59 protein-coding genes (1 of these 59 running past the window's edge) are annotated in these 57,671 nt (G+C 36.5%); 33 read left to right on the top strand and 26 right to left on the bottom strand.

Annotated features, from left to right (window positions below):
* The 5 genes from QM491_RS02925 to QM491_RS02905 all read left to right on the top strand — a co-directional run.
* Nucleotides 1–514: the 3' portion of a molybdopterin molybdotransferase MoeA gene (locus tag QM491_RS02925; protein ID WP_283325751.1), read on the top strand. Its footprint begins 695 nt before the window's first position; 514 of the gene's 1,209 nt are visible here — the last part of the coding sequence; its start codon lies beyond the left edge, outside the window; it ends in the stop codon at nt 512–514.
* 93 nt (nt 515–607) lie between these two features.
* The gene (locus QM491_RS02920) at nt 608–1,621 is read left to right on the top strand and encodes a dipeptide epimerase (protein ID WP_283325750.1); all 1,014 of its coding nucleotides are present in this window, start codon (nt 608–610) and stop codon (nt 1,619–1,621) included.
* 275 nt (nt 1,622–1,896) lie between these two features.
* Nucleotides 1,897–2,955 (top strand): aminotransferase class I/II-fold pyridoxal phosphate-dependent enzyme, encoded by a 1,059-nt coding sequence (locus QM491_RS02915; protein WP_283325749.1) that lies wholly within the window; start codon nt 1,897–1,899, stop codon nt 2,953–2,955.
* Between the two features lie 177 nt (nt 2,956–3,132).
* Complete coding sequence (locus QM491_RS02910; protein ID WP_283325748.1) at nt 3,133–4,383, top strand: serine hydrolase; 1,251 nt, start codon at nt 3,133–3,135, stop codon at nt 4,381–4,383.
* Between the two features lie 60 nt (nt 4,384–4,443).
* Complete coding sequence (locus QM491_RS02905; RefSeq protein WP_283325747.1) at nt 4,444–5,649, top strand: C40 family peptidase; 1,206 nt, start codon at nt 4,444–4,446, stop codon at nt 5,647–5,649.
* 200 nt (nt 5,650–5,849) lie between these two features.
* Here QM491_RS02905 and QM491_RS02900 read toward each other — a convergent pair whose 3' ends face one another.
* The 7 genes from QM491_RS02900 to QM491_RS02870 all read right to left on the bottom strand — a co-directional run bounded on the left by QM491_RS02900 (nt 5,850) and on the right by QM491_RS02870 (nt 11,455).
* Nucleotides 5,850–6,281, bottom strand: coding sequence for a hypothetical protein (locus QM491_RS02900; RefSeq protein ID WP_283325746.1), 432 nt, complete (start codon nt 6,279–6,281; stop codon nt 5,850–5,852).
* Between the two features lie 257 nt (nt 6,282–6,538).
* Nucleotides 6,539–7,387 carry a prolipoprotein diacylglyceryl transferase gene (gene lgt / locus QM491_RS02895; protein ID WP_283325745.1) on the bottom strand — a complete coding sequence of 283 codons (849 nt, stop codon included), beginning with the start codon at nt 7,385–7,387 and terminating at the stop codon, nt 6,539–6,541.
* A 92-nt stretch (nt 7,388–7,479) separates the two neighbouring features.
* Nucleotides 7,480–7,767, bottom strand: coding sequence for a rhodanese-like domain-containing protein (locus QM491_RS02890; protein WP_283325744.1), 288 nt, complete (start codon nt 7,765–7,767; stop codon nt 7,480–7,482).
* Between the two features lie 145 nt (nt 7,768–7,912).
* Nucleotides 7,913–8,209 (bottom strand): rhodanese-like domain-containing protein, encoded by a 297-nt coding sequence (locus QM491_RS02885; RefSeq protein WP_166552979.1) that lies wholly within the window; start codon nt 8,207–8,209, stop codon nt 7,913–7,915.
* A 33-nt stretch (nt 8,210–8,242) separates the two neighbouring features.
* Entirely contained in the window at nt 8,243–10,150 is a 1,908-nt protein-coding gene (locus QM491_RS02880) for a T9SS type A sorting domain-containing protein (RefSeq protein ID WP_283325743.1), read from the bottom strand.
* Between the two features lie 30 nt (nt 10,151–10,180).
* Nucleotides 10,181–10,954: a PASTA domain-containing protein gene (locus QM491_RS02875; RefSeq protein WP_095167050.1), complete on the bottom strand. Its 774-nt coding sequence runs from the start codon at nt 10,952–10,954 to the stop codon at nt 10,181–10,183.
* Between the two features lie 201 nt (nt 10,955–11,155).
* A complete protein-coding gene (locus QM491_RS02870) occupies nt 11,156–11,455 on the bottom strand; it encodes a hypothetical protein (RefSeq protein ID WP_283325742.1) in 300 nt (99 codons plus the stop codon).
* Between the two features lie 267 nt (nt 11,456–11,722).
* Here QM491_RS02870 and QM491_RS02865 point away from each other — a divergent pair, with 267 nt between their 5' ends.
* The 8 genes from QM491_RS02865 (at nt 11,723) to QM491_RS02830 (ending at nt 18,744) form a co-directional block, all read left to right on the top strand.
* Nucleotides 11,723–13,066, top strand: a complete 1,344-nt coding sequence (locus tag QM491_RS02865) for a glycosyltransferase (protein ID WP_283325741.1) — start codon at nt 11,723–11,725, stop codon at nt 13,064–13,066.
* 63 nt (nt 13,067–13,129) lie between these two features.
* Entirely contained in the window at nt 13,130–13,330 is a 201-nt protein-coding gene (locus QM491_RS02860; RefSeq protein ID WP_166580112.1) for a hypothetical protein, read from the top strand.
* Between the two features lie 31 nt (nt 13,331–13,361).
* Complete coding sequence (locus tag QM491_RS02855; protein ID WP_283325740.1) at nt 13,362–13,592, top strand: hypothetical protein; 231 nt, start codon at nt 13,362–13,364, stop codon at nt 13,590–13,592.
* 20 nt (nt 13,593–13,612) lie between these two features.
* Nucleotides 13,613–13,783 carry a hypothetical protein gene (locus tag QM491_RS02850; RefSeq protein WP_166580114.1) on the top strand — a complete coding sequence of 57 codons (171 nt, stop codon included), beginning with the start codon at nt 13,613–13,615 and terminating at the stop codon, nt 13,781–13,783.
* Between the two features lie 513 nt (nt 13,784–14,296).
* On the top strand, nt 14,297–14,905 hold the full coding sequence (locus tag QM491_RS02845) for a hypothetical protein (RefSeq protein WP_283325739.1): 609 nt from the start codon (nt 14,297–14,299) through the stop codon (nt 14,903–14,905).
* A 36-nt stretch (nt 14,906–14,941) separates the two neighbouring features.
* A complete protein-coding gene (locus QM491_RS02840) occupies nt 14,942–15,451 on the top strand; it encodes a TlpA family protein disulfide reductase (RefSeq protein ID WP_283325738.1) in 510 nt (169 codons plus the stop codon).
* 89 nt (nt 15,452–15,540) lie between these two features.
* Nucleotides 15,541–17,682, top strand: a complete 2,142-nt coding sequence (locus tag QM491_RS02835; RefSeq protein ID WP_283325737.1) for a peptidase domain-containing ABC transporter — start codon at nt 15,541–15,543, stop codon at nt 17,680–17,682.
* Nucleotides 17,683–18,573: 891 nt separating this feature from the next.
* Complete coding sequence (locus tag QM491_RS02830) at nt 18,574–18,744, top strand: hypothetical protein (RefSeq protein ID WP_283325736.1); 171 nt, start codon at nt 18,574–18,576, stop codon at nt 18,742–18,744.
* A gap of 52 nt (nt 18,745–18,796) precedes the next feature.
* On the opposite strand, the gene QM491_RS02825 is transcribed toward QM491_RS02830, so the two are convergent.
* Genes QM491_RS02825 through QM491_RS02805 form a run of 5 tightly spaced genes read right to left on the bottom strand, consistent with a single transcriptional unit; the run spans nt 18,797 to nt 22,102 of the window.
* On the bottom strand, nt 18,797–19,441 hold the full coding sequence (locus tag QM491_RS02825) for a hypothetical protein (RefSeq protein WP_283325735.1): 645 nt from the start codon (nt 19,439–19,441) through the stop codon (nt 18,797–18,799).
* A 3-nt stretch (nt 19,442–19,444) separates the two neighbouring features.
* Nucleotides 19,445–19,813, bottom strand: coding sequence for a GntR family transcriptional regulator (locus QM491_RS02820; protein ID WP_095167038.1), 369 nt, complete (start codon nt 19,811–19,813; stop codon nt 19,445–19,447).
* Between the two features lie 4 nt (nt 19,814–19,817).
* Complete coding sequence (locus QM491_RS02815; protein ID WP_283325734.1) at nt 19,818–20,603, bottom strand: hypothetical protein; 786 nt, start codon at nt 20,601–20,603, stop codon at nt 19,818–19,820.
* A 27-nt stretch (nt 20,604–20,630) separates the two neighbouring features.
* Nucleotides 20,631–21,464, bottom strand: coding sequence for an ABC transporter ATP-binding protein (locus tag QM491_RS02810; RefSeq protein WP_283325733.1), 834 nt, complete (start codon nt 21,462–21,464; stop codon nt 20,631–20,633).
* A 32-nt stretch (nt 21,465–21,496) separates the two neighbouring features.
* On the bottom strand, nt 21,497–22,102 hold the full coding sequence (locus QM491_RS02805; RefSeq protein ID WP_283325732.1) for a hypothetical protein: 606 nt from the start codon (nt 22,100–22,102) through the stop codon (nt 21,497–21,499).
* A 221-nt stretch (nt 22,103–22,323) separates the two neighbouring features.
* Between QM491_RS02805 and QM491_RS02800 the strand changes: the two genes are divergently transcribed.
* Nucleotides 22,324–22,701, top strand: a complete 378-nt coding sequence (locus QM491_RS02800; RefSeq protein ID WP_283325731.1) for a hypothetical protein — start codon at nt 22,324–22,326, stop codon at nt 22,699–22,701.
* On the top strand, nt 22,683–23,081 hold the full coding sequence (locus QM491_RS02795) for a type II toxin-antitoxin system VapC family toxin (protein WP_283325730.1): 399 nt from the start codon (nt 22,683–22,685) through the stop codon (nt 23,079–23,081). The genes QM491_RS02800 and QM491_RS02795 overlap by 19 nt, the downstream gene beginning before the upstream one ends.
* Nucleotides 23,082–23,183: 102 nt before the next feature.
* Here the strand turns inward: QM491_RS02795 and QM491_RS02790 are convergent, their stop codons facing one another.
* Entirely contained in the window at nt 23,184–24,437 is a 1,254-nt protein-coding gene (locus QM491_RS02790) for a dipeptidase (RefSeq protein ID WP_283325729.1), read from the bottom strand.
* 95 nt (nt 24,438–24,532) lie between these two features.
* Here QM491_RS02790 and QM491_RS02785 point away from each other — a divergent pair, with 95 nt between their 5' ends.
* The 5 genes from QM491_RS02785 (at nt 24,533) to QM491_RS02765 (ending at nt 30,745) form a co-directional block, all read left to right on the top strand.
* Complete coding sequence (locus tag QM491_RS02785) at nt 24,533–25,459, top strand: carbohydrate kinase family protein (RefSeq protein WP_283325728.1); 927 nt, start codon at nt 24,533–24,535, stop codon at nt 25,457–25,459.
* Between the two features lie 346 nt (nt 25,460–25,805).
* Nucleotides 25,806–26,984, top strand: a complete 1,179-nt coding sequence (locus QM491_RS02780) for a PepSY-like domain-containing protein (RefSeq protein ID WP_283325727.1) — start codon at nt 25,806–25,808, stop codon at nt 26,982–26,984.
* Nucleotides 26,985–27,088: 104 nt separating this feature from the next.
* On the top strand, nt 27,089–28,393 hold the full coding sequence (locus tag QM491_RS02775) for a hypothetical protein (RefSeq protein ID WP_283325726.1): 1,305 nt from the start codon (nt 27,089–27,091) through the stop codon (nt 28,391–28,393).
* A 416-nt stretch (nt 28,394–28,809) separates the two neighbouring features.
* Nucleotides 28,810–29,364, top strand: a complete 555-nt coding sequence (locus tag QM491_RS02770; RefSeq protein ID WP_166552953.1) for an RNA polymerase sigma factor — start codon at nt 28,810–28,812, stop codon at nt 29,362–29,364.
* Nucleotides 29,348–30,745 (top strand): outer membrane beta-barrel protein, encoded by a 1,398-nt coding sequence (locus QM491_RS02765; protein ID WP_283325725.1) that lies wholly within the window; start codon nt 29,348–29,350, stop codon nt 30,743–30,745. The genes QM491_RS02770 and QM491_RS02765 overlap by 17 nt, the downstream gene beginning before the upstream one ends.
* A gap of 40 nt (nt 30,746–30,785) precedes the next feature.
* Here QM491_RS02765 and QM491_RS02760 read toward each other — a convergent pair whose 3' ends face one another.
* The 3 genes from QM491_RS02760 to QM491_RS02750 all read right to left on the bottom strand — a co-directional run bounded on the left by QM491_RS02760 (nt 30,786) and on the right by QM491_RS02750 (nt 32,908).
* Nucleotides 30,786–31,247 carry a DinB family protein gene (locus tag QM491_RS02760; protein WP_283325724.1) on the bottom strand — a complete coding sequence of 154 codons (462 nt, stop codon included), beginning with the start codon at nt 31,245–31,247 and terminating at the stop codon, nt 30,786–30,788.
* Between the two features lie 172 nt (nt 31,248–31,419).
* A complete protein-coding gene (locus tag QM491_RS02755) occupies nt 31,420–32,046 on the bottom strand; it encodes an NAD(P)H-dependent oxidoreductase (protein ID WP_283325723.1) in 627 nt (208 codons plus the stop codon).
* Nucleotides 32,047–32,437: 391 nt separating this feature from the next.
* Complete coding sequence (locus QM491_RS02750; RefSeq protein WP_283325722.1) at nt 32,438–32,908, bottom strand: nuclear transport factor 2 family protein; 471 nt, start codon at nt 32,906–32,908, stop codon at nt 32,438–32,440.
* 133 nt (nt 32,909–33,041) lie between these two features.
* Between QM491_RS02750 and QM491_RS02745 the strand changes: the two genes are divergently transcribed.
* The 3 genes from QM491_RS02745 to QM491_RS02735 all read left to right on the top strand — a co-directional run bounded on the left by QM491_RS02745 (nt 33,042) and on the right by QM491_RS02735 (nt 35,418).
* Nucleotides 33,042–33,920, top strand: coding sequence for a ChaN family lipoprotein (locus tag QM491_RS02745; RefSeq protein ID WP_283325721.1), 879 nt, complete (start codon nt 33,042–33,044; stop codon nt 33,918–33,920).
* 204 nt (nt 33,921–34,124) lie between these two features.
* Nucleotides 34,125–34,694: a hypothetical protein gene (locus QM491_RS02740; RefSeq protein WP_283325720.1), complete on the top strand. Its 570-nt coding sequence runs from the start codon at nt 34,125–34,127 to the stop codon at nt 34,692–34,694.
* Nucleotides 34,695–34,857: 163 nt separating this feature from the next.
* Nucleotides 34,858–35,418: a GNAT family N-acetyltransferase gene (locus tag QM491_RS02735; protein ID WP_283325719.1), complete on the top strand. Its 561-nt coding sequence runs from the start codon at nt 34,858–34,860 to the stop codon at nt 35,416–35,418.
* Between the two features lie 73 nt (nt 35,419–35,491).
* On the opposite strand, the gene QM491_RS02730 is transcribed toward QM491_RS02735, so the two are convergent.
* Entirely contained in the window at nt 35,492–36,664 is a 1,173-nt protein-coding gene (locus tag QM491_RS02730) for a glutathionylspermidine synthase family protein (protein ID WP_283325718.1), read from the bottom strand.
* Nucleotides 36,665–36,699: 35 nt separating this feature from the next.
* The gene (locus QM491_RS02725) at nt 36,700–37,374 is read right to left on the bottom strand and encodes a Cj0371 family chemotaxis-regulating polar lipoprotein (protein WP_283325717.1); all 675 of its coding nucleotides are present in this window, start codon (nt 37,372–37,374) and stop codon (nt 36,700–36,702) included.
* Nucleotides 37,375–37,755: 381 nt separating this feature from the next.
* On the opposite strand from QM491_RS02725, the gene QM491_RS02720 reads away from it, so the two are divergent.
* Both QM491_RS02720 and QM491_RS25515 read left to right on the top strand, forming a co-directional pair.
* Nucleotides 37,756–38,784 carry a S1 family peptidase gene (locus QM491_RS02720; protein ID WP_283325716.1) on the top strand — a complete coding sequence of 343 codons (1,029 nt, stop codon included), beginning with the start codon at nt 37,756–37,758 and terminating at the stop codon, nt 38,782–38,784.
* Between the two features lie 92 nt (nt 38,785–38,876).
* Complete coding sequence (locus tag QM491_RS25515) at nt 38,877–39,227, top strand: LytR/AlgR family response regulator transcription factor (RefSeq protein WP_374761243.1); 351 nt, start codon at nt 38,877–38,879, stop codon at nt 39,225–39,227.
* 95 nt (nt 39,228–39,322) lie between these two features.
* On the opposite strand, the gene QM491_RS02715 is transcribed toward QM491_RS25515, so the two are convergent.
* The 5 genes from QM491_RS02715 to amaB form a co-directional block, all read right to left on the bottom strand.
* Nucleotides 39,323–40,660 (bottom strand): Gfo/Idh/MocA family protein, encoded by a 1,338-nt coding sequence (locus QM491_RS02715; RefSeq protein ID WP_374761242.1) that lies wholly within the window; start codon nt 40,658–40,660, stop codon nt 39,323–39,325.
* Nucleotides 40,661–40,781: 121 nt separating this feature from the next.
* Complete coding sequence (locus QM491_RS02710) at nt 40,782–42,149, bottom strand: 3-keto-disaccharide hydrolase (RefSeq protein ID WP_283325715.1); 1,368 nt, start codon at nt 42,147–42,149, stop codon at nt 40,782–40,784.
* A 289-nt stretch (nt 42,150–42,438) separates the two neighbouring features.
* Nucleotides 42,439–43,494 (bottom strand): saccharopine dehydrogenase family protein, encoded by a 1,056-nt coding sequence (locus QM491_RS02705; protein WP_283325714.1) that lies wholly within the window; start codon nt 43,492–43,494, stop codon nt 42,439–42,441.
* Between the two features lie 202 nt (nt 43,495–43,696).
* Complete coding sequence (locus QM491_RS02700; protein WP_283325713.1) at nt 43,697–44,614, bottom strand: DUF1338 domain-containing protein; 918 nt, start codon at nt 44,612–44,614, stop codon at nt 43,697–43,699.
* Nucleotides 44,615–44,716: 102 nt separating this feature from the next.
* Nucleotides 44,717–46,243 carry an L-piperidine-6-carboxylate dehydrogenase gene (amaB, locus tag QM491_RS02695; protein ID WP_283325712.1) on the bottom strand — a complete coding sequence of 509 codons (1,527 nt, stop codon included), beginning with the start codon at nt 46,241–46,243 and terminating at the stop codon, nt 44,717–44,719.
* Nucleotides 46,244–46,547: 304 nt separating this feature from the next.
* On the opposite strand from amaB, the gene QM491_RS02690 reads away from it, so the two are divergent.
* Complete coding sequence (locus tag QM491_RS02690) at nt 46,548–46,988, top strand: GNAT family N-acetyltransferase (RefSeq protein ID WP_283325711.1); 441 nt, start codon at nt 46,548–46,550, stop codon at nt 46,986–46,988.
* 383 nt (nt 46,989–47,371) lie between these two features.
* Nucleotides 47,372–47,605 carry a hypothetical protein gene (locus QM491_RS02685; protein ID WP_166552946.1) on the top strand — a complete coding sequence of 78 codons (234 nt, stop codon included), beginning with the start codon at nt 47,372–47,374 and terminating at the stop codon, nt 47,603–47,605.
* A gap of 284 nt (nt 47,606–47,889) precedes the next feature.
* On the opposite strand, the gene miaA is transcribed toward QM491_RS02685, so the two are convergent.
* The 3 genes from miaA to QM491_RS02670 form a co-directional block, all read right to left on the bottom strand.
* Nucleotides 47,890–48,801 carry a tRNA (adenosine(37)-N6)-dimethylallyltransferase MiaA gene (gene miaA / locus QM491_RS02680; protein WP_283325710.1) on the bottom strand — a complete coding sequence of 304 codons (912 nt, stop codon included), beginning with the start codon at nt 48,799–48,801 and terminating at the stop codon, nt 47,890–47,892.
* A 315-nt stretch (nt 48,802–49,116) separates the two neighbouring features.
* Nucleotides 49,117–50,790 (bottom strand): sodium/sugar symporter, encoded by a 1,674-nt coding sequence (locus QM491_RS02675; protein ID WP_283325709.1) that lies wholly within the window; start codon nt 50,788–50,790, stop codon nt 49,117–49,119.
* Nucleotides 50,791–51,268: 478 nt separating this feature from the next.
* Nucleotides 51,269–52,846, bottom strand: coding sequence for an NFACT RNA binding domain-containing protein (locus QM491_RS02670; RefSeq protein ID WP_283325708.1), 1,578 nt, complete (start codon nt 52,844–52,846; stop codon nt 51,269–51,271).
* A 230-nt stretch (nt 52,847–53,076) separates the two neighbouring features.
* Here QM491_RS02670 and QM491_RS02665 point away from each other — a divergent pair, with 230 nt between their 5' ends.
* The 6 genes from QM491_RS02665 (at nt 53,077) to QM491_RS02640 (ending at nt 57,669) form a co-directional block, all read left to right on the top strand.
* Nucleotides 53,077–53,691, top strand: a complete 615-nt coding sequence (locus QM491_RS02665) for a YigZ family protein (protein ID WP_283325707.1) — start codon at nt 53,077–53,079, stop codon at nt 53,689–53,691.
* 137 nt (nt 53,692–53,828) lie between these two features.
* The gene (locus QM491_RS02660) at nt 53,829–54,797 is read left to right on the top strand and encodes a YheT family hydrolase (protein ID WP_283325706.1); all 969 of its coding nucleotides are present in this window, start codon (nt 53,829–53,831) and stop codon (nt 54,795–54,797) included.
* Between the two features lie 71 nt (nt 54,798–54,868).
* Nucleotides 54,869–55,144: a hypothetical protein gene (locus QM491_RS02655; RefSeq protein ID WP_095166977.1), complete on the top strand. Its 276-nt coding sequence runs from the start codon at nt 54,869–54,871 to the stop codon at nt 55,142–55,144.
* Nucleotides 55,145–55,200: 56 nt separating this feature from the next.
* Nucleotides 55,201–55,986, top strand: a complete 786-nt coding sequence (locus QM491_RS02650; protein WP_283325705.1) for a hypothetical protein — start codon at nt 55,201–55,203, stop codon at nt 55,984–55,986.
* Between the two features lie 62 nt (nt 55,987–56,048).
* Complete coding sequence (locus tag QM491_RS02645) at nt 56,049–56,648, top strand: Crp/Fnr family transcriptional regulator (RefSeq protein WP_283325704.1); 600 nt, start codon at nt 56,049–56,051, stop codon at nt 56,646–56,648.
* A 301-nt stretch (nt 56,649–56,949) separates the two neighbouring features.
* Nucleotides 56,950–57,669, top strand: a complete 720-nt coding sequence (locus tag QM491_RS02640; protein ID WP_445451915.1) for a pirin family protein — start codon at nt 56,950–56,952, stop codon at nt 57,667–57,669.
* Nucleotides 57,670–57,671 lie beyond the last annotated feature (2 nt).

Here is a 57,671-nt window from a genome sequence, read left to right as displayed (position 1 = left end):
GGAAAAGCTCACTCAAATTTTAGAAGAGCATGATGTCATTTTGCTAAGTGGTGGCGTTTCGGCAGGAAAGAAAGATTATGTTCCTGAGATTTTAGCTCAATTAGGTGTAAAAAAATGTTTTCATAAAGTAGCCCAGAAACCAGGGAAGCCATTTTGGTTTGGCACAAAAGATGTAGAAAATAACGAAGGTAAAAAATTAGTTTTTGCCCTTCCTGGTAATCCTGTATCTACCTTCTTATGTTTTTGTAAATATGCTTTACCTGTGATTGCACAGCAAAAGCCCAAAGTAGAACAAGTGAGTTTGGCTAAAGAAGTGTTTTTCAAACCAGCGCTCACCTATTTTGCGCCTGCACAGGTATATTTTGATAATGGAAAAATGTTGGCAATTCCGTTTGAAGGCAGTGGTTCGGCAGATTTTGCTAACTTGACCAACTGTGATGGTTTTGTAGAACTCCCGTCTGAAAAAACTCATTTTGAGATAGGAGAAATAGTTAATTTCGTCCGATTTCGTTAATTTGAATTTTTCTTATAAGAGCAATAGGCTACTGCGCTTATTGCTCTTGTAGTTTTTGATATAACTTACTTCATTCAACCCAATTTTTTGATTATGAAACTGGTACTTCACACTTTTCAATTACCCCTAAAACACACATTTACGATTACTCACGAGTCGCGAGATATACAACCAACTTTGATTGTCGAACTACAAGATGGCGACTTTAGAGGTTTTGGAGAAGCAACAGAAACGCCATATTACGGCGTGACTATGGAAAAAATGACGGCTCAATTGGAATCAGTGAGAGACTTTGTTGAAAGCTATGATTTACAAGATCCCAAACAATTTTGGGAAGATGTATTTCCTTATTTAAAGGATGAACATCCATTTGCTTTATGTGCTTTGGATATTGCGGCCAATGATCTTTGGGCTAAGAAAAAGGGATTACCCCTATACAAAGCTTGGGGACTAGACCCTAGCAATAATCCTATTACGGATTATACCATAGGAATTGACACGTTGGAGAAAATGGTGGAAAAAATGCAAGAGGTACCCTTTCCACTCTATAAAATCAAATTAGGTACTAAGGAAGATATCAAGATTGTACAAGAGTTGCGCAAGCATACCGACGCCATATTCAGAGTCGATGCCAATACCGCTTGGAGTGTTGAAGAAACAATACAAAATGCTATTGCCTTGAAAGAATTAGGTGTTGAATTTATCGAACAACCAATGAAAGCTGATAACTGGGAAGGGATGAAAAAGGTATTTGCCGAATCAGTACTTCCGATTATTGCTGACGAAAGTTGTATTGTAGAAGAAGATGTGGCGAGATGTTATGGTTTTTTCCACGGTATCAATGTTAAGTTAATGAAATGTGGTGGTCTCACTCCTGCCCTTCGTATGATTGCTCATGCCAAAAAGTTGGGTTTGAAAGTGATGGTTGGCTGTATGACCGAATCGAATGTAGGTTGTTCGGCAATTGCACAACTGTTGCCATTATTGGATTATGTTGATATGGACGGTATTTTGTTGGTCGATGATCAAATTTCTACTGGAGTTATCATCGATTATGGTAAAGTGATTTATGCCGATGAAAATGGAACTGGCGCAAATCTAAAATGATGTTGATAACTGCTGTAGGCTTTAATGCTTTAGGCAATAGGCTAGTTAGAACAGTACAAAGGATTCCAAACTATTGCAGGTTTTGGATTTCTGATTTCGGAAATAAAGTATAATACCGCTATTTTTCACAAAATAAAGAAGTCTACACTTCCGAAATCCAACATCCGATATCCGAAAGAAATGGCTTTGTACACTCCTACGTTACTGTTCTAATTACCTTTTATAAAATTGACTTGTAAACACTCTCTTAATTACGTTTTATCCAAAGTAAAGTCATGATTTTTTATTCATCCAAAATACCTAACAATACACTCCAAACTATAGACCAAGATTACTATTGGTTTAGTGGTACGGCGTATTTGGGTATTGCACAGCATCCTACTTTCAAACGAAATCTGATTGAATCTTTGGTTCAGTGGGGAAGTTCGTGGGGAAGTTCAAGAAACAACAATGTTCGTCTTTCTATCTATGAAGAGGCAGAGCAAGCTTTAGCTCAGTTTTTTGGAGCGCCTGCAGCTTTGACTGTCGCTTCGGGTATGTCGGCAGGTCAGGTGACGGTATCGTACTATCAAAGTTTGGAATATCATGTTGAAATAGCTCCCAAAACACACCCTGCTCTTTGGCCTCATCATAAGCATTTGCCCATTGATTCTTACGAGGAATGGGCTAGTACGATTTCAGAGAATATTTCAAAAAATCTTGCTGAAAAAATTGTGATTTGTTCCGACTCGGTGGGCTCACCCTATGTCGAGGACTTTGATTTTAGTTGGATTAAAACTTTACCCAAAAACAAAGAAATCGTCGTTGTAATTGATGCATCACATAGCTTGGGAATTCAACATATTGCAGACTTTCTAGGCTTTGAGCCTGACTTTAACGACAATATCCATTTGATTGTGACAGGTTCGCTCAACAAAGCTATGGGTATGACTGGTGGTGTGATTTTGGGTAAACCCGAAATTATCAATCACCTCCGCCACACGCCTATGTTTGCCGGAGCTTCCCCAATGATGCCTGCTCTGTTAGATGCCTTTATGCTTAGTACAGGTTTGTATTATGAGCAAAAAGAAAAGCTTATTCATAACATCCAGTATTTTACAGAAAATCTTGAAGTAGCATACTTGGATTCGATTAAGAATTATCCTGCTTTTTGTACACGCCGTGAGGGTTTGCATGATTTTTTGAAAGACCGTGGAGTGATGACATCGTGTTTTCCCTACCCTACCGTTCATGATCAACCTGTGAGTCGTTTAGTGATTAGTGCTATGCACAATGAAGACGAACTTTTGTATCTAGCTCAATTGTGCAACCAATTTGCTAAAATATCAGGATAGGGATTTCAAAAGAAAACTGTATTATCGGGAAAAATTATAAAACCATAGTTAGCAGTGTACAAAAGATTAAAGATTGTGGCTATTGATAAATAACATAAGCTTAATCTTTTGTACACTTTAAAAAACATAACTAATTATTGCTTGCACTCTCAATTGATATTTGAACCATTTGAACAGATGAAAAGAAAACTTATACAATTCTTGACAATCTTGGCAATGTCAACACAGCTTTATGCTCAAAAAATAGATTTTCAGTTATTACCTGAGTTGATGAAGTCTCAACCAGAAAAATTTCAATTTATTCTTGATAATGCTGATAGACTTCGGGTTCAAATTGTCTACACCCAAATCGACAGAGATGTTTTAAATCGCCCAAGCTTCACGACTTATGGCTTTAGACTCAATCCTCAAGAGTACTTTTACCCAGCAAGTACCGTAAAATTGCCTGCTTGTGTACTGGCCCTGCAAAAAATAAACCAGCTTAATAAAAAAGGATTAACCAAAGATACCCCCATGTTTACAGGTGCAGAATACGAACGTCATACCCCTGTGATGGGCGATAGTACTTCTGCCAATGGAATGGCGTCGGTATCGCATTATGCCAAAAAAATCTTGATGGTATCGGATAATGATGCCTTTAATCGTCTGTATGAATTTATGGGTCAGGAAGGTTTTAATGATGGTTTACGAGCAAAAGGGCTAAAAGATACACGCATTGTACATCGTTTGGAAGTAGGTATGAGTGTGGAGCAAAACAAAAGAACAAACCCCATTAGCTTTAAAGACAATAATCAGGTGGTGTATGAGCAACCGATGATTACGGCTACCAAAGAATACTTCCCTGTAGAGCCTATCAAAATGGGCAAAGGATATGTCAAAGGAGATGCTACTATCTATGAGCCATTTGACTTTTCACAAAAGAATTTTTTCCCATTAATCGAACAACAACAATTGTTGCGTGCGATTATTTTCCCTAATGCTGTTCCCAAAGAACAACGCTTTGATTTGACGACTGAAGACTATCAGTTTTTGCACAAGTATATGTCTCAGATGCCTACAGAAAGCAAGTATCCTGCGTACAGTCTTCCAGATTATTGGCCAGCATACTGTAAGTTTTTGATGTATGGAGGGCAAAAAGATGCTACGATTAACCCAAATATTCGCATTTTCAACAAAGTGGGCGATGCTTATGGCTTTTTGTTGGACAATGCCTATATCGTTGATTTTGAAAAAGGAATCGAGTTTATGTTGTCAGCAGTGATTTTGTGCAATGAAGACCAAATTTTTAATGACAGCAAATACGACTATGATACCATTGGCTTTCCTTTTATGAAAAATTTAGGTGAGTTGGTGTATCAATATGAAGCAAATAGACCTAAAAAACATCTTCCTAACTTGAGCAAGTTTAAGTTTCAATACGATAAATAAACCACTGCTCGGCATAGTTTTTGCGGGTTGAAGAGGGCGTCTTAAACCCCAATTTTTGATATGAAGCTAATTTTAATACTATTTTCTTGGGTTGTGCTGTTAGGCTCAACGTGGTTGAACCCAGGGAAAAATAACAATGCAAAACGTACTAAGGCAGATTCATCTATTACACAAGTTATCGACCAATTCAATCATCGCTTTGCTCCTGATAAAAGAACTGCTATTTTTCAAATAGATGCCTACCGTCAAAAAAATCAATTAATATTGACGGGCAAAACCAATCTTATTGGTGCAAAAAGCTTCCTTCTTGAAAGGCTTAAAAATGAAAAACTCGAAATCGTTGACCAAATTCGTACGCTTCCTGCTGTAGAGCTAGGTGAGAAAGTATGGGGTTTGGTAGAAGTTTCAGTTTGTAATCTTAGATACAGTCCGCGTCATTCGGGCGAAATGGCTTCGCAAGCTTTAATGGGTACTCCAGTACGTATTTTGGATAGAGAGGATAATGGTTGGCTTTTGGTACAAACACCCGATCATTATATCGCATGGGTTGACCGTGGCGCTATTACTGGTATTACAACTGAGCAGTTGAATACTTGGAAAGAAAAAAGTAAAGTAATTTATACAAACTCATTTGGTACTATTTACAGTGAATCAAATAGTAATTCCTTACCAGTTTCAGATGTTGTCGCAGGTTGCGTAATGGAACTAAAAGCTGAGAGAAATGGCTATTTTGAAGTGATTTTACCCGATAATCGATTGGGATACGTATCAGCTAAAGAAGCCGATATCGTAAAACATTGGATAAGTACTACCTCCGCTACAGAAGAGGCATTAGTCAATACATCTAAACGATTAATGGGCGTACCATATCTATGGGGTGGCACTTCATTTAAGGGTGTAGATTGCAGTGGATTCACTAAAACGGTTTATTTTTTGAATGGCATCCTATTACCGCGTGATGCTTCGCAGCAAGTAATGGTAGGAGAAACGATTGATAAATCTGGGGTTTGGAGCAATTTGAAAGAAGGAGATTTATTATTCTTTGGAGAAAAAAGAGAAGATGGTTCCGAACGCGTAGTGCATGTAGGCATGTGGATTGGGAATAATCAGTTTATCCATGCTTCTGATAAAGTACGTATTGGAAGTGTCAGTACCTCAGCACCAAATTTTGATGAATACAATGTCAAAAGATATTTGAGAGCCAAACGTATTCTAAAAACAGGAAGTGTGGTAAAGCTCAAAACAGATAGTGTTTATCCACAGTAAATTTAGTGAGTGGTGATTGAGTAAATGAGTGATTATTATTCAACCTATATTTTCACCTGTAGAGACGCAGTAACTCTCGTCTAAAAAGAGATATTCAGCATTTTAAATATCAAAAAAGCGGTCGAAAAGTAATTTTCGACCGCTTTTTTGATGAGTAGTTGACTAATAATGCTCATTCCACATATTGGAACGACATATAATTAATTTCCTCCGAAAGCTCCTTTAATTTTTGACCACAAGCCCGAAGCAGCTTCTTTAGCTTCTTCAACTTTTTCAGCGGCAGCTTCTTGAATATCTTCTAGCTTTTCTTCAGCTTGAGCTTTTAGCTCTTCCGCTTTTTCGCCTAAGTCACCTCCAACTAATTCTTCGATTTTATCTTCTACAGCATCTATTTTTTCTGAAACTACAGCTGATACTTCTTCAATTTTTTGGTCTGCTACATCTGCAAGTTCCTCTAGTTTTGCACCAGCTTCAGCTGCTAATTCTTCCGCTTTTGCTTTTACATCTACTCCTGTAACCTCTTTGATTTTCTCACCTGCTGTTGCAGCCAAGTCCTCAATTTTGTCTACAGCTGCATTTTTCAATTCTTCAATTTGTCCTTTTGGAGTAGGTTCAGTTTGATTATTTTCCATGAGTGATTTGTGTTTGGGTAATAAGTTGAAGTTATTTTTAATCAATTTACAATTTATCTATTGATAAATCAAGCACTTATGTTACGCAAAAATCAAATAAATGTCACAAAAAAGTGAACAGTGGTGAAGAGGGAACAGGCACAAAGGCATAGAGGGACAAAGTGAAATTATTCAAACTCTCCACTTTGTCCCTCTGTACCTTTGTGCCTCAATTTACACTTTGTGCCTATGTGCCTTTGCCACTCTGTGCCTTTTCTCTAAACAGTTTTCTTATTTTTAAACGAATACCAAAGTACTCCTAATCCAAACAAAATAGCTGGAATACTTAGCCATTGTCCCATATTAAGGCTCATACCATCTTCGAAGCTTACTTGATTTTCTTTGATAAATTCATAGAAGAAACGAAGAATAAACAAGACTACCATGAATACACCTGTCATTAAGCCTTCTTGTGTTTTTTCTTTTTTCTTATTCCAAATCATAAAAAGAATCACAAACAAGACAATACAAGAAAGTGCTTCATATAATTGTGCTGGGTGACGAGGCACTACTGCAAAATAGTCGTGATTGAGCGATGGGTCATTATAAAATTTGAATGCCCAAGGTACATCTGTCTCCTTTCCAACAATCTCTGAATTCATCAAATTACCGATACGAATACAAGCTCCACCCAATGCAACTGTAGGTACAACGCGGTCGGTTACATACAAATAGCTAATGTCTTTGTGCTTGCGAACATACAAGTAAAAGGCTAAAAATAAGCCTATGGCAGCCCCATGACTAGCCAAACCTGCATAAGGTGGGCGAATCATTGACCAGAAAAAATAACTGGGGTTACTCAATAAAGTTGGATATTCATAAAAGAAATAATGTCCCATTCGAGCGCCAAGCACAGTGGCAATCATAGCATAAAGCAATAACTCATCGGCTTGTTCGAGTGGACGACCTTCTTTTTTGAAAAAATATGAAATAACTTGATAGCCTAACAAAAAAGCTGTGGCAAACATTACCCCATACCAACGCACAGGTAAGCCACCTATTAAAGGTAAAGATTCGGGAAATGTGAAAATATCAGAACTTGTGAACCAATCTATATATGCTAACATTCGGTTTATTGGATTATTGTTTAAATGGAATTCGATGTGTATCTGAAACCCAAATTTAAAAATTTTCTAAGAAATAAGTATTCAGACCAGTATTAAATACTCAAGAAGGCTTCTAGACCACCTGTAAGATTACGCACTCCTTCAAAGCCTCTTTTTCTGAGAATTGTAGCGGCTACTTTACTTTGAAGACCTGTGTAACAAATGATGACAAATTCTTGACTTTTCAGGAATTCTAACTCATCAAGTATTTCTAGTAAGTCATCAAAGGGTAAATGCAATCCTCCCAAATCAAAATCTAGAACCTCTGCTTCGGTACGAATATCTACGATTTGAAGCTCGGTAAGTCGATTTTTAAATTCTTCTGCTGAAATATCAATCATGATAGTAGGGCTTTGGGCGGTCGGCTATTGGCATTCGGGTAAAATATTCACACTCAATAGCCTAATTAATGGTATTTTATTTCAAGAAAAGTAAAATGGTTCAGACCTTCGCCCGAACCATTTTACTTTCATGTTTTACAAGAAATTAGTCTAAATCGTTGTAAGCCAAAATTCCGCCTAACACGTTTCTAACATTAGTAAATCCTTGTGACTCTAAAAATGCTTTTGCACGTGCTGAGCGAGCACCTGAACGACAATGAACCACTACTTCTTGTCCTTTCCAGCCATCGATTTCTTCTAAACGGTCTGGTAATTCGCCTAGTGGAATCAACAATGCGCCCAAGTTATCTTCTTCGTATTCGTATTCTTCTCTTACATCAAGAAAGTTGAATTCTTCGCCAGCATCTAGGCGTTGTTTTAATTCTTCTACTGTAATATCCATGTTTTATTCTGTTTACTTCGTTGAGATCACAATTTAACGAACGATACTGATTTTGCGAACAAATGTATTACGTTCGTCTGAGAGTAACAATAAATATATGCCTGAATTAAGATTTTCGACTGAAACTCTACTTTCAGAAACTCTTTGCTTCAAAATACTTTGTCCCTGAAAATCGACAAGTTCGACATTGCGTAAAGTTGGGTCATTCCACGAAACATAATCCTTTGCAGGATTGGGAAATACCACTAATTGTTGATCTTGAATATCTTTTTCTGTTCCTAAAATAACGTCCTTCACTGTCCCTCCCATAATTGGGCGCATCATCAAGGCGCCATTAGCAGCTTTAAAATCGGCATTATTGGTTTGGGTGGCAAGATTTACCCATTGCGTACCCAAATTATAAAAGTATTTTGAAGAAAACGGTGAAGAGTTTTTATCTAAGCCAATAATCAACGGTTCGCCATCAGTGTATTGTAAAACACCAATATAAAAAGTGTCTTTTACAGCCACTGGGTCAAAAGTGTATTCTATAAAACCATTTACAACTTTGCTATACGACACTTTACTATATAATGAACGAATCACATTCCCTGGTTTTCCTTTATCATTTTCCATAATCTGAATCGTAATAGCATTACCTTCAAGATTGGTCAACATGGGTAATAGATTAATGCGAACTCCCGAAACTACGTCATTGGAATTATTGGTGAACTGCGCTGCTATACGTCCAAATCCTTTACCTAAATATGCACCAGCCTCGGCTGTTCCGTCGTCATAAGCATAATAGTCCGAAAACTCCGTTGTTATGCGAATGGTATCGTTTTGTTTTCTATTGATAATAACACCATCATCGGTAGTTTTTAGCGCAAATGTGCTTTGTAAACTGTATTTGTCATTGCTCAGTTGGCTTAAGGTTGTAGCTAACTTTTGTGCAATTTTCACGCTGGATAAACCCGCTGGATTGGGGCTAATCACCACATTGGTCTGAGTAGCTTTTTGTAGCGTTGTGTTAGTCAGTAAATCTTTTACTGTAAAATCATAATCAAAAAAGTTGTTGACCGCCGTTTGGTTCAAATACACGACATCTGTACTCAAAGAATCATTGAGTTCCTGTGTTGGACGACGCATAAACTGTCTAACAGGCATAGCTCTATATCGTTTGAGCAGCGATGGCATATTTCGTCTTACCGCCAAATCTGCATAGTATTTATCGTTTTGATTACGCTTCGTATTCAAATAAACATAGTCAATATTCCAAATATCAAACTGTCCAGACTGGCGACCGAAACTCTGAAATCTAAACTGAAATTGGTTATGAAAATACAAATTGCGTGCTCGAATAGGAATCAATACTTGTTGAAAATTTGCGACTTCTTGATCTCCTTTCATCACCCAGACCGTTTGCCAAATACCGCCATTAGTTAAAAACTGTACCCGCAAAGAATCATTTGTATTAGGCTTGTCCCCCAAAGAACTATTTTGCCAAAAGAAACTCAAATATAGAGAATCGGCAGGCAAATAATTGGACAAATCAAATACTTGAGAAGTCAAGGTGTCGGTAGGTCCTTCAGCCAAACTATTGACAAAATTATAGGGATTACCATCAGCTTTGAGTCCATCAAAAGTAAGCATATTGATGGTAGGGTGATTCGTCGCATAATCATTGTTGACCAAAGTACCTCCCGAACTCAACCAATTATTGGTATTGAGTTTGAGTCCATACGAAAAATCGTCAAAGAATGGGAGCTTAGCTACGTTGGTGGCAGCTACTCTTGCCGCACTAGGTGTAACAGGAGTGCCAAGAGAAATAGTTTGTAGTTGAGCCAAAGTACGGAATTGAGCAATAAAAAAGAGTGGTAAAAAAATTAACCACCCTTTTTTACCCTTTCCGCAGAAAGGCTTCTTAGAACCTATAAAAGTGTAAGAAGAAATGTTTTTCATTTGAACTTTATTAAATACCCATTGGTAGGTTTATTCTCCAGACGGAGGGTTACCCGCTACCCAAAGGTCAATCATTTCGCCAGCTTTAATTTTGCCATCTTCGCAAGCAGGATTCTGACGAATCACTGTGCCTGCTGGTTCAGTAGAATCTGGATCATAAATAACGGTTCCTTTTTGTAAACCAGAACCAGAAATTATAATAATAGCTTCATCGAGCGGTTTGCCTATTAAACAAGGGATTTCTAACTCGACATTACCTGTGCCATTGCCCACGATGAGCGTAACCTTCGAACCTTTTGCAATTAACGTTCCTGCATCGATTTTCGTACCTTGATATTTTACTTCGAGTACCTCATTTTCACGAATATCGTTTTGGTATTCGAGTGAAGGTTTGAGCAAACCCGCAATCAACAACTGTTGTTCGGCACTTCGTACCGACATTTCGGTCAGTTTGGGAAGCTTAATCATTGGAGCCGTTTCAGTATTGATTGTCAAATAAATTTTTCGTCCTTGTTTTACCTTAGAGTTTTCGAGCGGATACTGAGAAAGTACCGTAAGCGGTTTTTTACCAGGTGTAAAAGTACTATCGGTCACTTCGTAGTCCAAGTTTCTTTCGTCCAATAAATCTTCGGCCTCCTCCATAGTCAAGCCTTTCAAGCTAGGCACAGTAATAGTTTCGCCGTGATTGGTACTCCAAGGAAGGTAAATAAAGAAAAATCCAAAAAATAAGACCATTAATAGGCATACAATAATGGCTGCGTGAGTATAGACGTCTTTTTTAGAATTAGTTGGAATTTTGATCATTTCGGTCTTCGTTATGGTATTTGGTGCAATTTACAAGATAAGTTTGTTTTTGGAAAATGCCTTTCACAAAATGCACCATTGGGTTGGGATATTTGAATGTAAGATGTTGAGAAAAGGTTATAAAAACAAGTCCTCGCTAGCGAACCAACGAGGACACATATACTATACAAAATATTAACTTCAGAAATGATAAATTATTATTTAAGGAGAGCTAACGTTCAATAGCTCCAGACTAGCCCCTCCTCTTATCTTCTCTTTAGCTGGGTTAGAAAGTTTTCGAAAACCTATCTCAAAGCAACCCTCTTCGGTATAAATATAGCTTTTATGATAGGTACAATAAGTAATAGGTAGTCCTAAATCATGAATCAGTTCATCTCGGTACTTATACCAAGCACGTTCAGTAATACCTAACTTTTGGGAAAGTTCTTTTGGAGTACCAGTGGCTTTCAGTTTGATAAGCCTATCCAAATAGCGAAGACGTTCACAGATTTTTAGAATCATAAGTGTATAGATATAAGAATGGTCAATAATGAGTTAAGAGAGTATTAATCTTTCGTTTGTGAATGTAATTACTCTTTTATCAAAAACAAAATATTTTATGGTTTTACTATACTTTATATATAAATTATGGCAAAATATTGAACATCTAGCTTAAATGGATAAATCTTACAAACGCGAAGAGGAAAAAGTGATATTAAATAATGAAAGCCCACTGAATTTTTAGTTCAGTAAGCTTTTATTACTTGCAATATTTAAAATACATAGAATATGCAAACTGCTCTTTTCCTTTTCCCTGCATTGATGGGACATTTAAACCCTACTATAAAATTAGCAAAACACTATGCTACCGAAGGCTTTTCTGTTTATTATGGTGGCACGCCAGAATTGGTAGGGTTCACCCAAAAACATGGATTTCAATTTCATGCGATGAATAGTATATCTTTTGCACTTGGGCTTGAAGACCTTTTACATGAAGATAAAAAGGAAAAATGGCTGGAAAGTTTGGTTGATAGACATACTAATAAACTTTACAATCACAGAAAAAAGGACATAGAAGATTTAATAAAAGTTATCAATCCTGATTTGATATTTTTGGATGAGTTCAATTATTCAGACTTTATTTTACTATATCCATTTCTCGAAAAAAGAAAACTGGTAATACTTCAAACAAAGTTTCCTATGTATTATCACCCGAATGTTCCACCTCTAAATACTTATGCATTTCCTAATAGCGATGCTGAAAAATTATGGAAAACGTATTTTAGAAAATACATATGGCGTTACTTCTTAAATGATTTAAAGTTTTTTGGGAAAGGTGATTTAAGCATCCTCAGACAGAAATTTAAAGAGCAAAAAATACCTCAAAAGTTTCAAATAAACACCCAAAAAGTTTTTAACCCTACCTTTAATAATGTAGAAGAATGGTTTTTGATACCTCAAGAGTTAGATTTCCCTGAACAACAATTATTACCTTGGCAAAAGTATGTTGGCCCAATGGTAATGACAGACCGACAAGAAAACTTAGAGGCTAATTATTTGAATTTTATCAAAAAGAAAGAGACTTATCAAAATAGTAAATTGTTGTATTGTTCATTAGGAACGGTGCTTAAATCGCATCTGACCCACAGAAAAGTAAATATCAATACATTTTTTAAAGCAATGATAGATATTGCTTTTGAGAACCCAAGCTTATATTTTGTGATTACCTTAGAAAAAAGTATGCGTTCGGGCTTGAAAACAAAATCTGAAAACATCATTTTTTTAGATTATGCTCCACAAATAGATATACTGAGCAAAGCTGATGTCTTTTTAACCCATGCAGGCCCAGGTTCTGTATTTGAATCTATCATTCAAGCAACACCGATGCTTCTGTTTCCATTGAATGATAAATGGGACCAAAACGGAACTGCTGCCCGTGTGGTATATCATGGTTTAGGAAAAAAGGCAGATTTAGCCGATAGCAAACAAAGTATTGAGCAAGCTATATTTGAGCTATTGAACAACAAAAGCTACCAACAAAAAGCACAAACGTTAAGTACATTATTACTGGAAAAATATAGCAACGAAAATTATTTAAAAGATTTTTTCTCCACTGAACTTTTAGTTCAGTAGCTTATCATAAGTTTGTCATATTCTTGCGATAGTGCTTGAATAGAACTATAAACATTTTATACAATGAAAAAAATTGAAATAAACAATTTAGAGTTAACCAATGGAGGTGGAAATGGGTGGGCATATTATGCTGCAAGTTGTGGTATAGCTGTTTCATTATTGGAAGCATCTTTTTTAGCTGGTCCTGCTGTATTTACGGCAACTGCAATGTTTACGTCAACATGTATGTTAATTTTGCCATTGTATGCGGCAAGTAAAAAGTAAAATTATTTATAATATTTATATCAAAATAACGATGAAAAAGCTATCACATAACAATATAGAAAATATTAATGGAGGAGGTGCAGCTTCAGCTTTTTGTGCAGGTTTAGCTGTTGGTCGTATAGGTATTGCCGCATTTAATGCTGCTGTTGCTGCTGGTGTAATATCCGCAACAGCTCTTGCAACAGGAGGAACAGCTGTAATAGCTATTGCGGCTGTATGTGCTGTTTATGGATTAGGAAATCAACTTAGTTGGTGGAATTAACAATGTTTTGGATAAAAAATATGAAAAAAATATTTTTATTTATTCTTTTTACAATTTTAGGTACTGTTGGATATTTAGGATACCAATGGGCTTTTGAGGATAATAAAGTTGTAATAATACCTTTTTGGATACTTTTTTTTATTGCTATTTTTATAGAAAGATATATTCTAAGACAAAAAAACGGGAGATGAAATACGTATAGAATAGAGGACTATTTTACAATTGGATACATAATAATTGCAATTCTTTAAACCTCTATTCTTATTTAAACAGTAATTCCTTTCTTAAGTATTTTGGATGTTATTTTATATACAAAGAAATAGCTAACTCAAATATTCCTTATTATGTTCTTTACAAAATGGATTTAAGTAGTAAAAATAATTTCTCTAATATAGATTGCGGAGTCATCTTAAAACAGTATTCGTATATTATGTTATTCAAGATTCTAAATATAATCGCATCAATATTCTCAATTATACTCGTTTTAATAATGTTTGGTTTCTTGAAGTTCTCAAAGGAAATTGTAATATTATTTATCATAATTTCTGCATTACCCTCATTTATTAACCTAATAAAATTGGGAAGAGAAAATAGTAGGAAGTAAAATATTTACAGTTAAGATATAAGTTTGAAATGCAGTACAATTATTATTTCCTGATAAAGCTATGATTTCTCTATATGCGATTAAAAATAGGTATCTATACATGGCTATAATTGCATATACATGGATACTAACATTTACCTTAAATCAATTTTTAGTTTCTAACACACTTTATTATAACTCATATTCTGAACAACTGACAATAGAAAGAATTGAAGGTATAATTGAGGAATCTCATAAATGGGCATGGTTAGGATACTTGCTAGTACCCGTTATTTATTATATAAAATTATCTCTCATCGCTCTTGTTCTACAAACAGGCTTCTTTTTCTTTGAGCGTAAAGTAAGCTTTTCAATTATTTTCAAAGCAGTAATGTTGGCAGAAATACCTTTTTTAATAGTTCCTGTTATAAAATTATTTTGGTTTTTGTTTATCCAAACGCACTATACTTTAAATGATTTACAATATTTCTTTCCTCTTTCAGCTTTACAATTATTTGATGCCCAAAAGCTTCCTTCTTGGCAAGTATATCCACTTCAGTTATTGAATGTGTTTGAGTTGATTTATTGGGTTCTTCTGGCTTATTGGCTCAAAAAACTACTTAATCTGTCTATCAATAAAAGTATGGAAGTTGTGGCTTCCAGTTATGGTACAGGGCTTTTGCTTTGGGTGGTTTTTATTACTTTTCTTAGCCTTAATCTAGCTCCATAAATTCCAATAAATATACTTATCAAATTGCTATACCTTATGAAAAAACTACTACTCTTTGGGATACTTTTATTGGTCTTGAATACTATTATCTACTTTGCCTATAGTTCATATCAGAAAATAGAAGAAAAAAGAATTTACGCACAACAAGTACGGCACTTACCCCAAATATCTACTTTTGAATGGATTGGTTCTAATCCTAAGCCAAACAAGTTTGCAACTATTATACTGTTTTTCCACCCAGAGTGTGAACATTGTCAATATGAAGCTCAAGCCATAACCGAAAATCAAAAAGAGTTCGAGCATGTAAATCTTTGGTGGATTTCTATCGCAGATAGTATTGTGATAGATACTTTTGCCCAAAAGTATCATCTAAAAAGCTTACCTAATACTTATTTAGCGCACTTGGATGCTACGAAAGTCGAAAAGGTATTTGGCTCTATTTCTATTCCTTATATTTTTATCTACGATGACAAGCATCACTTGCAAAAGGAATTTAAGGGTGAAACTAAGGTAGAAGCCCTTTTGAAATACCTTGATGCACAATAACAATAATCCTACACTATTATGCCTCGTTTACTTGTACTCATTTTTCTTATTCTGACTATTTGGTTCGCTCACTTCTTTCTTCCTCAATTATGAATACAAAAAAAGACAGTCATCAAAATATTAAAGGGTTTGTTTTACAACAAGGTGAATCCGATTGTGGGGTTGCTTGCCTATTATCAGTGATTCGCTATTATGGTGGAGACAGTACACTTGAAACTCTACGAGAGTCAAGCGGCACCAATATTCAAGGAACAAGCCTATTAGGATTACAACAATCTGCCAATAGTTTGAATCTGGAAGCTGAAGCGTTTGAAGTTGATGAGCTTAATGTTTTTAGAAAAGAGGCACGTTTCCCATGTATTCTCCATGTAGTAATTGATGAAAAGCTAGAGCACTATGTTGTTTGTTATGAAGCATCTGAAGATGGAAGTTTTATCATTGGAGACCCAGCCAAGGGTATTGAAATTTGGAACGAGTCAGAACTACTGACACGCTGGAGAACAAGGGCAGTATTAATACTAAACCCAACAGCAGCTTTTGAAAAAGTTTATTCAAGTAATCAGAAAAAGATTGTTTGGTTTAAAGAACTCATCAGAGAAGATATACCTATGTTGGCGATAGCAGCGGTTTTAGGGATTGCTATTGCAGTTTTAGGGATGACTACTGCTATTTTTAGTCAAAAATTATTGGATGAGATTATTCCTCAACATCAAACTCAGCGTTTATGGTTAGGCATGTGTCTACTAGCGTTCTTGTTAGTTGCTAGAGCTGGATTAAGTTATTTGAGAGGCTTTTTTTTACTTCGGCAAAGCCAGGATTTCAACAATCGTTTGATGGACGATTTCTACGGTAAATTACTCCACCTACAAAAGTCATTTTTTGATACTCGTAAAACAGGGGAAATTATAGCAAGGCTAAATGATACCCGTAGAATTCAGCAAGTAATTAGCTATTTAGTGGGCAATGTGGTAATTGATATTTTAGTATTATTAGTTTCGGCATTCTACATTTTCAACTATTCGATAAATGTAGGTTTACTTTCTCTTGTTAGCTTACCTCTGTATAGTTTTTTGGTTTGGAAATACAACCATAAAATCATCAAATATCAAAAAGAAGTAATGAGCCAGTATGCCTCTACAGAAAGCCATTTTGTGGATGCCATAACAGGTATTTCAGTGATTAAATCGGCCAATAAAGAGCGAATATTTACACAAATAGGGAAAGTTTATTACCAACTTTTTCAGCAGAAAATCTATGAACTAAGTACGCTGGGGAATAGATACGGACTATGGAGCGAATTACTAAATGCCCTCATTATTACAGCCATTTTGGCTATATCATCATTTGCGGTATTACATCAAGACATCAAAATTGGAGCAATGATGGCAATCATCTCTATTGTTTCGGGTATGATCGGAGCTGTTAGTCGATTAGCAACAACTAATATTCAACTTCAAGAAGCTAAAGTAGCATTTGAAAGAATGTTTGAATTTACAAATATCAAACCAGAACCTACTCATACATATCATCAAGATAATTATTCGCTACCAGATATAAATTCGTTGTCAATTAATAATTTATCTTTTAGATTCGTAGGACGTCCACAACTCTTGAAAAATGTATCTATCTCTGTTAGTAAAGGGCAAATAGTTGGGCTTTTAGGAGAAGTAGAATCAGGAAAAAGTATATTATTGCAGATTTTACAAAAATTTCAAAATTTTGAATCAGGAGATATTCTTATCAATAGCACTTTGTCAATTAAAGATATACCAGCCAGTATCTGGCGTGAACATATTGGCATTGTTCCACAAGATATTAAAATCTTTAATGGCACATTAATTGATAATATTTTGCTCGGAAATGTAATTGAAGAAGGACAAAAGGTTGTTGAATTCTGCCAGTCAGTCGGTATATCGGCATTTTTTGAAAATCTACCACAAGGTTATCTTAGCATTGTGGGCGAAGAAGGCATTAATCTTTCGGGAGGGCAAAAGCAGTTAGTTGCTCTTGCTAGAGCATTATATCGTAGACCAAAAGTTTTATTGCTTGATGAAGCTACTTCTGCCATGGATAGTAAAACGGAAAAGTTTGTAGTAGAACTCCTTGAGAAATTAAGTGCAAATATGTGTATAATTTTAGTTACGCATCGTTATAACTTAATGGACAAGATAGACCATATCTACCATTTAGAAAATGGCGTAACCTCACAATCGGAATTATATATATCTTAATTTTGAAAAACCATGAAATTCAAATTCCCAACTACCCTATTATGGTTCGTAATCGCCTTCTATATATCATCAAGTTCCGAGGCTACTTTTTCATTCCAAAAGCTTTCACCGTTCACGAGCTTATCTAAAACACTTTGGTTTATAGGAGGATTTATGACTGGAATACTAACGGTATATCTTTTTCGAGAGACTGATAGAAAGTGATACGTTAATCGTATATCTGTTAGCTGAGGAAACTTTATGGACACAACTTGCACCTTTAACTATTCACTAAATGAAAGCAAATCGAAGAAAATTGATGATTTTGATAGAAGTCCTATCAATGGCAGTTGGTGGAATAGCTATTTTTTATGCACTGTTTTTTGCATAGAATAACAGAGGATAAAAAAGGTTCTAAGAATACATCCCTAGTTCGAGACTTAGTCTCGGACTGACGTTTGTTTCAGTTTATAAACTGTTAAAAAAAATAAGTCCAAGACTGAGTCTTGAACTAGAAATTTGTTTCTTTGATTGAATTCTTGTTGTCAAATATTAGTTTTTTCAATCGTCAAAGCTGTATGAAAAATGGAATATCCCTTTTAGGAATAAGTATGATTATGTTTCTAATTTACTTAGGATTTAAAAATAACAAATTCAGTTCCGATGAACTATTACAATTTCCAGCCCTAATTGGGTTCCTAATTGTTGTAGTTGTTTTTGTGATTACTGCCAAAGTAAAAAAGCAAAAGTAAGGTTGAATACTTTTTCAAAAGCCCAAAAGCCTAACCTTCTTACAAATAAAATATAGTTCCCTAGTTCGAGACTTAGTCTCGGACTGGCGCTTGTTTCAGTTTATAAACTGTTAAAAAAATAAGTCCAAGACTGAGTCTTGAACTAGAAATTTATCAAAACATGAACAATAAACATCAATTCTACAAAGCAGCAAGCTTAACTGTTGGTATTCTAATGGTCGTTTTATTTTTTTTCAAAATCTACGAGCTTGAGATTTATGTTATTTTATTCGGTTTGGTTTGCTATCTTACTGGTAAAAGTAAACTTCGAGATACTGAGAAATTAGAATAATAAAGGCACAAAGAAGCTAAATCCTCTTTGTGCCTTTTTACACTATTCCTGTTTATTTACTCAATATCTTCATCGCATCTTTACCCAAAACCTGTACTGCAATACTATCGCTCAACATCAACTGGTTAGGTTGAACTTTGATGTCTTTCATTTTTAGTTCACTATTTCTTCCTCCATTTATTGCTAAACGATCGGCTTTTATATGGTCCAAATTCACGATTAAGGACTGAGAAGAATATAAATCCAAATTGTTTGTTTCGATACCACTTAATTCAAGTGTCGTACTAGAAATTTGTGATTTTATCCAGAGACTATCAACTTTAAATGTATTGTTTATATTAATTTGAATAGCCTCTCCACTTGTCACATTGATACCTAATAATATTGGCATCTGTAATTTTACGTAATTTACAGATTCGATAAGTTCCAGCACTAAGGTATCACCTACATATTTTTGTGTAACACCTTCCTTAGCACTTAACAAAGCATATTCTGGATTTTGCGCAATATCCACATTGACATAATTCCCAGCGTTTGAACGAAGTGTTAAATACTTGAATGGCTTTAAGACTAATTTGGTATTCTCATGAGTCTCTTTATATTCAACCAATTTGCCTTTTAAAGTAATATTAAAACTTAATAACCCTATGATGACCAAGGCTGCCATTGTCACAAGGAGTTTGTTGGATGTCTTCATGGATTAATAATTTTCGGTTTTAAAAGCTTCAAATCTATTTTGTAATTCTGAAAAGTCGATTCCCAATAAGTGAATGGCTTTGAAGAACTGAGGTAATTCATTTTGTAAAAACTCTTCACGTCGAAACTCCGTCACTTTATCGTGTGCATCTGTTGATACAAAAAAGCCCATACCTCTTTTGGTAAAAATGATACCTTTTTGTTCTAAAAAATCATACGTTCTCATAACTGTATTGGGATTAACTTCTAATTGAACGGCAAGTTCTCTGACAGAAGGAACTTTATCTTCTGATGCCCATTGTTTGAGCAGTATTCTCTCACAAATTAGCTCTGCTATTTGTAGATATATGGCTTGGTTTTCTCTAAATTCCATGATGTTAAACCTCCTTTTCCTTTAACTTTAAATATGCAATCAACAACCAAAATAGAGGTAGAACGAAGCGAAGCAAAACGATACCTACAGTGATATATACTGTTAAAAACGAGTCTTTCTCGGCATTAAATGAGATATTGTTATTCAAATCGCCGATGATGTAATGGAACATTAGGTATTCCAACCAAGCAATAATGGCGATACTCGAAAATCCTAAGAAGGCTGTTTTGATTAAGGATAATCGTTGGAAAAATAAAGTCCCCATAATCGTAAAAGTCCAGAAGTTTGTCAGTATTGTAATACCATTTAAAAACCTTGTATCCTGAACACTAAAGTACGTTTCAAAAAGCTCTGAATAGGAAATAATCGTTCTTTCCATTGGAGTATTTGGATAAGAAGACTTTATGATTTCGAATGCAGCATAATCAATCAATGAGTGTGTTGAAATAATGACAATCGGGTAGACAATCAACACATAAAAAAGTCCACTCAAGAATTTTTCTAAATGCGATGCTGGAAGCAACAGATAACTCATCGTAGAAGGCGTATGAGAAAAATCTCTGAAAATATAGTTGGCAAACAATACCCCTAGCCCGAACATTCCGACAATCAAGCTTCCAAATCTGATGTCTCTATCCACAATAGCACCATCCGCATCACGTCCTAAATAATAGGTAGCAATACACAACAGTACCATGACAACGTAGGTCATGCCAAACAGCTTTCGGTTTTCAACCCAAATGCGTTTGATCAACCACCCTAATCTTTGTATATCTAATGTTTGATTCATGTTTTCTATCTAAAAAGTTTCCCAAGTTTAGTTAAATAATTGCTTGATTACCTGTGGCTTTTCTAAAGCTGCATTGAACAATAACTCCAAATCCACTTTGGTATATGACTTATCTTCGTTTGGAATCACAATACCAAATCCTCTGATAGAATGCTCTGAATAAAGGACTTTTTCATGATTAGTCACTTGTTGAACTGTTTTGAAAGAAAGCTTTTCAGCTATCACATCGGCACCTGCGTTGAGCAAAACCTCTCGGTTATCCATGATAATAATTGGGTCAATCAAAGATTCAAGGTCACGTACTTGATGCGTCGAAATCAGAATAACTCTCTCGTTGGTAATGGAAGAAGCAATGATTTTTCGAAACTGACTTTTCGACGGAATATCCAAACCATTAGTAGGTTCGTCCATAATCAATAAAGGTGTGTTAGTAGCCAAGGCAAAACTAATCAAGGCCTTTTTCTTTTGTCCCAACGATAATTCGGTGAGTCGTGCTGTGCTATCCACCTCAAACTCCTTGAGATATTCGTTCAATTGATTTTGAGAAAAATTGGGATAAAACACAGCATACACCGACACAAATTCCTTCATACTGATGGGCGGAATATGTAGTTCTTCGGGCAAGAAAAATAACTCCTGCAAAAACTTAGGTTGTCGCAAATGTGGCGTATGCCCTTTGACCGTGCATTGCCCTGATGTAGGCGTAAGTAAACCTGCGATATTACGCAGAAGACTCGATTTCCCAGCGCCATTACGCCCAAGTAGCCCGTAGACATTGCCCGTTTGGAGTTCAAGATTCAGCCCTTCGAATACAGGCTTTTTCTTGCTATAACCAAATCCTAAATTATGTATCGAAACCATATTTTGAGTTTTGAGGTTGAAGTGAAGATTTCTTATTTATGAATATTATTTTGTTTTTTAATCAATTGCCAAACATATACGCCTACCCACCACACCAATCCTCCAAAAGCCAGTATCTGAGAGGCTCTCAAAGGCATAGGAATCAACACTGCTATTAATATGGGCACTAAACCAATGAGATATAACAAATCTATTTGTGTGTTTTTTCTGGTAATCCCTCCCTTCGGAACCGCCTCCTCCTGATCGATAAGTAAGAATTTGAGTTTATCAAAATCCCATATCAAAAGATAAATATTACAAGCCAAAAAGAAACCAACCACATAAGGTGTCCCTCTCCAATCCTGCGAAATAGTCACCATCAGAATATTCAGAAACATCGGAATAGCCATTACTGCTCCTAGGGTAGCAAATCGCTTGACCAGCAAACAAAAACCAATGATGATTTGACTTATTGCAATAAACTCGGCAAACAAACCCAATTGATGTTTGGCTAGTACTTCAATCAGCCAAGGAGGACCAATAAGTTGGATAAAATTGCCATGTAACATTTTGGTAATCCCAGCACTTAGTAAGATAAAACCTAACCAAAATCGAATACACCCTACAATCCATCGTTGTGTCAGAATAAATTTAAACATAGTGTATTAGTTTAATAGTACACTACAAATATAGAACAATTAAAATTAAAAAAACAAGTATGAAATAAAGTCAAATGTAGAGCGGTCGAAAAGGTGGATGAGTGGGGAGGGATTTTAATCGACTAATAGAAGAAGAAAATTAGAAATTCTCCAAAATCATGTATCTTTGATATAAGATTTTCGTTCCATGATTACAGAAATAACAATTATGCTCAAAGCTTATGACCTTACAATATATATCTGATAATGAGCAAACTAAAGTTGCTGTCATTATTCAAATGGAAGATTGGAAAAAACTTATAACTATCTTATTATCAAAATTCAAAGAGCAAAATATAGACTTAAACGATGATAAGAATTTTTCAGAAGTGATGGACTTATTATTATCTTCCGAAAAGGATGGAACATCACAAAACTCAAATTTTTCTATACAAACAGAAGAATCTATTATTAGACAGTTTGTTGAAAAGTTATATTCTAATGAGGGGAAAAAGCCTAGAAAACCTTCCGATTTTGCCGGTATCCTTACTTTTAAGGAGGGTAATATGTTAGAAAAAAAGACTAAAGAAGCACGTGCATCATGGGAAAGAGATATTTAATTGATACAAATGTTATTAGTCATTTTTTATCAAAGAACCTATCCGAAGAAGGAATGAAACTTGTAGCTTCTATCATTGACGAAGAATTCAATATTTCTGTTATCACACAAATAGAAATATTGGCGCCCAGTCAAAACCTTCTGTCAAAAGAGAGTCAAATAAAAGAGCTTGTTAGCTTTGCTAATATATTACCTCTTGATGAGGACATAGCCAATGAAGTGGTTACATTAAGAAATAAATACTCTCAACTAAGGAAGAAAATTGCTGATGCAAGTATAGCAGCTACTGCTCTAAAACATGATTTAATACTTCTTATCAATAACACAAGCGATTTTCAGAATATCAAAGGACTTAAAGCTATAGACCCTCGTAGTTTGTAAATCGAATACAAAATGGGAAATACTTAACAGTAATTCATAAATAACGAGCGCTGCTAATATATCTCTGCTTTTACAGCGCTCAATTACTAATTTTGTTTAGCTCTATTTCCTCTCCGCCACCTTATCCACCTGATTCCACACTCTGAATAAGTTTTTGTAACAAATCTTTTCGATAGCTTTCTCTGAATAGCCCCTTTTAAGCAAAATATAAATCAAATTCGGTATTTCTGAACAATCTTTGAGACCGTCTGGAAGTGTGGGCCCTACCCCATCAAAATCCGAACCTAGTCCTACGTGGTCGATGCCTGTAATTTTTACGACATGATCTATATGATCTGCCACACGCTCTACTGTGGTTAGCGGCGTTGGATACTTAGTCACATACTCCTTTTCAAAAGCTTGTACTTCAGGAGCATCGGCAGGAAGATTTTTACTTCTCTGAAAAGCTTTTATAGCATTGCGTTTGAGTTCGTAGGCTTTATTTGAAGCTGAATCCAAAAACATTGAGCTAAAATTAATCATGATTACTCCGCCCTTTTTAGCCATTTTTTGAATCAAAACATCGGGGGCATTTCGAATAAAACCTGGGGTAAAACTGCGACAAGACGAATGTGATGCGATAACAGGTGCTTTTGACAAAGCTACCACTTGTTCGAAGGTATCATCAGAAATATGTGAACAATCCAACATAATACCCAAACGATTCATTTCGCGTACCACCTGACGACCAATCGGGCTCAAACCACCCCATGTGCGTGTGGTATCGTAGGAAGTATCGCAAATAAAATTATCTTCTCCATGACACAGGGTGATATAGCGAACGCCTCGGTCGTAGAAATGCTTGAGATTTTCAAGATTACTTTCTACCGGCGAGCCATTTTCCATACCCATAGGCAAAGAAATCAATCCTTTTTTGAAGTTTTGTAAAATATCGGCTGGACTTTTGGCCAAAGCAAATTTGTCGGGATAGGTTTTGGTTAAATTTTCTACCAAATCAATCAATGAATCCGCTAAAGCTTTCGAAAAACCCTTTCTTTTCTGTAAATCGGCAGGGACATATATCGACATAAATGGAGCCGACAAGCCTCCTTTCTTAGCTCGAACATAATCAAAATCGCCACCCGCAGTTTGTACCGAGACATCCTCCATTTTGGCATGCAAACGATACGGCAAGTCTACATGACCATCCACAATCACAAAACGGTGAGCCAAAGCATCGGCTTTCTTTTTGAGCGCTTCATCATCCGAAACTTTCTTGATAGTACTTTTTTGCTTTTGAGGGTTGGTATTTGACGAAAACGAGACAAAAGCAAGATGAAATAAGAATATTGTAATGAGAGGTAGTGTTTTGTACATATCTTTTCAGGAAATTAGTTTGTTTATTTAATCTATAAAATTCTTTGGAATAAATCTTTAATTTGCATTACAAATCATAAAACCATTTTTATATCATGAAAAAATACGTGCTACTTTCGGTAGGCGAGCTGCTGGTGGATTTAATCGGAACTGAGCTAGCCCCTAGTATTTTAGCAACTCCTGTGTTTGAGCGTTTTCAAGGTGGAAGTCCTGCCAACATGGCCGCCAACATGGCTCGTTTGGGACAGCCTGTAGCCCTTATTTCTTGTATAGGCAATGATAACCTAGGTGTTTTTTTACGTGACGAAGTAGCCAAAACAGGTATAGACATACAACATATTGCTGTTGATCCACTTCATCCAACAAGTATCGTGGTAGTATCTCGCACAAAAGAAACTCCAGATTTTATTGCCTATCGTACTGCCGACCGCATGCTTCAGCCACAACATATTTCGGATAAATTATTATCAGAATCAGCTATATTTCATACTACCTGTTTTGCCTTGAGTCAAGAACCTGCACAAAGTACCATTGTAGATGCTGCCAAGCGTGCTAATGCACTAGGCTGCCGTGTGAGTATTGACTGTAATTATGCCCCTCAAATTTGGCCTGATAGAGAACAAGCCTGGAAAGTTATTTCAGCGTATTGCGGTCAAGATGGACTAGTGAAACTAAGCGAGGATGATGCAGAAAGATTATATGGTAAAAAAGTTACGGAAGAACAAATTTTGGAAGACTTTCATGCCATGGGTGCCGACCTTATCTGTTTGACAAAAGGGGGCGATGGCTCTGTTATTTCTTATAATAAAGGAAAAGATAAAATTACGGTAGGCGTAAAACCTATCGAAGTCATAGACGCTACAGGTGCGGGAGATGCCTATTGGGCAGGATTTCTGACTGCCTTTAGCGAAGGAAAAACACCAGACATTTGCTCACAAGCAGGCGCTAACTTGGCGGCACTCAAACTTGTTACAAAAGGGCCACTCCCAGCCAAAGTAGATAAAGCTTTACTTTACGCATAAAATAAACAGTCCTAACATATAGGTTGATATCATAAAACTCCAACACTTATACAAAGAACCTCGTAAGTACCAACAATTGCATTTTTATGTATTGTGGCACCTCTACGAGGCTCTTTATTTTCATAGTTCTCAATTTCAATCATTGTCTTTTTAAGAATTTTTAACACTAAGTGCAACCCTTCTTTTTTCTCTCTTGTCAATATTATTGAATTCACAAATCTTTTATAGCATCCTGCTATATCAACAACATGTTTCTGTCCATTAGGAAAATCAGGTATTAATTCTTTCGGTATCTGGCCAATTATCGAGGTATATTTTCTGACAATCCATAAGTCCGTTATCGACCATGAAAAAAATTCTTTTGTTTTCAGCACTCATTGGTGCGTTTTTATTGGCAAGTTGTGAACCAGAGCAAATTGCTGTAGACAATTCAACCTCGAATTCATCGGTTGTACCTTCCGCAGTACGTTTAGCTGTAAGTAATAATTTTCCACAGGCCGAGGCCGCTCAAGTAAGCTACTCAACACTTAGTCAAAGTACAACGTATGGGGTAGATTTAAAGGTAAATGGGAAAAGTATTGAATTGACTATTTCAGCCAATGGTACAGTACTAAGTTCATTTAACCTGTCGGATGATACTACAAAAGTTTCACTTCCTGCCAGTATAACAGCATATCTTACCGCAAACTATGCTGGATATAAATTGGAACGAGTAGCAGCAGGAAAAGACAAAGATGGCAATACGCTTTATAAAGTTTTGATAGAATGGAACGACCAAAAAGTAACGGTGGTATTTGATGCTAATGGTGCATTTGTAGCAGAATTCAAAGAACCTAAACGCACTGGACAAATTAAAGGTAAGTTTAGAAAATTTTACACAGTAACATACGACCAGTTACCAGCAACCATTCAAACGCAATTAACAGGTTATACCTTTGTGCGAGCTGCTGCTAATGCTGATTCAACAGGCAATAAATTTTACTTTGTGCTAGCCAAAAAGGATAGTGTTTTCTATGAGTTTTCGTACGATAATGCAGGCAAATTGTTAACTACCAAAACGTATGCTCCTGCTGCCCGTAAAATTGAAGACAAAAATCTCAAACAATCGGAACTTCCAACTACTATTACAGCTTATTTAAGTGCAAATTATGCCTCTTGGAAATACGTAAAAGGTATCGAAATCATCAAAAACGGAGCAATTGATTCATACTATGTTTCTTTATCGAATGATAAAAAATTAGTATTTCTGACTTTTGATGCTTCTGGCAATTTGATAAAAACGATAAATGGAGACATTAAACTCCCTAAATTTGAGGACGTTAAAATAACAGCTGATGTATTGCCTGCTATTATAACAAACTATCTCAATACAACCTATTCAGGTTGGTCGCTCGATAAAGCGATAGCATTCAAAATAGATGGTGTAATCGAATCTTATTACTTACATATCGTTGTGGGTACAAGTAAATATCATTTGTATTTTGATAAAGATGGGAAGTTTTTAGTGGCAAAAATTGATAAATAGATAACTTAGTGGAAAGCTTTTCGCTCAAGGGTTCAACCACATAAAATAAAGACAGACAACAAGGGGGATTTGGGGTTTCAAAGACTCTCTTGACATCAATCATAATGAAGTTTTTTGTAAAACATATTGCTATTTTACTAAGCGTAGTGAGCTTGTTGATAGGGTGTGACGAAATCAAAAAAGATATTGTCAGTATCACTCCAGTCAATACTCAACCTGCACTTTGGGATATTCATACGCTTTATACTAGCCCATCGAATATGGTGACAATCAATGTCAAAGATTTTTTGAAAAATATGACAGGTCACACCATCAAAATCGAAAAAAATGGGAATTTCGGAAAAGCGTATTTTACCCCAAATGGTAAGTTTATCGTATATATGCCTGATTCTACTGTATCGGATGCTACCGATATGCTGATTTTGAATATCGTTAATTTAGATACTCAAAAACAAATAAAAGATAGTATTTGGGTAAAAGTGACCAGCAATTGGGATAAAATTCCATGTAACGCAGGTGTAATGCCAGATTTGTTTCACTGTCTCAACCAAGGTACTGAGTGTGTGTTGGATGTCTTAAAAAATGATCGTTATTGTAACGCCATTCTTGATTCGACAAGCTTAGAAATATCGTTTAATCCGCTATTCGGTTCGGCTGTAGTCAAAAATAATCGAATTGTTTATACCCCAAAAAAATACTACGACGGGTCCGATTTATTATTTTATCGAGTTTGCTCGGCTGGTACTCAGGGTATTTGTATGACAGCAGCAGTAAAGTTAGATGTAGAAGGTTCGTCTACCAGAACATGCACTACAAGTCTATTGCCCAATTATTATGTGATTCCGAGCAATAGCCCGAAGGTACAGTTAGACATTTTGGCAAACGATAACCTTTGTTCAACTTATAGTTCTAATACGCTCAGAATAACGAAATGGCCAAAATACGGTACCGCAAGTGTTAATAATGGCAAAATAGATTATGAGCCATCGACAGCAAGTTTTCCTGGTTATCTAACACAAATAGACGATTATTTAGAATATGCGCTCTCAGATAAATACGGTGTTATCTCACCTAGTGTGTGGGTAAAAGTAAGTCAGATTCGGGCAACTACTTGCGATGCCAAGTTTGATAATGGTGTAATGGAGGTATCAGAAACCATTGTTCAAGCCACACCGTTTGAAGTCCCATATCAACTTTATGTTTCATCTTGCGCCGAAATTAGCTCGATAAGCATTACAGAACAGGGTTCGCATGGAACAGCTTATGTAAAAGGAACTAAAATTTACTATCAAATCAGCGCTTGGGATAAAGACAAAGGCAAAGACCGAGACGATCAAATTAAAATAAAATTGACGACTATCCAAGGAAAAGAGTTGAGCGCCAATTTTAAGATTAAAATCAAAAAATAAAGACGCATTTGGATTCATAAATAATTATACAAGTGGTTTGAATGTAAAGGCTTTCCCGAATTTCGGGAGAGTCTTTCTCGTAAATCCAATATTGGGATTGGAGTGGTTTTTCTCTTTTATATTTTCTAGAAAAACACTATTATTTCGTCACATAAACCCAGATGATATGCCGAATAAAAGAATACCTTCCTAATTCGTTAGGATAGGTATTAAATAAAACTTGTTGGTCTTAAAATGATGATTATCAATAAATTGCCCTCATTTTTTTACAAACAAAACACTATTATGCAAAACAAGATTGAATTAATGAATATGTAAAATACTGATAATTAAAACTTTACATTTACAATTCATAACTCCCAATCTGCATTAATACTTTGGTGAGTAATCACTTAATGAAACTAATTGCCAACTGAATGATAAATGAACAGGATTTAGTCAGAGCCTGCCAGCGGAATGATCGCAAAGCCCAGACTGCCTTTTACAATATGTACAAGGGCAAGTTGATGGGTGTTTGTCGTCGTTATGCGCGCTCCAAAGAGGAGGCCGAAGACATTTATCAAGAAGCATTTGTCAAAATTTTTAATAATATCAAATCTTTAGAAAAACCCGAAGCTGTTGGCGCATGGGTACGTAAAACCGTGATTCATACAGCAATTAATTATTATCACGCAAATTTAAAATTTCAACAAAATACCGATTATGAAACAGTTGTACTCAGCAATGATGATTACCCGAATATTTTAGCGACACTCTCAAGCGAAGATTTACTAGCACTTATTCACCAACTTCCCGACGGCTATCGTATGGTTTTTAACCTATATGTAGTAGATGGCTATAATCACAATGAGATTGGGCAGATGCTTGGAATAAGCGAAAATACCTCCAAGTCGCAACTGTCTCGTGCAAAAGAGTTGCTCCGTAAACAACTAAAAAAACTGGGAATCGTCAGCTATGAACGCATCCAATAATGATATAGACCCCTTTGAAGGCTTTTTCCACGATAAGTTCAATGATTTTGAATCTGAAGTGGACGACGTGCTTTGGGCTAACATAGAGCCTCAATTGCCGTTACCTTCTTTTTCACGACTTATACTTTGGCATCTGGCGGCTGCGGTAGCTTTGCTGTTGCTATCGTTTGGTCTATTGCCAAGATTTATTGCCTCTCCAACCACAGAGCTGAGTCATGTAACAACAGGACAATCGCTCCAAAACGAGGGAACTCAGGGCAGTAAAACCTTAAATACTGAATCAAATCAAGGTTTTGACAAAAGCGTATCCAATACTCAAAGCATTGAGATAAACGCTCATAATGCCAATCCTGAAGTAGCAAAAGAACAAAAAGAAGAAGGTTTAGAAAAAAATAAAAAGGCAAACTCTATTGCCGAGTATTCAACAACAAGCACAAATAGTAATATTTATGAGCCTATAGCAAGCTCAAATATAGGAAAGAGAAACACCACGAAATCTGTAGATATAGTATCTTCAAAATCTTCGAAAAGAGCGAGAAAGGATGCCAATAAAAAAGTCATCCCGTCGAGTTTATCCACAGAGGAATATGATAGAATTGTTCGTGCTACACAAAATACAGGAGATTATTTGTCAACTTCGGAAGAGGCATTAGAACCTAATTTAGAAATTTTAGCCTCAAAAGAACCTGTGGATTTATCCGTAAAATTTAACAAGGCGCGTATCAAAACTCTTCAACGTAAACCCAACCGATATTTTCAACCTAGTAAGCCCGTATCCTTGTATTTTAGTGCTATGCCTTTGGTCAATTATTATACGATTACCCCAAATGGCTCAGATTCAAAATATGTGCATAGCATTCAGGTAGATGACGATAACAGTCGAATAGGCGTTTATCTTCAGGCAGGCTTAAAATTTACCTTGTCTGATAAGTTGCAATTAAAAACGGGGATTTCTTATACAAAATCTAGCCAGAGCATTAGTTTCAAAGTCCGCACAGATTCATTGGTAGTACGTAGTGTGGATAATCAAACCGCAGATGTGGCCTTTGAAGAACAAAATAAAACTTATGCTTTGTCATCGCATTATTTAGGCACAAGAGTAGACCTAGAATACACTTTCTTGAAAGGAGATGCACTTAGTCATCACGCATTGGTAGGCATAGAAGGCAATACAAGCTTGAATGGCACTGCGGCTGGCAAAATCAATAGCTTTTTGAATATTGGCTATGGCATAAGTCGTCAGATTGGAGATAATGCCTATCTTTTTATTGAACCAACTATGAGTATTGCCCTCAATCACCAATCGGATGCAAGTACCCTCTTACTGGTAAGACCTAATAAAATTGGCTTTAATATTGGGCTCAATTTTAAGATAAAATGATTTATTCTAATGAATAGAGTGTGCTTTGAGAGAGCACACTCTATTCATTAATCCTCATCCCCAATTGCTTCAAATGATGGTCTAAATGACATAAATAATCTTGTGCTACTTCCCAAAGTGTAGGATAAGCGTCGGGTACGGCCTCTTTACTCCAATTTGTCAAAACGTGATACTGATCTTCTGGTAAGTTTGTCAAAACCCGTACTAAATGTTTATTGAGTAATCTCCATAATTCCAACAAATCTTCAGAAGGATAAGACTGATAATCTGCCGCCTTTACCCAAATATTCTGCTCGTAAATAATCTGTGCTTTAGATTGATACTGACCTACAACAAAGCGGCGAATATTGTTTTGTGCCGAGTCAATCAAATGCCCAAGCACTTCTTTCTTACTCCATTTTTCAGGTGAGCTTTTCAACGATAGTGATTCTTCAGATTGAGATTGCCAATAAGCACTTACGATTTCTAATCTATGATTCAGCGATTCAAGTAGTTCTTTCATGTGTACAAACGAGTTATGAGAGGAAGATAAAAGGGGAGTTAAAAAGTTCAAATAGCTTCATTTTCAAATCATCAAATTACCAAATTTTCAAATCAAAAATACTTTTTCTAAGGTAACAAAAAAAGACTACACCCAGAGAGTATAGTCTTTTTTGGATAACCAGATAATCGTACTAAATTTTAACGAATAACTTATCTGCGGTTCTTCTAACTTTTTTTGCTTTTGCCAACTGATCATTTGCTTCATCACGGTAGCCCAAAGCTAAGATAGAAACGCTTTTTAATCCTTTCTCTTTCAAACCTAAAATTTCATCGACAGCCGCAGGGTTGAAACCTTCCATTGGAGTGGCATCTACTTGCTCATAAGCAGCAGCTACTAAGGCAGTACCCAATGCTAAATATGTTTGGCGAGCTGTCCAATTGAAGTTTTCTTCTGCCGAGCGACTCAAAATACCGCCAAAGTTTGCTCTAAAACCAGCCAATGACTCTACAGGAATACCACGTTCTTCGGCAATTTGAGCCATATAGCCATCTACTTGCGCTTCAGAAACGTTGTCCCAAGCCGCAAACACCAAGATGTGAGACGATTCTACGATTTGTGGTTGATTGTATGCCGCTGGTTGAATTTGTTTACGAACTTCTGGATTTTCAATAACTAATACTGTATATGGTTGAAGTCCCATCGACGATGCCGACAAACGGATAGCTTCTAAAATATTGTCAAGTTTTTCTTGAGGAACTGTAGCTCCTGTCATTCTTTTGGTCGCATAGCGCCAATTCAATTTCTCTAATAATTCCATGAGTTTGGTCAGATAAAATATTAAATGTAATAATATTTAATGTACATACATTTAATAAACCAAGCATTAACCATAAAAGTTTCATAGAAAGAGAAAAATGTTGTTGTTTTTTGGAAAGCACTATAAATAAGAGAACCCAAATTTAACTTTAAGTTCAAAACCTTTGACTTTAAACAGTCATTTGTCAGCTAATTTAACACTCCAATGCAATAGGATTCAGCCAAAACATTCATCCTGTTTTGTACAATACTATTTGTTTTTGAGATGCCTAGGGATTAGAACAAGCAAAAGCAAACTGAAAAAATAAATACCTGACAAACATTTATCATTCTCTACTTATGCTATATTGACGTGGTTGTTTACTGATGTCAAGAAATAACAGATATACTATTTATTCAAGTGATTGCTTCGAATAGGATTCGAGGCGTTGCATGGCTTGTTTTCGAACACTATTTTGTAAAAAACTAGTCCAGCCCAAAAGCTTTCCTTTTAGTCCTAAGGATTGACTAGCCCATTTGTAAAAGTTAAAATGATCATGTTGTTGATAGATTTTGTTTTCAGAAAATGAGAAAGTCGACGTTATGGTATTTACAACTGGCAAGCCTGTACTTCCAAAAGTGTAAGAAGCTCTCCATGTAGCTTCAACTTTATTTTTATGAGTACGAACTTTCAAAAGTTCAATTTTCATATCAGAGCCTCGTTCTATCAACATACGCCACATGTCCATAATCAAAGGCTGTTTTAGATAAAAAATAGGATCTTTGAATGTGGCTTTGGAGTGATAGCAAGCTTCCATGCTTTGTGTGTCTTTTTGGGCAAAGGCATGGTAAAAGTTAGTGATCAATTCTTCCTGTGTTGTCATTGGGGATTGGTATTTAACAGTATAGCAATATATTGGCTCGGAAAATAGTAATAAAGATGGAGCAAGAAGAACCATCTTATTACAAAAGTGTTATTTTAACATTAATTTGAAAATAAAACATTCATTTTTTATTATGCGGAAACTTATTTTAATTCTTTTACTAGCATCATTTGCTTGGGGCTTTGTAGCAGACAAACCTGCTTATTTAATTTATACAGCTCAATTAAAACCAAGCTCTTATGAAAAAATGCTTTCGGAGGCCAAAGAAGCCGATATCGTGTTCTTTGGTGAACTTCATGACAACCCTATTGCACACTGGCTAGAGTTACAAGTTACTAAAGACTTATATACGGATAAAAAGGGTAATTTGGTTTTAGGAGCCGAAATGTTTGAGGCCGATAATCAAGTAGTTCTTGATGAGTACTTGAAAGGTATTATTACAGGAAAACAGTTTGAGACTGAAGCTAAAATGTGGCAAAACTATGCCACAGACTACAAACCTATGGTAGATTTTGCCCAGAAAAACAAAATCAATTTCATCGCCACAAATATTCCACGACGCTATGCCAGTTTGGTATCAAAAGGAGGTTTAGACGCACTTAATCAGTTGAGTGAAGAAGGGAAAAAAAGTGTAGCCCCCCTACCTATTACCGTAGACTTAACTTTGTCTGGCTATGCTGAGATGATGAAAATGGGCGGAATGCACGGTATGGGAGGAAGTACAATGTCGGCCGAGAATATTGCTAAAGCCCAAGCAAGTAAAGATGCTACTATGGCACATTTTATTTTGAAAAACTGGTCTGAAGGCAAGGCATTTTTGCACTTCAATGGCAGTTACCACTCCAATAACTTTGAAGGAATTATTTGGTATTTGAAGAAAGCAAATCCTTCGTTGAAAATTGTCACTATCAACACGATAGAGGAAGCCGATATCAAAGAACCCAATACCAAACATAAAGGCTCTGCAAGCTTTGTAGTAGCGATACCAAGCGATATGATTAAATCTTATTAGTTGTGAGTGCTGAGTTTAGAAAAACTGTCTATTTCGGATATCGGATGTTGGATTTCGGAAGTGTAAACTTCTATATTTTAGAAAAAAAAATAGATATTTCCTTTACTTTCGAAATCAGAAATCCCAAATCTCCAATAGTTGGAAATTCTTCGTACAGTCCTAATTCATCATTTACAATTCGTCATTAATACTTAGTCCCCAATCATGCAGGATATTGAACCTTTTTACCAATGGGAAAGTCACTATGTGGCATCAAAAGACCCTCGTTCTCCCTTTTATGGAAGGTTATATAATACTTCCATGTACGAAAATGATATTTATGGTTATTACATTCATCCATTTTGGGATGAGTTTGAGTCTCCTACTTTATATTGTAAAATCCTGTTTGCTGATTATAATAGACAGTTTGTAATTATCGAAATGTTTGGCGAATGGAATGATACGCTTCATAATGACATCATGTGGTTTAAACGCAATGTAATCGACCACTTAATAGGGCAAGGTATTAATCAGTTTATTTTAATTGGTGAAAATATCCTTAATTTTCATGGCTCAACCGATGACGATTATTATGCCGAATGGTTTGAAGAAGTAGAAGATGGTTGGATTGCAGCTTGTAATTTTAGAGATTTTATCCAAAAAGAATGGACCAAATACCGCCTTGATTATTATATCAATTTTGGAGGCACCTTGGATGTTGTCAATTGGCGCACGTTACAACCTGTAGTACTTTTTGAAGTCATCAAAAGACTCATGGTGAGAAGATTGAACTAATGCTTTTTTGTTATAAAAATATCGAAAAAAGGTATTTTTTATTATAAATTAAAATTTAGAGTTTTGTCTTTCGAAATAAACAAATCAATATTATAAGCACAATAAAGTGTTGATTATTTGAAGTTTAGAAGGTTAACGAAATAGAATTTAAAGTTTGAGCCAAATGTCAATCGTATTCACTACCATCACAAGCGATGAAGAAGTAAATCAGGTATTAGATTTACAACAACAGAATCTCAATAAGAACATTTCAGAGGACGTGGCCACAAGCCAAGGTTTTGTAACTGTTCAGCATAATTTTGATTTACTGTCTAGAATGAATGCCGCTGAGCCACAAATCATTGCCAAAGATGGCGATAAAGTGGTGGGATACGCCTTGGTTATGCCAACAAGTTTTAGATATGAGATTCCTGTACTGATGGCAATGTTCGATATGTTGGATGAACTTAACTATCAAGGTAAGCCAGTAAAAGAATACAATTATTATGCAATGGGGCAAATTTGTGTAGCCGAAGGTTATCGAGGACAAGGGATTTTTGATGGTATGTATGCCTTACACAAAGAGCGATTATCAGGAAAATATGACCTTTGTATTACCGAAGTGGCTAAAAGAAATACACGCTCGCTGGCTGCTCATGCCCGTGTAGGATTTGAAATAATCCACGAGTATTTTGATACTACTCATCCAGAATTGTGGGAGGTCGTTTTGTTGGACTTGCGATAAGCTATTTAGTGATTGAGCGGATGAGTGATTATTTTAAAATAACCACTCATCCGCTCAATCACCACTCACTAAATTACTCAATAATATGTCCCACAAATTGTGCGGTATTATTAATGATTTTTCCTCCTTTTCTGAAGCCTAATCCACAAGCTTCGCCCGCAAAAAATACGCCTGCTTGATAGTAACTTCCTTCCGCATCTTGCAAAAAATCGACGTATTCTTGGTAAACTTTATTCTGTTCAAAATATTCTCCTTCTGTTTCCGAAACGGCATTTCCTGCGGTATCCAAAATTTTCACATTAGCTCCCTCACGCCCAAAAAGTACTTTTTCAACAGAAGTCTTATTGACTAATGGTGTTGAGGCTGTTTCTAAAAGAAGTGGATGATTTGGGAATAATTGCCACAAAATTTTCAAGATACCTTTTGATTGAAACAGCAATGTGTAAGCTGGATTTAATACAATCGTTTTTTCATTAGTGACTAAATCTGTCAAAATCTGAGCTAGTTCTGGTTCATCCCAGCCAATATATTCCCAAGGTACAAGTTTAAACCAAAAGTCATAGCGAGTGAAACTACCGTTATTGGTGCTCTGTTTGTAGATACCCTCTACACTCGAAAACTCGGTACGTTCAATATGTTCAAAAGCTACCTCAAAACCTGCTTCACGAGCAGCTTCGCCCAGTACCTGCATATTGGTATCATCTTCAGGATATCCTTCCATTGTCGAAATCAGAAGTGTAGGTTCGTGATCAGGATTTTGCTTACGCATTTCGCTAAACTGAGCCACCAATGATTCGTATAAAGTATTAAACTGAAGGGTCTCGTCCAAACGATTGGCTTTTAACGAAGCCCACTGAACAACCGCTGTTTCGGGAATACACGTGGCTGTATCTGCATTAAATTCAATGAGTTTGATAGGCATGCCATTGAGTCCACCAGCTAGGTCGAAGCGTCCATAGATATGCCAATGGCGGTCATTTTCCCAAGAGTACTTTACTAAATCAATAAGATTTTCAGGAATACCTAATTCAGCAAATTTGTTTTGGTCAATTACATGTTGAGCCGCCTCAATGTACATTTCATATAGCTCGTTGGCTGCGGCATAATACTTTTCTGCTTCAGCTTCTGAAACTATTGCTACTTGGTTGGTCAAATAACTTTGAGTATCCTCGCCAAGCATCCAATACCAGTCGGCATTACGAAGAGCCGACTCAGGCGAGTTACCTAAACTTTTTAAATGAATCATAAATTTTGAAATTGGGTGAAATAAAATTATACTGGTTAACTATGGAATCCTCCATGTGAACTACTTCGGAAAAATCCAGAACGCCCACCAGTGGGCCTACTAAAGGTAGTACGAGAGGTATTAATAGCATGATGTACTTGTTGTGAACTATTATATACCTGCTGACTTACATAATATCGACTCCAAAGGCTACTACCAGAATGATAGCGACGCCTGTGTGTAGTATCGTTACGGGTTTGAGTTGAGCTAAAACCATTGCTCGACAAATCGGGACGATAGTTTGAGTAGCTAGGACTCAGAGTTCTACCCAAAAAATATCCCATACCACCATAAAGTAAAGCATTTGACAAACTTGAGCTTTGACCAATATGTTGAGGATGTTTAGCTACGTCTTGGTCAATAAGCGCTTTTACAGCTCTTGGCGATAAGGTATCTTGTTTTCCATCCAAATAAGTGACGTAAGCCACCGAGCTATCTGCGTCGGTTTCTACTTCTTTCGTTATTTTAAAAACGCCTTTACTTGTTTCTGAAATATATGTTTTTACACCTTTTTTATAAACTTCTACTTCTTCATAGTCACCATCATCGTTTTGATTACTTGAACAACTTTGCAATAAGATTGCTGGACCAAATAAACTCAAAGCGATTGTACTTCCTATGGTGATATCTTTTACCTTCTTGATAAAAGCATGCTGTTTAGATGGGGTCATCTGAAATTTTGGTTTAATGGTTGTCAGTATGTCTATATTCAAAGTTAGGACTAAAAATGGAGTTACACCAAAATCTTTGAGGAATGGTTTTAGGGTATAATGGAGCGGTTGTTTTTAACAATCATTCGTATTTATTAAATTCTAACAGTAATCTTTTACTATTCATGTAAAGAAAATGCCCATCTATTCATCAAAAACATCCATTCAAGAGGGAAGTCAGATTTGCAAAAATTATGCCCTCTATATTTGTTATGTTGTTTAGGCTATGACAATCCTCCAACGGTCTGCATACATCATTTAATTTATGTGGCGGCATAAATTGGTTTGATGAGACCGTTGGTTTTATTTCCTAAGTACTTTAATAAAATTTATTGAGAAATTATGTTCAACGTCAGAAGATTATTATGTCTTTCTATTGCTTCTTTTGCGCTATTCAGTTGTAGTAAAAATAACGATGTAACACCCAATACCGATGGAACAGCACCTACAGATGTTCCTACTACTTTTGGAGTTCGTCATGACATACCTTTATCAAAATACGAAACCGTTGCCACCAATCAAGCACCTTATAATACCTCTGATTATCCTGATTTTACGCCAGTGGTATTTATTGATGCTGACCATGGTGAAGCAAGTGGTACTTGTACGGGTACGCTTATTGGCTCACAGTGGGTATTGTCGGCAGGTCATTGCTTTTTTGACCCTGCCAAAGACACTAGCCCAACCAGTATTGACAAGTTAAGTATATTAATAGGAAACGACCCCAATAGTCCAATCGAAACACGAAAAGTTGCGGCTTTGTATATAGCACCAAGTTGGCTGGATGGAGGTGATTTTTATAGATATGGAAATGATATTGCATTGATAAAACTTGCATCGCCGATAACTTCTGTCACACCCGCTTCGGTAAACTTTACGATTGATTCAGAAACTATTGGAAGTACTGTGTGGTATGCAGGTTATGGCGACTACAGTGCCCAAGCAGGACAAGATGCTAGCAAACGTTCCAAAAAGCATGCTTTACAAAACATATTAGATCGTCGAATGGGAGGACTTACCCATGTCATAAGTGGCGTAAACCACGAAGGTGGTACTTTGGCTTTTGACTTTGATGATCCATCAGGAATAATTAACACACTAGGAGATAGTTATGCTAATGACCAAGAAAAAGCCTTGGGCTCAGGTATAAGTACTAACAAGGCTTTGGATTGGGAAGCTACTACCGTTCAAGGTGATAGCGGAGGGCCATTAATGATGAAAATTAATTTTAAATGGACAGTCATTGGAGTACTAAATGGGGGTGTAACAGAGCCTCTCGTTGGGTTAAAAGACGGTACGTATGGTGATATTAGTACATTTACAAGAACAGCCTCTTTTCGTACATGGATTCAGGAAACAATGAAAAAATAGTACATAATATCATCAAGTAGTAAAATAGCATTTATCGTCTAATACTCTTTCCTAGTTATTTTTCAAATTTTAACCTATTAAATTGAATATTCATGAATTTTGAAAACTTTTGCACGACGGCACACGGTTATCTGGAGTTTAGATTTCAGAAAATCAAGATTCCAATTCAACAAATTGTAATGTTACAAGCCGATTGTAATTACACGTATGTTTATTTAAAAAACGGAGAAAAGTACCTTTTTGCCAGAACCATCAAGTTTTTTGAGCATATACTCAAAGAGTATTGCTTTGAAAGAATTCATAAAACTTATATGATTAACTGCACTCATGTTAGAAACTATGATGCTAAAAACCAAAACTTGATTTTAAGTAATAACCTCAAAGCAACCATTTCACGACGTCGAAAATGTCAATTACGTGGTCAAATCTCATGTTTAAATTAAGTTTCTAGATACCTAACAACATTTACCTCTCTCCTTAAAACAAAAATCCCACCTTTTGAGTGGGATTTTTGTTTATACATGAATACTATTTAATCTTAGTATTTGAAGATTTTCGAACCAGCCATTACATTTTGTGTCTTAGCATCGAAAGTTACTCTTTCACCAGTACGGTAAGCAGCATTGGCCATGATACAAGCGATTGAGTGTTGGTAACCAGCTTCGATAGGAGCGTTTGGTGTTTTACGAGAACGAACACATTCCATCCAGTTTCTGATGTGGTTAGACGTCAATATGTCATAACCTGTATTAGCGTTAGTTTCAATCTTAGTTACTTCACTCAATGAAAGCTCTGGCAACAGATTCGCTTTTAAGCCCATTTCAGCAGCTTCTCTTTCTGTCAAACCACCACGAGGAGAGATTTTGTTAGTATCAAGGTTCAACTCACCACCATTTGAGTAGTAAATTTCTTTTGTACCACCAGCAGAGTTTGAGAAACGGCTTGTAAACTGTACTTGGAAGCCTTTGTTTTTATCATTTTCAGGACCGTAATCAAATACCACGGTCATAGTATCTGCATTTTTACGACCGTCGTTCCACTGGTAAATACCACCATTAGCAACAGCACTACGTGGATGCTCTAGGCCAGTAAACCAGTGTACAGTATCAATTTGGTGGCTCATCCATTGACCAGGAATACCCGAAGAATATGGCCAGAACAAACGGTATTCTAAATATTTGCGTGGATCAAAAGAATCAGCAGGACGGTTGATTAAGAAACGTTTCCAGTCGATATCTGATTCTTTCAAAATTGATGTCAACTTTGGACGTCTCCAACGACCAGGCTGGTTTACGTTCCACATTAGCTCTACCATTTTGATATCGCCAAATTTACCTGATTTGATATAATCTTCAGCCGCAAAGTAGTTTTGTCCACTACGGCGTTGCGAACCAATTTGTACGATTTTCCCTGAGCTTTTCACTGCTTTCAATACCGCACGAGCATCATCCATTGTCTCAGCAAGTGGTTTTTCGGTATAAGTATCACAGCCAGCTTGTACTGCTTCGATTGTATGAATAGCGTGTTGGAAGTCAGCCGTAGAGATAAATACAGCATCTACTGCTTTGGCTGCATATAGCTCGTCGTTGTTGCGATATGTGGTGATTGAGTTGCCTAACTCTTTTTCCAAAAATGCTTTTCCTTCTTCACGACGGCGATTCCAAAGGTCTGAAACTGCTACCATTTCAAAGTTCATTTCTTTCATGAATGCTTTGAATGGAGGTACGTGAGAAGCACGAAAGCGGTCAGAATATCCAACGCAACCTACACGTACACGGTCGTTAGCTCCTATAATTTTTGAGTATGATTTGGGACTAAATGCCAAAGCACCTAAAGATGCAATAGCTGATTTTTTGACAAAGTCTCTTCTTTCCATGATAAACAGTGAGTTTGAAATTATTAGTTACTAGGTAAAATTGGGAGGTAAATATTACAGCAAAAGGCTTTAAGCAGTAAGCTGTAGGCAGTGCTTAAAGCCTTTTGCTTACTGCTTAAGGCTATTTTTCTATTGTTCTAATCTTTAGATTTCTGAACGACACGTTGTCGCCGTGGTCTTGGAGGAGGATATTACCTGTTTTTCCCATACCAAAGCCATCATATTTAGCATACTTACTACGAGCCACAAGTGCTTTGAAAATATTGCTTCCTCTTTCGTATTCTACCACTTTAAAACCATTTAGCCAGTGCTGAACGATATTGTTTGGATATACGATGATACGACCTTGATTCCAATCTCCGATTTTTCTTTGGAAACGTTTATCAGGTTTATAAGAAGGAATTAAGTCATATAAACTTCCCAAGGTACGATTGCCTACAGCACCCATTTTGGCATCTGGATGTTTTTCATCATCTAATACCTGAAACTCCAGACCAACTCCAGATTTACCATTTGAGTCAAAATCTTCATTTACAAAGTATTTTACCCCTGCATTAGCTCCATCTGACAATTTAAACTCAAATGTTAGCTCGAATGCCCCGTACTGTTCGGTTGCTACAATATCGTTACCCGTTTCCGAACCATCCGAAGGACTCACATTGATTGTACCATCAACAACTTTCCAGTGGATAGTAGGCATTTTGTCTTGGTGAACGCCTCTCCAACCTGTAAAGTCTTTACCATTAAATAACAATTTGAAACCTTGTGATTTTTCTTGCTCAGATAGATTGTTGAGCGTTAGATTGACAACAGGTGTGTTGTCTGCTGGATGTGGATGGATATCAGCCCCAGTTTGAATACGGATATTTCTCCAACGGATTTGTTGGCCTGGCGCTTGGTCTTTACCAATAGAGTGTACCTGCAAGGCAATAAATCCTTTGTCTGTTACATCATCAATCAAACAAGCTACTGGAATATCGTTAATCCAAGTACGAATAACATTACCAATAGCCTCTACACGGTATTTGTTCCATTGCCCACCACGTTTGAAAGCTTTCTGACCAGCAGGATTGATGTTGGGAATATACAACCAATCACGACGAGCCTCATCATACAAACCACCCGACCAAGCACGGTCTGAAGGGTCAACTTCCATTTGATAGCCATGTACACGACCATTTTGGTAGTCTGCTTTCGACAAGCTTCTGAACTGAACGCCTGAGTTCATACCTTCAGCAACATTAAGCTCTACTTCGAAAACAAAATCGCCATAGTCTTTTTCTGTACACAAAAATGAGTTGGGAGTTCCTGAGACAGTAGTACCCACGATTTCACCATTTTTAACTTCATATTTTGCTTGACCTCCAAGTTGTTTCCAACCTTTTAAGGTTTTGCCGTCAAATAATGAAGTCCATTTTTCCTTTTGAGCATTGGCCGTAAAAGTAAGCGCACATACCAAAAGACATCCGTTAATAAACTTTTGTACCATAGATTTTTTAATAGATAGTTTTATACAAAAGTCTGGGATGTTTTTTTTTTACTCAAAAGAGAAGTTAAAAAGAGGCAACTAGTGTTAGTCTTTCGACATAAGACGTGATAATTCTTGATGAAACAGATTAGTTTTACGAACATACTAACATAACAATAGCCCTATAGGTGTAATAAAAGCCATATTATTTGTTTTTATCACACCTACAGTACTCTTTAATATGTTTTTACACTATTGGAAAACTAGGCATAGATTTACACTTTGTTTTCCGTGTTTTCTTTTTATATCTTTAATTGAAAAACTGCCCTGTGGTCGTAGCAAGTAAATCTGCTAAAGGAATATCTTCTTGTTTGATAAAACCCGTTTGGGGCAACTTGCCTTCAGCCACTAATTCTACAACTGCAACGATTGAGGCTGCTGTTGTCCATGAAATTGCACGCCAATGTTTTCCATCAATTTTAATGGGCGAATAGGCACGATAAAATTCTTCTCGCTCAATACGGTCGTTTTTCCAGCCTTCAACTACGGCATATACATATACCACATCTTCCTGAACAGGAGGTTTGGCTTCGGTCAAAATTTCTTCAATTAATTCACGACGGTCTTTTAGTATTAATTCATAAAGTAAAAAACGCATCAATTTGCCATGCCCTGGATAACGAATCGTTTTGTAATTAAGCGTGTCTACCTTTCCAGCATAAGTTTCGCACATCGTACCTAAGCCCCCAGATGTACTAAAGGCTTCAAACTCCATGCCTTCGATATTGATGGTTTCGAGTCCGTCGAGCGCAGGAACAAGTTTTATTTTGCCATTATGAATCACTTCACAATCATTGATATATTCGTTGATAACCCCAGCAGGTGACCAAGTAAAAGAGTACCCCAACAATCCATTAGGATACTTGGGTAAAGCACCAACACGAAGCTCAATGTCTCGCAAACGAGTAAAGCGATTAGCCAAATCTGCACCTACAATACCAATAAAACCAGGCGCCAAACCGCACTGCGGTGCCAGAACAGCTCGACTTCCTCTTTCGGCCATTTCACGAATGGCAGTGGTTGTTGGTACATCCTCAGTCAAATCAAAGTAGTGCTTTCCAGAATGATACGCAGTTTCGGCTATAGCCAAATTCAAATTGTAGGGCATACAAGATACCACTGCATCAAAATCTGGGATTAATTTTTCGAGCAATGTACGGTCAGTAACATCCCCTTTGATTGTTGGGAAACCAACTTCAGTGGCAGGTCCATTTTTGTCGAGACCAGTCACTTCAAATTTTTTGGAAAGTAACACTCCTACCAAAGAGCCCACTTTTCCCATTCCAATTACAAGTATTTTTTTCATAGAAAGTTAATGTTTAAATAAGGGGTAAGGGGGATTAGTGATGAGTTGTGAATGATGAATTGTGAATGTAAATTTTAGATTACTAACACCCTCACCCCTATCATCTATCTAGTGCCTAAAAACCTTTGTGCCAATTACAACTATCCCTAAGACGCAAAGCATTGCGTCTCTACTATCCCCTAACAACTTTGTGCCTGTTACCTTATCTCTTCGTCATTTCAAAAAGGTTTGTAGCCTGTTCACCTAAGAAGCCGTCAAACCAAACTTGTTGACCATCTTGCTCGATGTAATTGCGCTCTGCTAATTCATAGTAAGCATACGACCATTGTAATTGTCCTTCGCTTCCATCCTCCTCTATTACTGGGCAAAGTTCATCTACTGCTTGTGTTGAACTCTGACGAAGCTTGCTTCCTTTGGCACCTTCAATAGCAGTTTTGATTGGAATTCCTGCTTCTTCCAAAGCTTTCATGGTTGATTCTATATCATTCCATCCTTCAACTTTCTGATAGTTGATATAAGCCGTAAAGTGATTTACGGAATTTCCATGTAATAATGTCCATGCTGCAAACTGAGACACCTTATTTACTTCCAGAATGGTGCTTTTTTTAGCGGGCTTCCAAGGACGACCAAAGAAATTCACTAATGCAGCAACCAAGACTTCAGCTTTTTCATCTGTTAATTCTTTGGTTTCTGCTAATTCAGATAAATAGTTACGTGCATCTCCAGCAAGGGCATCTTCGCCAGAAGCCACTGCTTCATTAATCAGCGCTTGTGTTTCTGAAGGCAATTCTGCTACCTCAAGTTGAGTTACAAAGAATTTCGGAAAATTGATATTCGTCGGATGCTGATAATGAAAAGAATTCAAATGCTTTGAAGGAAAAGAATAAGGTGCAATTTTTACGTAACCCAAACTTTCTAATACTTCAGAAATAGCCTCTGTTCCTGCTTTTTGCTTTCCTGTAAAAGTATTAAATGTCCGAAACGCACAGTGGTCGTTGACAACTTGTCCACCTTTTTCCAAAACCATGTCGGCATACGCACGTGCATAACTCACTCGTTGACAATAGTTCTGCCAAAGCTGTTCCATCAGAGCTTGGGTAATAGCTTCTTGATTTTTCATAAATGCTTAATTAGTTAATAGTTTATTAGTTTGTTATCAAATCTGGGCAAAAGATTCTAAATGGAAAAAGTCTTTTTTACAGTCTTTTGCTTATTTTCTTGTTTAAAAATCAAATTTTATTCCTTGTGCCAAAGGCAACGAAGTACCATAATTGATGGTATTTGTTTGGCGACGCATGTAGGATTTCCAAGCATCAGAACCAGATTCTCTTCCTCCTCCTGTTTCTTTTTCTCCTCCAAAAGCACCACCAATTTCAGCACCCGAGGTACCAATATTGACATTGGCGATACCACAATCTGAGCCATTAGCTGATAGAAACTGTTCAGCTTCACGAAGGTTTAAGGTAAAAATTGCCGATGAAAGCCCTTGCGGCACATTGTTCTGAATCGCAATAGCTTCATCTATTGTACTGTAAGATAGTAAGTAAAGAATAGGCGCAAATGTTTCGTGCTGAACTATGGCAAAATCTGGTTTAGCTTCGGCGATACATGGTCGTACATAACATTCTGACTCAAATCCTGCGCCTTCCAAAACCTCCGCATCGATAAGCATTTTACCGCCTTGCTCTACCACTTGCGCAGCTGCTGACAAGTATGCTCTAACAGCATCTTTATCAATCAAAGGCCCAACATGATTGTGAGCATCAAGCGGATTTCCGATTCTTAATTGGGCATAAGCTTTGACCAAACGCTCTTTTACCTGCTGATAAATAGAATCGTGGATAATCAATCGGCGAGTACTCGTACAACGCTGTCCAGCGGTGCCCACCGCTCCAAATACCACAGCAGGAATTGCGATGTTTAAATCAGCATTTTCAGTGATAATGATGGCATTGTTTCCGCCCAATTCTAATAGGCATTTCCCAAAACGTTCGGCAACTTTAGTTCCTACCGCACGTCCCATGCGAGTAGAACCTGTTGCAGAAATCAAGGCTACACGTTTGTCTGATACCAACCAATCTCCCACTTGAGCCTTGCCCGTAATAATCGAAGACAAACCTTCAGGAAGATGATTTTGACGCAATACCTCCGAAATAATATGCTGACAAGCAATAGCTGTCAGTGGTGTTTTTTCAGAAGGTTTCCAAATACAAACATTCCCACAAACCCACGCCAACATAGCATTCCACGACCAAACGGCTACAGGGAAGTTAAAAGCAGAGATAATACCAACAACTCCAAGTGGATGCCATTGCTCATACATACGATGTGAGGGTCGCTCCGAATGCATGGTCAATCCATATAACTGACGAGAAAGTCCTACGGCAAAATCGCAGATGTCGATAATTTCTTGAACTTCGCCCAATCCCTCTTGAAGACTTTTTCCCATTTCATAAGAAACCAACTTTCCCAAGTTATCCTTATGCTTACGAAAAGCCTCTCCCATTTGGCGTACTATTTCACCACGCTTTGGTGCTGGTATATTCCGCCATTCGGTAGCGGCATTTTGTGCTTTGCTCAAAACTAACTCATAATCTTCCTGAGTAGTCTGATATACTTGGGCTATTAGTTCAGCATCAACAGGCGAAAAAGAATCAATCACCGTATCGCCCGAAGACCATGATTTGAGTCCTGTGCTTGTACCATGATTCAACTGAGCAATGCCCAGCGATTTGAGTAATTCATGCATAGTTTACAATAGTTTGTTGTAAAAGGGCAATAGCATTCAGCCCCAATTTTTCATTAGGATATAATAAAGATTGTCAAATGATTGACAGGAATATCGTTGAATTGATTTTTTCGAAATCTAGGGGCTATTATTCAAATTTCCAAACATTTTCAAGCAGATTGAACGCTAAATGATATACGCAACAAAAGTCAAAAAATATTACTTTTCTAAGTCTAAAAAATTTTAGGCTATCCTAAAATTTGGAAGTATGGTATTTAACTCAGATGAAAATTATCTTTGTGGCATGAAAAAAAATTAAAAAAATATGCAAATATCTTATCGACAAGGAACCGTAGAAGACATTTTAAGCGTATCGGCGGGTATCCCCGAGTTTGAAAATCTGTATGCCAAGGATGTTTACCAAGAGCGTTTTGATCATTCACCTAAACATCTCATCCTTGTGGCTTATGACGAAGACCTACCTGTAGGCTTTAAAGCTGGCTATCAAAAAAGCGACGATGGTTCATTTTATAGTTGGATGGGAGCTGTATTGCCAGCGTATCGAAAACAAAAAATTGCTAAAAATTTAGCAGATCAAATGGAAGATTGGGTAAAAAAAGAAGGGTATTCTAGTATTATCTTCAAAACCAGAAATTACCTAAAAGCCATGCAGATTTTTGGTATTTCTAATGGTTTTCACATCATCGATTTTGAAAAACGTGAGCCAATAGAACAAAGTCGGATTCTATTACAGAAGTTTTTGTAAAGCGGTATGATAATGATATTATGCTAAAGTTGAGGATAATATCATACCTATCTTACATTATTTTCCAATAGCACAATAGTTTATCTCAGCCAACAAATCCACATAACCCATTGATTTACAACACACAACAACTCTTTAAATTTCTTTTTGAAAAATAGTTGAAAAAATATTTCAGCCATCCTGCAACTTTCCTTCTACCAGCTGCATCTTATGGACAAATAGGCCAACCATTCATCCAAACAGATTACCACTCATCCTGTTTTCTGGAATAAAAACGGTACTATGTATTGCATAATACTATACAAAACCTATAACTTTGAATTGTAATTAAAAATCGCCTTGAGCGACTAACGATTCAAAGCACTAAAAAACTTACAAGTCACATGAAAAAGCTCATAGTATTGACCTCTTTTGTAATTGCAACTTCGGTTAATTTCGAGTCGTTAGCTATTGGATTTCCTCATAACCTATTAGCCCCAAAGAAAACGGAGAAGAAGGTCGCTAAAGAAACTAAAACAAAGAGTACCATTTCAATTGCAAAGCTTAAGGAAAAAAGTAAGCTTGTTGCCATGGGAGCTACTGTTTTAGGGACAGTTTTTCAACAAAATAAAGGTTAATTTTTTACAAAGAAGATTTTAGAGAAGTCTTAATGATTTTGTGTAAATACGTTATTTCACCAAAATCATAGTGGCTTTTCGTCAAGATATTGCGTCCTCATTCAATCAAATTTGAATGTTGGAAAGCTCAGATTTTAAATTTAGTTTTGGTTTAAGGATTCTTTTGTAGCGACTTCTAATAGAGGCCGCTACATTTGTTATGATGGCTTGAGCTTTTGGTACTCGGCTTTCGGGATTTTTACTCAAAATATGTTTAACTGATATGCCATTATCATAACTTCCTTTTACAACATTACATTTTCAATGTATTTCACTATTTCTGCCTCTTGCTTTGGATCGAACCATTGGAAATCATCTTGGTTTCGAAACCATGTCAATTGGCGTTTGGCATAGCGACGAGTATTTCTTTTAAGCAAACGCACCATTTCATCACGATCATACTGACCATCCCAATGCTCATATATTTCTTTATAGCCCACTGTTTTTAAGGCATAATGCTCTCGGTATGGCAAAGCACTTCTTGCCTCCTCTTCTAGCCCTTGCGCCAGCATCAAATCCATTCGTAAATCAATACGAGCGTATAATTCTTCCCGTGGTCGTTCAAGGGCGATTCTGATACACTCAAATGGTCTTTCCTTTTTTTGTTTTTTACGAAAAGCCGAAAAAGGCTGTCCCGTAGCCAAACAAACCTCTAGGGCTCTGACAATTCTTTGAGGATTTTGTTGGTCTACTTCTTCAAAATAAACGGGATCAAGCTCGCGCAATTGAGCTGATAAACTTTCAAGCCCTTCCGTTTCCAAACGCTTCATTAATGACTCGCGGAGCTCTAAATCCGCCTCAGGCATTTCGTCGAGTCCATCGGTTACGATTTTGATAAACATCCCCGAACCTCCAGTCAAAATGGCTACATCTTTACGAGTAAAAATTTCTTCTAATACTGCCAAACAATCACGTTCGTAATCGCCAACAGAGTAATAATCGGCAATACTGTGAGAATCGATAAAATGGTGTTTTACCCCTTGCATTTCCTCGGAGGTAGGCTTAGCCGTTCCAATAGCTAATTCTTGATAAAACTGTCGAGAATCTGCCGAAACCACTTCTGTATCGAAGTGTTTAGCAAGCCTGACACATAGGTCTGTTTTGCCAACGGCAGTTGGTCCAGCAATGATAATTAAGTATTTTGACGAATTTGACATACCGCAAAATTACAACAAAACATTTAGTGATTTGCGATTGACTAATTGAGTGATTATTTTAAATTTTGTGCTCTTGCTGTAGAGAGGCAATGTTTTGCGTCTTAAACCATGCAATATCAAGTATCATAAAACCAAAAAAGCGGTCGAAAAAATAATTTTCGACCGCTTTTTTGATAAAATTAACAGAATCATCCTAGTTAAATAATTCGGAATTACTTAAATAAATTTGATAAGTTTTGATTACGAATATTTTATCTCATCAATCTATCAAACTTAACCCTACAAGATTCTATCTATGTTATTTCTGTTAAAAAACTACCAGAATACTGTGTAAAGAACCACAAGAATAGCAATAATCACAGAAGCTCCAACTGCAAATGCCGTGTTAGTTTTGAACATAGAAGCATCGATTTTCAACGCTTTCTCACCATCTTTTGTTGATGAATCTGCCAAACCTAATACTACCATCATCAACACACAGATTAAGAATGTTAAGCCCATACGGTCAAGGAATGGAATGATATGATGTCCTTCTCCATCCAAGAATGATGAGTAAAACACAGTATCATACATACCTGTCATTTCTGGCAAATCTTTCAATACCAATGAAATTACAACCGAACCAATCGTTGCAGCCATAGCACCTGCCGAGTTAGCACGTTTCCAGAAGAAACCTAACAAGAATACCGCAAAGATACCTGGAGATACATATCCAGTCATTTCTTGAATAAAGTCAAAACCACCTTTTTTATCGATACCCAAATATGGAGAAATCAAAATAGCAAGTACCATAGCTATTACAATCACGATACGACCAGTTTTTACCAATTGCTCTTCAGAAGCCTCCTTATTAAAGAATTTTTGATAAATATCTAGGGTAAAAATCGTCGAGATAGAGTTCGCTTTACCAGCCAAAGATGCTACAATAGCCGCAGTCAATGCCGCAAAAGACAAACCTTTCAAACCTGGCGTAAGCAAGTTCAACAATACTGGATATGCGTGGTCAGCGTTTACTGTACCATCAGCACCAAGCATTTCTTGTTGGAACATACCATTGGCATGCAATACATAAGCAGCAATACCTGGCAATACTACGATGATTGGCATCAATAATTTTAAGAAACCTGCAAACAACAAACCTTCACGAGCTACTGGTAACGAAGCACCCAAAGCACGCTGTGTAATATACTGGTTACATCCCCAATAGTTCAAGTTCACAATCCACATACCACCTACTAACACTGTCAAACCTGGCAAAGAAGTAAAGTTTGGATTATCTCTTTTCAAAATCATGTGGAAATGGTCATCTGCCTTATTGAAAATATGACTCAAACCTTCCATTGCACCTTGAGAACCAAATTGGTCTGATACCAAAGTCAAAGCTAGATAAGTAGTACACAAACCACCCAAAATCAAGAAGAATACCTGAATTACATCTGTAAAACCAATTACTTTCATACCTCCCAAGGTGATGATTACCGCAAAAATTGCTAAGCACCACATACACAAGGTAAAATCAAGACCTGAGATAGTCGAAACTGCCAATGCACCAAGATATAGAATAGATGTAAGGTTTACTACAACATATAAAATCAACCAGAAAATAGCCATAATCGTACTCACAGTAGAGTTATAGCGTTGTTTCAGGAATTGAGGCATTGTAAAGATTTTGTTCTTCAAGTAGATTGGCATAAAGAATACCGCCACAATAATAAGCGTAGCAGCAGCCATCCACTCATAAGTCGAAATTGCCAAACCCATTTTGTAGCCGTTACCAGCCATACCAATGAACTGTTCTGCCGAAATGTTTGAAGCAATCATCGATGCTCCAATTGCCCACCATGTAAGCGAACCTTCAGCTAAGAAGAAATCTGTAGAAGATGCTTCTTTTGATTTTTTCTTTTGATAAATCCAGTAGCCATAGCCAGCCACTACCACGAAATAAATGAGAAATACCAGATAATCAATAAGTTCCAGTCCTTTGTGCATGGGTTGAATTGATTTGAATAGTTTATAATCAGGGATAAATTAAATTTTGAATCTGAAAGTTACAATTTTAAAAGCAAAACAAACAACGCAATATGTATTTATTTACTGGGTACTTATATCAATATTGTGTTAAAAACTTGAAATTAATTCTGATTTTATAAGAATAATCCAAATTTTTTTGATGCTCAAATGATTGCACATTATATTATACAGTTCTACACTGTTCTACAATAGCAAAAGTACTTTACTTAGCACAACAATTGCAACTTTTTGATATAAAAAATAATTTATTTCAGGTATGAGGTGTCAAATTTTATTAATTTTTTTGTAGAGACATAATGCTTTACGTCTAAATCCAATTTCATATTTTGTACTGCATCAAAAAAGCGGTTGGAAAACAATTTCTAACCGCTTTTTGCTATTATTATGCTATGCCTGACTCAGTTTGAGACGTAAAGTATTACGTCTCTACGGGTAATTACAAACTTGGCTCAATAAGCACAACCTCTTCTTTGTCTACAATTACCTGACCTTCAATCAAATCCTTGGTTTTGCGAACATATTTTTTGGGTGTAACAATCACAGGGCACAGTGTATCATTTCTACGCTTAGAATAATAGGCTGCAATTCCTGCTGCCTTCTCAATGACATTTACTGGAAACTTCTTCCCAGCTTGTCGGCGAATGACCACGTGTGAGCCAGATACATCACGAGCATGAAGCCATAAGTCTTCTTTTCGAGCATATCGTTGAGTAAGCAAATCGTTATTTCTGGAATTTTTACCAATTAAGATTTCCCAACCTTGGTAATTTACATATTTGAATAAATCTTGTACTGTCAGCACCTGCTTATCGGTTTGCTCGATAACGTTATTCTTAATGTATTTTCGCAATTCTCGCAGACTTTCAATTGCCTCCACTTTGCTGATATGTCCCTGCAATTCTTGCATCAATGCCTCTTTAGCCTCGATATTCTCCATGAGTTTTTGGATTTCTATCTTTTCATTTTTAGCTTTTCGGTAATAGTTTTCAGCATTCTTTTGGGGGGTCAAATCAGGCTTCAACCGTACTTTAATAGGTTTGTCACGATAAAAATCATACAACTCTATTACCTCTGTCCGCTCAGGAATCGCATGCAAATTGGCCATAATGATATTGGCAATTTCTTCATGTTTGACATCCTCTTCCAAGCTCGAAAGCTGCGTATATGACTTATCAATATATGTTTGGGTACGTGAGATTTGCTTTTGTAAATGACGAATAGACTGTCCTTTTTCTTTGTCAAAAACATTAATCTTGGCAAAAGAGTAGTATAATTCATTACTCGCTAAAATAGGGTCTGTCAAGGTTTTTACCAGTTCGCCACCCTCCTGCACCATCGACAACACAGGTTGATAATCGATGGTTTTGATATAAAACTGAGAAGCCTCCAACTGATTGAGTATTTCTTGAACTATTGCCCATTGCTGTTCGAGTGTTGGCTGTTCTAATGCCTTAATTTTTCCCTGAATTAGCTTTACGATTTCTTTTCCAAAAGTTGGGAATAATACGTTTAGTTGTCCATTAGCTGCCACAAAAGCCTCAAAACTCTGATCAATCGGACGGTCGAGTGTTTGGAGAGAAAGGTTATTATCGACAACCAATTTGTTATGAAACAAATCTAGTACCTCGTCACCTTCGAATAAGACGATATTCGAGCGATTACCGTACATTTTGAATAACAGGGTAAAATTGTTTTCAAAATGCAGTGCAAAAGCCCTTTCGTTAAAAAATTGTTGGATTCTTTCAACCCTCAAACCATTGATTTCCTTGAACAAATCGACCGAGTTACGCCCAGCGCGACGAAAATCATCAGGAAAATTCAAACAGGCAAAATCAGGATGCAAAACAGCTTTAATATAAAAATCACGCTTTTTTCTCCACTGTTTTCCATCTGTACAAAAGCCTAAAACCAATTCATCTTTTTCTTGCGAAAAACATTCGGCAAATACCAAACCTACCAACTCCTCTTCCAATCGCTTCGAAAGCTGTCGAAGAAAATAATAATTCGTTTGCATTATAATATCTTTTAATCGTACCAACAGATATTTGATACGATATCGGTTTTCAATCTCAAAATACAAAGTTACGCATAATTATGCTTTATGTAGTAGCTACAAACTACTCAGCAACGAAGTCAAACACGTATCATCCTTAATTGCATCATTTTCTCCAATTACTTAAGTAAATTTGTAGATATTATGCACGGCGCCATCAAGAGCTATGCAACTATCAAAATTGAGATTTTATGTTATTTGAAGATACTTACAAAACCATTACTGGCTCGGCTGAAGGGCTATTTAAAGATAAGGGCAGTAAATTTTTTGCCTATGCCTATCCTATTGAAGACGAGTCAGAGGTAAAAGAACTAGTGGAGCAACTCAAAAAGGAACATTTCAAAGCGGTTCATCATTGCTATGCCTATCGCTTGGGACAAGATCGTACCAATTTTAGGGTCAACGACGACGGAGAGCCTTCTGGTTCGGCGGGAAAACCAATTTTAAATGTCTTATTGTCAAAAGATATAACTAATATTTTGGTGGTAGTCGTTCGTTATTTTGGTGGCACTTTATTAGGCGTTCCGGGTCTGATTAACGCCTACAAAACGGCTACTCAAGAAGCCTTAGTCAATGCGGAAATCATTGAAAAAACAGTTAATGAGATTTATGAAGTACGTTTTGAGTTTGTTCAAATGAATGATGTGATGAAAGTGGTAAAAGAATTTGGGCTGAAAGTCAAGAATCAACTTTTTGACAATCAATGTACTTTACAACTAGAATTTCGTAGAAATATGACTAATCAAATTATTGGTAAACTCGAAAAAATCGAACCAATTGAGATTGAACATATCGCAACAGTCTGACGAAGAGCTTTCAGCCGTTAGCTATCAGCAATCGGATAAGTTTTTATGCTGCCTGCTGATAGCTCAAGGCTAATACCTCAATCAAGAGCAATTACTAAATTCAACACTCCGCACTCAAAACTCATCACTCCCAAAATATGCCTTTAATCGAGTCATCTTACAAAGCAAAACATATCTGGAGAAACCCACATTTCTCGACTATTTACCCTTCTACGCTTCGTAAGGTCGAGGGTGTGCATTATACACGTGAGCGCATAGAATTGCCTGACGGAGATTTTTTGGATTTGGATTGGAGTAAAAGTTCTGTTCTTAGCAAATCGCTTGTCATTTTTACACATGGATTTCTGGGAAACGCCACACGACCCTATATTTTGGGAGCGATAAAGTTGTTTAATCAAAATCATTGGGATGCCATTTGCTGGAATCACAGAGGACTTAGCGGTGAAAATAACCGCCTAGAACGATTAACAACGCATGGCGATTCACAAGATTTGGCGTATGTAGTCAATCATTGTTTAGCGATGAAACATTATGAGCAAATTACGTTGGTAGGATATAGCAAAGGTGGAAACATATCACTCAAATATGCTGGAGAGCAAGGTGCGAACATAGCCCAAGAAATTAAATCAGTAGTGGCTATTTCAGTGCCAACCGATATTCAAGGAAGTGTGGATGCTATGGGTGCCGAAGGCTTTTATGCAAATCGTTTTAAAAGTAAACTTCATCGTTTTTTACAAAAAAGAACTGATTTGATTGACCCGAAATGGTTTTCATTATTTGAAAAATACAAAACCTTAGACGAGTTTACAGGAGAATATATTGCGCCTTTGCATGGTCTCAAAAATGCAGCAGACTATTATGATTCATGTAGTGCAATTCATGTGGTAGACCAAATAAGAATTCCTTCTTTAATCTTAAATGCCGCTAACGATCCTGTATTATCAGAAAGCTGTGCGATTTTGGATAAAGCTAAAAAGTCGAATTATCTTTTCAGTGAATATCCTGCTCACGGCGGACATTGTGGTTTTTACGCTCCTAATCAAAATGGCATTTATTGGGGAGATTATCGAACTTGGGAGTTTGTGAAGGACAACCATAACAGATAATCATTTGACTACAAATAGTTTAGCATTATACAAAACATATCTTTACTTTTACAAGAAAAATACATCTACTTATGAATAATAATATTCCTGGCTTAAAAATCAATGAAACTGATTTTAAGTCACCCAACGGAAAGATTGGTAAAATAGCTGTCTTATTATACACAGGTTCGGGAGAGCCTTCCAAGATACTAGACTTTGCTGTTCAACAATATGTTGGAACAAAACCTTATTACGAACTTATAGACGCTCATTTGGACAATCCATGGATGCGTGTTATTATCAGTGACCATCTCAATGAGCTGAGTCAGGAAGATTTTGATATTACTAAACATAAACTAGAAGCCTAAGAAGCTTTTCAATGTGAATCAAATACTCTATTTGAAATCTTCATTTCTACCCTATTATGATCATCAATAACACTCGCGAAAATGCCATCGTGGATGCAATATGTCTATGGATGGGCTACCAACTCCGAATTGGTAGAGAACAGTTAATCCACGAAGCAAGTCTCCGTTATCCCATTGCTGATACCATTACTGCCTTTGGTACTCACATCGAACGTGTGGCACTAGAAAAACTTCATCCTTTATTCAAAAGCAGGAAAATAGATTTAGTTATTTATGAAAAAGACTTGCATGAAATAGATGCTGGTTTGTCCGACATCGAAGAAGTGTTCGAATTTAAACTTGCCAAGAAAGATACCTCTAACATTAACACAGAAGAACCTCAGAGACTATTTGATGATATAATAAGACTTGCCTACTATAATCTTTGGACGGGGAAAAATACCTATTTTCTAATTTGTGGAAAATACGATGAGTTTAAAACCTACTTTGTCGGGCAATCTAATAATGTTATTTCCTATCAATCGAAATTCTTAATACCTCCACGATATGCTGCGGCAAATTCTACTGACATATATCCTCAAACTGATAAGTGGGAAGAAGCAGGGCTATATAAAGACTTGTTTAGTTTCAGCGTTGAAGAGTCTAAAATTAAGCAATTCACCATACAAGATGATTGGAGCTTAGACAGCTTTCAAAAGAGTTATTTAATAAGAGAAGGAGTTGCCAATACTTTTCAATTTACAGAAAGCCTAACGATAAAAACTACCTGTCTTGCTATTACTCCAGCTGGTGAGAAAAATAAAACTCATGCCGCTGGTATTTGGAGAATTGAAGGATTTTAAATCTCCTATCAGAAATAATTCTATCTTTGTGAAACGCTGACGCCCCATTATTTCAGTATCCTATGCAACCTTACTCAAGTCAATACAACGATATCATTAATCAAGCTATTAGTAAATATGTTTCATTCACAACAGAAGAATTGAGCATTTTTAATGATCTATTGACTTATAAAAAAGTCCCGAAGAAAACCTTTTTGCTAAAAGCTGGAGACGTTTGCGATATTGAAGCATTTATCGTGAAAGGTTGTGCTCGTACTTATTATTTAGACGATAAAGGTGCGGAAGTTATTCTACAATTTGCCGTGGAAGGCTGGTGGATAAGTGATATTGCAAGTTTTCATGAACAAGTTCCGAGTAACATTTTTATCGAAACGCTTGAGGCTTGTGAAATTTTATACCTTGACCATAACACCAAAGAAACACTTCTCGAAAAAGCGCCTAGGTTCGAACGTTTTTTCCGTTTACTAGTACAACGGAACTTGTCTGTTACTCAAAACCGATTAATCAATACCATTGCCAAACCTGCGATGGAAAAGTATCTTGATTTTCTGAAGAGATATCCAAGTATTCCTCAAAGAGTTCCTCAACATTATATTGCTTCGTATTTGGGTATTTCTGCCGAATTTTTGAGTAAAGTCCGAGCCAAATTGGCAAAACAGTAGGATTACTGTAGGCGATAAGCGAAATAATATAGATCCTTTTCAAATCTTCAAATTATTCCTAAATTCTTGTCCTAGTTCAATGTTTTGAGGCTTGTGCTTCGTGCATCTTTGTATTGTTCATTTATTTAAACGATTTACGACGATGGAACGCAAGGAATTTCTTAAGAAAGGCATATTGGGAACTGGCATGTTTGTGAGTTCTAAAGTTCTAGGAAAAGAACTCAACAATCATCAAAATGATGAATTGCAACCATTGGAAGTAATCGGTTTGAATCATTTACCCAATCCTCAGACAAAAATCATGGCAAATACAATATTGCATAAAGCCGATACTCGTGGCTATGCCAATCATGGATGGCTAAAAAGTCATCATACTTTTAGTTTCGCTAATTATTACAATCCAGAAAGAGTCCACTTTGGTGTTTTGCGTGTACTCAACGACGACCAAGTAGCAGCAGGTCGTGGCTTTGGAACGCACCCACACGACAATATGGAAATTATCTCGATTCCATTAGAGGGTGACCTTGAGCACAAAGACAGCATGAACAATGTGGCTGTTATCAAAAAAGGAGATATTCAGGTTATGAGTGCTGGTACAGGTGTATATCATAGCGAATACAACCGCAATAGCGATAAAGAAACAAAGTTTTTACAGATTTGGGTATTTCCTAATAAGAAAAATGTTACGCCTCGTTATGACCAAATGACGCTAGATATTGCAGACCGTCGCAATCGTTTACAACAAATTCTCTCTCCTAATCCAGAAGATGCAGGCGTTTGGATTCATCAAGATGCGTGGTTTAATATTGGAACTTTTGATACTGGAATAACCGCCAACTACGACATCAAACGTCAAGGAAACGGTGTATATGCTTTCATTTTAAAAGGTGATTTTGAAATCGATGGACAAACCGTTAATCAACGTGATGGCTTGGGTATCTGGAATACAAAATCTATCGCTTTGAAAGCCCTAACACAAGATGCAGAAATCCTATTGATGGATGTACCAATGACATTGTAAGA

It is taken from the genome of Flectobacillus longus (genome assembly GCF_030056705.1).
In the GTDB taxonomy this organism is placed as follows: Bacteria; Bacteroidota; Bacteroidia; order Cytophagales; family Spirosomataceae; genus Flectobacillus; species Flectobacillus longus.
The sequence above is the reverse complement of the archived record's forward strand: the minus strand, read 5'-3'. Positions and strand labels throughout refer to the sequence as shown.

What these genes read in the sequence shown, in the direction of transcription:
- QM491_RS02920 (WP_283325750.1), top strand. Translation starts at nt 608, where the DNA reads ATGAAACTGGTACTTCACACTTTTCAATTACCCCTAAAACACACATTT.
- QM491_RS02915 (WP_283325749.1), top strand. Translation starts at nt 1,897, where the DNA reads ATGATTTTTTATTCATCCAAAATACCTAACAATACACTCCAAACTATA.
- QM491_RS02910 (WP_283325748.1), top strand. Translation starts at nt 3,133, where the DNA reads ATGAAAAGAAAACTTATACAATTCTTGACAATCTTGGCAATGTCAACA.
- QM491_RS02905 (WP_283325747.1), top strand. Translation starts at nt 4,444, where the DNA reads ATGAAGCTAATTTTAATACTATTTTCTTGGGTTGTGCTGTTAGGCTCA.
- QM491_RS02900 (WP_283325746.1), bottom strand. Translation starts at nt 6,281, where the DNA reads ATGGAAAATAATCAAACTGAACCTACTCCAAAAGGACAAATTGAAGAA.
- lgt (WP_283325745.1), bottom strand. Translation starts at nt 7,387, where the DNA reads ATGTTAGCATATATAGATTGGTTCACAAGTTCTGATATTTTCACATTT.
- QM491_RS02890 (WP_283325744.1), bottom strand. Translation starts at nt 7,767, where the DNA reads ATGATTGATATTTCAGCAGAAGAATTTAAAAATCGACTTACCGAGCTT.
- QM491_RS02885 (WP_166552979.1), bottom strand. Translation starts at nt 8,209, where the DNA reads ATGGATATTACAGTAGAAGAATTAAAACAACGCCTAGATGCTGGCGAA.
- QM491_RS02880 (WP_283325743.1), bottom strand. Translation starts at nt 10,150, where the DNA reads ATGAAAAACATTTCTTCTTACACTTTTATAGGTTCTAAGAAGCCTTTC.
- QM491_RS02875 (WP_095167050.1), bottom strand. Translation starts at nt 10,954, where the DNA reads ATGATCAAAATTCCAACTAATTCTAAAAAAGACGTCTATACTCACGCA.
- QM491_RS02870 (WP_283325742.1), bottom strand. Translation starts at nt 11,455, where the DNA reads ATGATTCTAAAAATCTGTGAACGTCTTCGCTATTTGGATAGGCTTATC.
- QM491_RS02865 (WP_283325741.1), top strand. Translation starts at nt 11,723, where the DNA reads ATGCAAACTGCTCTTTTCCTTTTCCCTGCATTGATGGGACATTTAAAC.
- QM491_RS02860 (WP_166580112.1), top strand. Translation starts at nt 13,130, where the DNA reads ATGAAAAAAATTGAAATAAACAATTTAGAGTTAACCAATGGAGGTGGA.
- QM491_RS02855 (WP_283325740.1), top strand. Translation starts at nt 13,362, where the DNA reads ATGAAAAAGCTATCACATAACAATATAGAAAATATTAATGGAGGAGGT.
- QM491_RS02850 (WP_166580114.1), top strand. Translation starts at nt 13,613, where the DNA reads ATGAAAAAAATATTTTTATTTATTCTTTTTACAATTTTAGGTACTGTT.
- QM491_RS02845 (WP_283325739.1), top strand. Translation starts at nt 14,297, where the DNA reads ATGGCTATAATTGCATATACATGGATACTAACATTTACCTTAAATCAA.
- QM491_RS02840 (WP_283325738.1), top strand. Translation starts at nt 14,942, where the DNA reads ATGAAAAAACTACTACTCTTTGGGATACTTTTATTGGTCTTGAATACT.
- QM491_RS02835 (WP_283325737.1), top strand. Translation starts at nt 15,541, where the DNA reads ATGAATACAAAAAAAGACAGTCATCAAAATATTAAAGGGTTTGTTTTA.
- QM491_RS02830 (WP_283325736.1), top strand. Translation starts at nt 18,574, where the DNA reads ATGAACAATAAACATCAATTCTACAAAGCAGCAAGCTTAACTGTTGGT.
- QM491_RS02825 (WP_283325735.1), bottom strand. Translation starts at nt 19,441, where the DNA reads ATGAAGACATCCAACAAACTCCTTGTGACAATGGCAGCCTTGGTCATC.
- QM491_RS02820 (WP_095167038.1), bottom strand. Translation starts at nt 19,813, where the DNA reads ATGGAATTTAGAGAAAACCAAGCCATATATCTACAAATAGCAGAGCTA.
- QM491_RS02815 (WP_283325734.1), bottom strand. Translation starts at nt 20,603, where the DNA reads ATGAATCAAACATTAGATATACAAAGATTAGGGTGGTTGATCAAACGC.
- QM491_RS02810 (WP_283325733.1), bottom strand. Translation starts at nt 21,464, where the DNA reads ATGGTTTCGATACATAATTTAGGATTTGGTTATAGCAAGAAAAAGCCT.
- QM491_RS02805 (WP_283325732.1), bottom strand. Translation starts at nt 22,102, where the DNA reads ATGTTTAAATTTATTCTGACACAACGATGGATTGTAGGGTGTATTCGA.
- QM491_RS02800 (WP_283325731.1), top strand. Translation starts at nt 22,324, where the DNA reads ATGACCTTACAATATATATCTGATAATGAGCAAACTAAAGTTGCTGTC.
- QM491_RS02795 (WP_283325730.1), top strand. Translation starts at nt 22,683, where the DNA reads ATGGGAAAGAGATATTTAATTGATACAAATGTTATTAGTCATTTTTTA.
- QM491_RS02790 (WP_283325729.1), bottom strand. Translation starts at nt 24,437, where the DNA reads ATGTACAAAACACTACCTCTCATTACAATATTCTTATTTCATCTTGCT.
- QM491_RS02785 (WP_283325728.1), top strand. Translation starts at nt 24,533, where the DNA reads ATGAAAAAATACGTGCTACTTTCGGTAGGCGAGCTGCTGGTGGATTTA.
- QM491_RS02780 (WP_283325727.1), top strand. Translation starts at nt 25,806, where the DNA reads ATGAAAAAAATTCTTTTGTTTTCAGCACTCATTGGTGCGTTTTTATTG.
- QM491_RS02775 (WP_283325726.1), top strand. Translation starts at nt 27,089, where the DNA reads ATGAAGTTTTTTGTAAAACATATTGCTATTTTACTAAGCGTAGTGAGC.
- QM491_RS02770 (WP_166552953.1), top strand. Translation starts at nt 28,810, where the DNA reads ATGATAAATGAACAGGATTTAGTCAGAGCCTGCCAGCGGAATGATCGC.
- QM491_RS02765 (WP_283325725.1), top strand. Translation starts at nt 29,348, where the DNA reads ATGAACGCATCCAATAATGATATAGACCCCTTTGAAGGCTTTTTCCAC.
- QM491_RS02760 (WP_283325724.1), bottom strand. Translation starts at nt 31,247, where the DNA reads ATGAAAGAACTACTTGAATCGCTGAATCATAGATTAGAAATCGTAAGT.
- QM491_RS02755 (WP_283325723.1), bottom strand. Translation starts at nt 32,046, where the DNA reads ATGGAATTATTAGAGAAATTGAATTGGCGCTATGCGACCAAAAGAATG.
- QM491_RS02750 (WP_283325722.1), bottom strand. Translation starts at nt 32,908, where the DNA reads ATGACAACACAGGAAGAATTGATCACTAACTTTTACCATGCCTTTGCC.
- QM491_RS02745 (WP_283325721.1), top strand. Translation starts at nt 33,042, where the DNA reads ATGCGGAAACTTATTTTAATTCTTTTACTAGCATCATTTGCTTGGGGC.
- QM491_RS02740 (WP_283325720.1), top strand. Translation starts at nt 34,125, where the DNA reads ATGCAGGATATTGAACCTTTTTACCAATGGGAAAGTCACTATGTGGCA.
- QM491_RS02735 (WP_283325719.1), top strand. Translation starts at nt 34,858, where the DNA reads ATGTCAATCGTATTCACTACCATCACAAGCGATGAAGAAGTAAATCAG.
- QM491_RS02730 (WP_283325718.1), bottom strand. Translation starts at nt 36,664, where the DNA reads ATGATTCATTTAAAAAGTTTAGGTAACTCGCCTGAGTCGGCTCTTCGT.
- QM491_RS02725 (WP_283325717.1), bottom strand. Translation starts at nt 37,374, where the DNA reads ATGACCCCATCTAAACAGCATGCTTTTATCAAGAAGGTAAAAGATATC.
- QM491_RS02720 (WP_283325716.1), top strand. Translation starts at nt 37,756, where the DNA reads ATGTTCAACGTCAGAAGATTATTATGTCTTTCTATTGCTTCTTTTGCG.
- QM491_RS25515 (WP_374761243.1), top strand. Translation starts at nt 38,877, where the DNA reads ATGAATTTTGAAAACTTTTGCACGACGGCACACGGTTATCTGGAGTTT.
- QM491_RS02715 (WP_374761242.1), bottom strand. Translation starts at nt 40,660, where the DNA reads ATGGAAAGAAGAGACTTTGTCAAAAAATCAGCTATTGCATCTTTAGGT.
- QM491_RS02710 (WP_283325715.1), bottom strand. Translation starts at nt 42,149, where the DNA reads ATGGTACAAAAGTTTATTAACGGATGTCTTTTGGTATGTGCGCTTACT.
- QM491_RS02705 (WP_283325714.1), bottom strand. Translation starts at nt 43,494, where the DNA reads ATGAAAAAAATACTTGTAATTGGAATGGGAAAAGTGGGCTCTTTGGTA.
- QM491_RS02700 (WP_283325713.1), bottom strand. Translation starts at nt 44,614, where the DNA reads ATGAAAAATCAAGAAGCTATTACCCAAGCTCTGATGGAACAGCTTTGG.
- amaB (WP_283325712.1), bottom strand. Translation starts at nt 46,243, where the DNA reads ATGCATGAATTACTCAAATCGCTGGGCATTGCTCAGTTGAATCATGGT.
- QM491_RS02690 (WP_283325711.1), top strand. Translation starts at nt 46,548, where the DNA reads ATGCAAATATCTTATCGACAAGGAACCGTAGAAGACATTTTAAGCGTA.
- QM491_RS02685 (WP_166552946.1), top strand. Translation starts at nt 47,372, where the DNA reads ATGAAAAAGCTCATAGTATTGACCTCTTTTGTAATTGCAACTTCGGTT.
- miaA (WP_283325710.1), bottom strand. Translation starts at nt 48,801, where the DNA reads ATGTCAAATTCGTCAAAATACTTAATTATCATTGCTGGACCAACTGCC.
- QM491_RS02675 (WP_283325709.1), bottom strand. Translation starts at nt 50,790, where the DNA reads ATGCACAAAGGACTGGAACTTATTGATTATCTGGTATTTCTCATTTAT.
- QM491_RS02670 (WP_283325708.1), bottom strand. Translation starts at nt 52,846, where the DNA reads ATGCAAACGAATTATTATTTTCTTCGACAGCTTTCGAAGCGATTGGAA.
- QM491_RS02665 (WP_283325707.1), top strand. Translation starts at nt 53,077, where the DNA reads ATGTTATTTGAAGATACTTACAAAACCATTACTGGCTCGGCTGAAGGG.
- QM491_RS02660 (WP_283325706.1), top strand. Translation starts at nt 53,829, where the DNA reads ATGCCTTTAATCGAGTCATCTTACAAAGCAAAACATATCTGGAGAAAC.
- QM491_RS02655 (WP_095166977.1), top strand. Translation starts at nt 54,869, where the DNA reads ATGAATAATAATATTCCTGGCTTAAAAATCAATGAAACTGATTTTAAG.
- QM491_RS02650 (WP_283325705.1), top strand. Translation starts at nt 55,201, where the DNA reads ATGATCATCAATAACACTCGCGAAAATGCCATCGTGGATGCAATATGT.
- QM491_RS02645 (WP_283325704.1), top strand. Translation starts at nt 56,049, where the DNA reads ATGCAACCTTACTCAAGTCAATACAACGATATCATTAATCAAGCTATT.
- QM491_RS02640 (WP_445451915.1), top strand. Translation starts at nt 56,950, where the DNA reads ATGGCAAATACAATATTGCATAAAGCCGATACTCGTGGCTATGCCAAT.